The organism is Kitasatospora sp. NPDC004745 (genome assembly GCF_042873275.1).
Lineage (GTDB): Bacteria > Actinomycetota > Actinomycetes > Streptomycetales > Streptomycetaceae > Kitasatospora.
This window is the reverse complement of sequence record NZ_JBIALK010000005.1, coordinates 222,302-278,190: the sequence shown is the minus strand read 5'-3', so window position 1 is coordinate 278,190 and position 55,889 is coordinate 222,302. Positions and strand designations below refer to the sequence as shown.

51 protein-coding genes (2 of these 51 running past the window's edge) are annotated in these 55,889 nt (G+C 75.7%); 27 read left to right on the top strand and 24 right to left on the bottom strand.

All coding sequences use genetic code 11. The features are described from left to right. Nucleotides 1-146, bottom strand: the 5' portion of a protein-coding gene (locus ACFYUY_RS12535) for an SDR family oxidoreductase (protein ID WP_387900338.1). 709 nt of this gene lie to the left of the window's left edge; only the first 146 of its 855 coding nucleotides appear in the window; the start codon lies at nt 144-146; its stop codon lies beyond the left edge, outside the window. A 288-nt stretch (nt 147-434) separates the two neighbouring features. Here ACFYUY_RS12535 and ACFYUY_RS12530 point away from each other — a divergent pair, with 288 nt between their 5' ends. After that, nucleotides 435-2,075, top strand: a complete 1,641-nt coding sequence (locus ACFYUY_RS12530) for a SpoIIE family protein phosphatase (protein WP_387900336.1) — start codon at nt 435-437, stop codon at nt 2,073-2,075. Nucleotides 2,076-2,292: 217 nt separating this feature from the next. On the opposite strand, the gene ACFYUY_RS12525 is transcribed toward ACFYUY_RS12530, so the two are convergent. Beyond that, nucleotides 2,293-2,688 (bottom strand): hypothetical protein, encoded by a 396-nt coding sequence (locus ACFYUY_RS12525; RefSeq protein WP_387900334.1) that lies wholly within the window; start codon nt 2,686-2,688, stop codon nt 2,293-2,295. A gap of 405 nt (nt 2,689-3,093) precedes the next feature. Here ACFYUY_RS12525 and ACFYUY_RS12520 point away from each other — a divergent pair, with 405 nt between their 5' ends. Further along, on the top strand, nt 3,094-4,584 hold the full coding sequence (locus tag ACFYUY_RS12520; RefSeq protein WP_387900332.1) for an LCP family protein: 1,491 nt from the start codon (nt 3,094-3,096) through the stop codon (nt 4,582-4,584). Between the two features lie 108 nt (nt 4,585-4,692). Here the strand turns inward: ACFYUY_RS12520 and ACFYUY_RS12515 are convergent, their stop codons facing one another. The 4 genes from ACFYUY_RS12515 to ACFYUY_RS12500 all read right to left on the bottom strand — a co-directional run bounded on the left by ACFYUY_RS12515 (nt 4,693) and on the right by ACFYUY_RS12500 (nt 7,657). Beyond that, on the bottom strand, nt 4,693-5,352 hold the full coding sequence (locus ACFYUY_RS12515; protein WP_360206046.1) for a zinc ribbon domain-containing protein: 660 nt from the start codon (nt 5,350-5,352) through the stop codon (nt 4,693-4,695). A gap of 313 nt (nt 5,353-5,665) precedes the next feature. Continuing rightward, nucleotides 5,666-5,914: a hypothetical protein gene (locus ACFYUY_RS12510; RefSeq protein ID WP_360206049.1), complete on the bottom strand. Its 249-nt coding sequence runs from the start codon at nt 5,912-5,914 to the stop codon at nt 5,666-5,668. Between the two features lie 155 nt (nt 5,915-6,069). Beyond that, nucleotides 6,070-6,996 (bottom strand): signal peptidase I, encoded by a 927-nt coding sequence (gene lepB, locus ACFYUY_RS12505; protein ID WP_360206052.1) that lies wholly within the window; start codon nt 6,994-6,996, stop codon nt 6,070-6,072. A gap of 64 nt (nt 6,997-7,060) precedes the next feature. Further along, nucleotides 7,061-7,657 carry a helix-turn-helix transcriptional regulator gene (locus ACFYUY_RS12500; RefSeq protein WP_360206054.1) on the bottom strand — a complete coding sequence of 199 codons (597 nt, stop codon included), beginning with the start codon at nt 7,655-7,657 and terminating at the stop codon, nt 7,061-7,063. Nucleotides 7,658-7,979: 322 nt separating this feature from the next. Between ACFYUY_RS12500 and dacB the strand changes: the two genes are divergently transcribed. Together dacB and ACFYUY_RS12490 are read left to right on the top strand one after the other, a co-directional pair. Beyond that, nucleotides 7,980-9,572 carry a D-alanyl-D-alanine carboxypeptidase/D-alanyl-D-alanine-endopeptidase gene (gene dacB, locus ACFYUY_RS12495; protein WP_387900329.1) on the top strand — a complete coding sequence of 531 codons (1,593 nt, stop codon included), beginning with the start codon at nt 7,980-7,982 and terminating at the stop codon, nt 9,570-9,572. A 281-nt stretch (nt 9,573-9,853) separates the two neighbouring features. Continuing rightward, nucleotides 9,854-11,191, top strand: a complete 1,338-nt coding sequence (locus ACFYUY_RS12490; RefSeq protein WP_360206060.1) for an FAD-dependent monooxygenase — start codon at nt 9,854-9,856, stop codon at nt 11,189-11,191. Nucleotides 11,192-11,359: 168 nt separating this feature from the next. On the opposite strand, the gene ACFYUY_RS12485 is transcribed toward ACFYUY_RS12490, so the two are convergent. Beyond that, the gene (locus tag ACFYUY_RS12485; protein ID WP_360206063.1) at nt 11,360-12,292 is read right to left on the bottom strand and encodes an alpha-L-glutamate ligase; all 933 of its coding nucleotides are present in this window, start codon (nt 12,290-12,292) and stop codon (nt 11,360-11,362) included. A gap of 353 nt (nt 12,293-12,645) precedes the next feature. Between ACFYUY_RS12485 and ACFYUY_RS12480 the strand changes: the two genes are divergently transcribed. Beyond that, entirely contained in the window at nt 12,646-14,247 is a 1,602-nt protein-coding gene (locus ACFYUY_RS12480; protein ID WP_387900327.1) for an ABC-F family ATP-binding cassette domain-containing protein, read from the top strand. 51 nt (nt 14,248-14,298) lie between these two features. Here ACFYUY_RS12480 and ACFYUY_RS12475 read toward each other — a convergent pair whose 3' ends face one another. After that, nucleotides 14,299-14,871 (bottom strand): YciI family protein, encoded by a 573-nt coding sequence (locus tag ACFYUY_RS12475; protein ID WP_360206069.1) that lies wholly within the window; start codon nt 14,869-14,871, stop codon nt 14,299-14,301. 134 nt (nt 14,872-15,005) lie between these two features. Continuing rightward, nucleotides 15,006-15,845 (bottom strand): methyltransferase domain-containing protein, encoded by an 840-nt coding sequence (locus ACFYUY_RS12470; RefSeq protein WP_387900325.1) that lies wholly within the window; start codon nt 15,843-15,845, stop codon nt 15,006-15,008. Between the two features lie 253 nt (nt 15,846-16,098). On the opposite strand from ACFYUY_RS12470, the gene ACFYUY_RS12465 reads away from it, so the two are divergent. Continuing rightward, entirely contained in the window at nt 16,099-17,574 is a 1,476-nt protein-coding gene (locus ACFYUY_RS12465; protein ID WP_360206074.1) for a cytosine permease, read from the top strand. Nucleotides 17,575-17,766: 192 nt separating this feature from the next. On the opposite strand, the gene ACFYUY_RS12460 is transcribed toward ACFYUY_RS12465, so the two are convergent. Then, nucleotides 17,767-18,438, bottom strand: a complete 672-nt coding sequence (locus ACFYUY_RS12460; RefSeq protein WP_387900322.1) for a hypothetical protein — start codon at nt 18,436-18,438, stop codon at nt 17,767-17,769. A gap of 311 nt (nt 18,439-18,749) precedes the next feature. On the opposite strand from ACFYUY_RS12460, the gene ACFYUY_RS12455 reads away from it, so the two are divergent. Continuing rightward, complete coding sequence (locus ACFYUY_RS12455) at nt 18,750-19,589, top strand: class I SAM-dependent methyltransferase (RefSeq protein ID WP_387900321.1); 840 nt, start codon at nt 18,750-18,752, stop codon at nt 19,587-19,589. 341 nt (nt 19,590-19,930) lie between these two features. Here the strand turns inward: ACFYUY_RS12455 and ACFYUY_RS12450 are convergent, their stop codons facing one another. From ACFYUY_RS12450 to ACFYUY_RS12440, 3 genes are all read right to left on the bottom strand, one after another. Beyond that, nucleotides 19,931-20,437: a DUF1877 family protein gene (locus ACFYUY_RS12450; protein WP_387900319.1), complete on the bottom strand. Its 507-nt coding sequence runs from the start codon at nt 20,435-20,437 to the stop codon at nt 19,931-19,933. 118 nt (nt 20,438-20,555) lie between these two features. Next, nucleotides 20,556-21,677 carry a DUF6745 domain-containing protein gene (locus ACFYUY_RS12445; RefSeq protein ID WP_387900318.1) on the bottom strand — a complete coding sequence of 374 codons (1,122 nt, stop codon included), beginning with the start codon at nt 21,675-21,677 and terminating at the stop codon, nt 20,556-20,558. 176 nt (nt 21,678-21,853) lie between these two features. Continuing rightward, nucleotides 21,854-22,180: a hypothetical protein gene (locus ACFYUY_RS12440; protein WP_360206089.1), complete on the bottom strand. Its 327-nt coding sequence runs from the start codon at nt 22,178-22,180 to the stop codon at nt 21,854-21,856. A 200-nt stretch (nt 22,181-22,380) separates the two neighbouring features. Here ACFYUY_RS12440 and ACFYUY_RS12435 point away from each other — a divergent pair, with 200 nt between their 5' ends. The 9 genes from ACFYUY_RS12435 to ACFYUY_RS12395 all read left to right on the top strand — a co-directional run bounded on the left by ACFYUY_RS12435 (nt 22,381) and on the right by ACFYUY_RS12395 (nt 31,076). Continuing rightward, complete coding sequence (locus ACFYUY_RS12435) at nt 22,381-23,337, top strand: STM4015 family protein (protein WP_387900316.1); 957 nt, start codon at nt 22,381-22,383, stop codon at nt 23,335-23,337. Between the two features lie 165 nt (nt 23,338-23,502). After that, nucleotides 23,503-24,432: an STM4015 family protein gene (locus tag ACFYUY_RS12430; RefSeq protein WP_387900314.1), complete on the top strand. Its 930-nt coding sequence runs from the start codon at nt 23,503-23,505 to the stop codon at nt 24,430-24,432. Between the two features lie 15 nt (nt 24,433-24,447). Continuing rightward, nucleotides 24,448-25,596 (top strand): STM4014 family protein, encoded by a 1,149-nt coding sequence (locus ACFYUY_RS12425; RefSeq protein WP_387900313.1) that lies wholly within the window; start codon nt 24,448-24,450, stop codon nt 25,594-25,596. A gap of 116 nt (nt 25,597-25,712) precedes the next feature. Beyond that, nucleotides 25,713-26,579, top strand: a complete 867-nt coding sequence (locus ACFYUY_RS12420; protein WP_387900480.1) for an STM4013/SEN3800 family hydrolase — start codon at nt 25,713-25,715, stop codon at nt 26,577-26,579. After that, entirely contained in the window at nt 26,576-27,907 is a 1,332-nt protein-coding gene (locus ACFYUY_RS12415; protein ID WP_387900311.1) for an STM4012 family radical SAM protein, read from the top strand. Before ACFYUY_RS12420 ends, ACFYUY_RS12415 begins: the two co-directional genes overlap by 4 nt. Next, nucleotides 27,904-28,860 carry an STM4011 family radical SAM protein gene (locus ACFYUY_RS12410; RefSeq protein WP_387900309.1) on the top strand — a complete coding sequence of 319 codons (957 nt, stop codon included), beginning with the start codon at nt 27,904-27,906 and terminating at the stop codon, nt 28,858-28,860. Before ACFYUY_RS12415 ends, ACFYUY_RS12410 begins: the two co-directional genes overlap by 4 nt. Nucleotides 28,861-28,974: 114 nt before the next feature. Then, nucleotides 28,975-29,361: a VOC family protein gene (locus ACFYUY_RS12405; RefSeq protein WP_360206108.1), complete on the top strand. Its 387-nt coding sequence runs from the start codon at nt 28,975-28,977 to the stop codon at nt 29,359-29,361. A 410-nt stretch (nt 29,362-29,771) separates the two neighbouring features. Then, nucleotides 29,772-30,731, top strand: coding sequence for a LysR family transcriptional regulator (locus tag ACFYUY_RS12400; protein ID WP_387900307.1), 960 nt, complete (start codon nt 29,772-29,774; stop codon nt 30,729-30,731). A gap of 111 nt (nt 30,732-30,842) precedes the next feature. Beyond that, a complete protein-coding gene (locus tag ACFYUY_RS12395) occupies nt 30,843-31,076 on the top strand; it encodes a hypothetical protein (protein WP_387900306.1) in 234 nt (77 codons plus the stop codon). 51 nt (nt 31,077-31,127) lie between these two features. On the opposite strand, the gene ACFYUY_RS12390 is transcribed toward ACFYUY_RS12395, so the two are convergent. Next, nucleotides 31,128-33,917, bottom strand: a complete 2,790-nt coding sequence (locus tag ACFYUY_RS12390) for a tetratricopeptide repeat protein (protein WP_387900304.1) — start codon at nt 33,915-33,917, stop codon at nt 31,128-31,130. 435 nt (nt 33,918-34,352) lie between these two features. On the opposite strand from ACFYUY_RS12390, the gene ACFYUY_RS12385 reads away from it, so the two are divergent. The 3 genes from ACFYUY_RS12385 (at nt 34,353) to ACFYUY_RS12375 (ending at nt 38,398) form a co-directional block, all read left to right on the top strand. Then, the gene (locus ACFYUY_RS12385) at nt 34,353-36,239 is read left to right on the top strand and encodes a serine/threonine-protein kinase (protein ID WP_387900302.1); all 1,887 of its coding nucleotides are present in this window, start codon (nt 34,353-34,355) and stop codon (nt 36,237-36,239) included. Nucleotides 36,240-36,319: 80 nt separating this feature from the next. Next, nucleotides 36,320-37,174: a hypothetical protein gene (locus ACFYUY_RS12380; protein WP_387900300.1), complete on the top strand. Its 855-nt coding sequence runs from the start codon at nt 36,320-36,322 to the stop codon at nt 37,172-37,174. 309 nt (nt 37,175-37,483) lie between these two features. Beyond that, nucleotides 37,484-38,398, top strand: a complete 915-nt coding sequence (locus ACFYUY_RS12375; RefSeq protein ID WP_360206123.1) for a ribonuclease BN — start codon at nt 37,484-37,486, stop codon at nt 38,396-38,398. Between the two features lie 64 nt (nt 38,399-38,462). Here the strand turns inward: ACFYUY_RS12375 and ACFYUY_RS12370 are convergent, their stop codons facing one another. Both ACFYUY_RS12370 and ACFYUY_RS12365 read right to left on the bottom strand, forming a co-directional pair. Then, the gene (locus ACFYUY_RS12370) at nt 38,463-39,182 is read right to left on the bottom strand and encodes a rhomboid-like protein (protein WP_360206125.1); all 720 of its coding nucleotides are present in this window, start codon (nt 39,180-39,182) and stop codon (nt 38,463-38,465) included. Between the two features lie 103 nt (nt 39,183-39,285). Further along, nucleotides 39,286-41,361 carry a SpoIIE family protein phosphatase gene (locus tag ACFYUY_RS12365; RefSeq protein WP_387900298.1) on the bottom strand — a complete coding sequence of 692 codons (2,076 nt, stop codon included), beginning with the start codon at nt 41,359-41,361 and terminating at the stop codon, nt 39,286-39,288. A gap of 260 nt (nt 41,362-41,621) precedes the next feature. Between ACFYUY_RS12365 and ACFYUY_RS12360 the strand changes: the two genes are divergently transcribed. The 4 genes from ACFYUY_RS12360 (at nt 41,622) to ACFYUY_RS12345 (ending at nt 45,605) form a co-directional block, all read left to right on the top strand. Continuing rightward, nucleotides 41,622-42,299 carry a rhomboid-like protein gene (locus ACFYUY_RS12360; RefSeq protein WP_387900296.1) on the top strand — a complete coding sequence of 226 codons (678 nt, stop codon included), beginning with the start codon at nt 41,622-41,624 and terminating at the stop codon, nt 42,297-42,299. Between the two features lie 64 nt (nt 42,300-42,363). Then, nucleotides 42,364-42,894 (top strand): hypothetical protein, encoded by a 531-nt coding sequence (locus tag ACFYUY_RS12355; RefSeq protein ID WP_387900294.1) that lies wholly within the window; start codon nt 42,364-42,366, stop codon nt 42,892-42,894. A gap of 320 nt (nt 42,895-43,214) precedes the next feature. Continuing rightward, nucleotides 43,215-44,633 (top strand): argininosuccinate synthase, encoded by a 1,419-nt coding sequence (gene argG, locus ACFYUY_RS12350; RefSeq protein WP_387900292.1) that lies wholly within the window; start codon nt 43,215-43,217, stop codon nt 44,631-44,633. A gap of 303 nt (nt 44,634-44,936) precedes the next feature. After that, nucleotides 44,937-45,605, top strand: coding sequence for a GAP family protein (locus ACFYUY_RS12345; RefSeq protein WP_387900290.1), 669 nt, complete (start codon nt 44,937-44,939; stop codon nt 45,603-45,605). 76 nt (nt 45,606-45,681) lie between these two features. Here the strand turns inward: ACFYUY_RS12345 and ACFYUY_RS12340 are convergent, their stop codons facing one another. The 3 genes from ACFYUY_RS12340 to ACFYUY_RS12330 all read right to left on the bottom strand — a co-directional run bounded on the left by ACFYUY_RS12340 (nt 45,682) and on the right by ACFYUY_RS12330 (nt 47,728). Continuing rightward, nucleotides 45,682-46,374, bottom strand: coding sequence for a hypothetical protein (locus tag ACFYUY_RS12340; RefSeq protein WP_360206140.1), 693 nt, complete (start codon nt 46,372-46,374; stop codon nt 45,682-45,684). Further along, entirely contained in the window at nt 46,371-46,943 is a 573-nt protein-coding gene (locus ACFYUY_RS12335; protein WP_360206143.1) for a sigma-70 family RNA polymerase sigma factor, read from the bottom strand. Before ACFYUY_RS12335 ends, ACFYUY_RS12340 begins: the two co-directional genes overlap by 4 nt. Before the next feature lie 311 nt (nt 46,944-47,254). After that, complete coding sequence (locus tag ACFYUY_RS12330) at nt 47,255-47,728, bottom strand: MarR family winged helix-turn-helix transcriptional regulator (RefSeq protein WP_387900288.1); 474 nt, start codon at nt 47,726-47,728, stop codon at nt 47,255-47,257. A gap of 116 nt (nt 47,729-47,844) precedes the next feature. On the opposite strand from ACFYUY_RS12330, the gene ACFYUY_RS12325 reads away from it, so the two are divergent. Next, nucleotides 47,845-48,255 (top strand): organic hydroperoxide resistance protein, encoded by a 411-nt coding sequence (locus tag ACFYUY_RS12325; RefSeq protein ID WP_360206149.1) that lies wholly within the window; start codon nt 47,845-47,847, stop codon nt 48,253-48,255. A gap of 216 nt (nt 48,256-48,471) precedes the next feature. Here ACFYUY_RS12325 and ACFYUY_RS12320 read toward each other — a convergent pair whose 3' ends face one another. Further along, nucleotides 48,472-48,837 (bottom strand): SHOCT domain-containing protein, encoded by a 366-nt coding sequence (locus ACFYUY_RS12320; RefSeq protein ID WP_387900285.1) that lies wholly within the window; start codon nt 48,835-48,837, stop codon nt 48,472-48,474. A gap of 154 nt (nt 48,838-48,991) precedes the next feature. On the opposite strand from ACFYUY_RS12320, the gene ACFYUY_RS12315 reads away from it, so the two are divergent. Continuing rightward, nucleotides 48,992-49,363 carry a hypothetical protein gene (locus ACFYUY_RS12315; protein ID WP_387900284.1) on the top strand — a complete coding sequence of 124 codons (372 nt, stop codon included), beginning with the start codon at nt 48,992-48,994 and terminating at the stop codon, nt 49,361-49,363. A gap of 89 nt (nt 49,364-49,452) precedes the next feature. On the opposite strand, the gene ACFYUY_RS12310 is transcribed toward ACFYUY_RS12315, so the two are convergent. Then, nucleotides 49,453-50,103, bottom strand: coding sequence for a beta-glucanase (locus ACFYUY_RS12310; RefSeq protein WP_360206157.1), 651 nt, complete (start codon nt 50,101-50,103; stop codon nt 49,453-49,455). 133 nt (nt 50,104-50,236) lie between these two features. Beyond that, complete coding sequence (locus ACFYUY_RS12305) at nt 50,237-50,869, bottom strand: CBS domain-containing protein (protein ID WP_360206159.1); 633 nt, start codon at nt 50,867-50,869, stop codon at nt 50,237-50,239. A 382-nt stretch (nt 50,870-51,251) separates the two neighbouring features. Between ACFYUY_RS12305 and ACFYUY_RS12300 the strand changes: the two genes are divergently transcribed. Beyond that, on the top strand, nt 51,252-53,195 hold the full coding sequence (locus ACFYUY_RS12300; RefSeq protein WP_387900282.1) for a hypothetical protein: 1,944 nt from the start codon (nt 51,252-51,254) through the stop codon (nt 53,193-53,195). Here the strand turns inward: ACFYUY_RS12300 and ACFYUY_RS12295 are convergent. Next, complete coding sequence (locus ACFYUY_RS12295) at nt 53,179-54,378, bottom strand: FAD-dependent monooxygenase (protein ID WP_360206165.1); 1,200 nt, start codon at nt 54,376-54,378, stop codon at nt 53,179-53,181. The two genes, ACFYUY_RS12300 and ACFYUY_RS12295, sit on opposite strands and share 17 nt — an antisense overlap. Before the next feature lie 131 nt (nt 54,379-54,509). On the opposite strand from ACFYUY_RS12295, the gene ACFYUY_RS12290 reads away from it, so the two are divergent. Beyond that, complete coding sequence (locus ACFYUY_RS12290) at nt 54,510-55,337, top strand: TetR/AcrR family transcriptional regulator (RefSeq protein ID WP_387900280.1); 828 nt, start codon at nt 54,510-54,512, stop codon at nt 55,335-55,337. A 61-nt stretch (nt 55,338-55,398) separates the two neighbouring features. Here the strand turns inward: ACFYUY_RS12290 and ACFYUY_RS12285 are convergent, their stop codons facing one another. Then, nucleotides 55,399-55,889, bottom strand: partial view of a class I SAM-dependent methyltransferase gene (locus tag ACFYUY_RS12285; protein WP_387900279.1) — the 3' portion only. Its footprint extends 313 nt past the window's final position; the window shows 491 of its 804 coding nt (coding positions 314-804); the start codon falls outside the window, past its right edge; its stop codon occupies nt 55,399-55,401.

Here is a 55,889-nt window from a genome sequence, read left to right as displayed (position 1 = left end):
TGGCGCAGCGCCTCGGCCCGCGCGGTGTCGCGCATGGTGGCGACGACGCCGTAGCCGGCCCGGGCGGCGGCCACGGCGGCGGCGAGGCCGATCCCGGAGGAGGTGCCGGTGATGAGGACGATCGGGGTGGCGGCGGCGGTGTCCATGCGGGTCTCTCCTCGGGCGGCCCGGGGTGCGTCGCCCCAGGCAGGGATGTGTGCGTGTGCACACACTCTACATTTGTGTGCGCGCACACGCAAACACCTGTGCCGCCCCCTACCGCGACGGCCCCGGACGGTCAAGGTTTCACCCTCTTGTGGGCGTGGCGCGCCCCGGCGCGTGATCATGGGCGTATGCAGTCCCGGCACGGCAACCGAGCAGAAGGCGCCCAGTCCGCGACACCGGACACCCGGTCACTCACGGCAGCGGCGGCGCTCGCGGCGAGCCACGGCGCGATGACCGACAGCGACAGCCCGGACCTCCTCCGCGACCTCCTCGCCACCGCCCCGATCGGCGTAGCCCTGCTCGACGACGAGCTGCGCTGGCAGTACCTCAACGCCGCCTTCACCACCGTCACCGGCCTGCGCCGCGCCGACCTGCTGGGCCGCCCCGCCGGCGCCACCCCCTTCGGCCCGGCCGCCGCGACCCTGCACGGCGTCCTCACCGACGGACGGGACCGCGAACACGCCACCGGCGGCCCCGACGGACCCGGCTCCCCCGTACCGCCCGGCCTGCGGGTGCGCTACCGGGCGCTCGAACGCGCCGGGCGGACCACCGGCGTCGTGGTCGTCGTCCTCGACGACCCGGACCCGGCCCGCGAGCAGCTGCGCGAGCTCGAACGGGCCCGCGCCCGGCTCGCCCTGCTCGACGCGGCCGCCGAACGCATCGGCACCACCCTCGACGTCGGCGCCACCTGCGCCGAACTCGCCGCGTTCGCGGTGCCCGCCTTCGCCGACCTCGCCACCGTCGACGTCCTGCCGCCCGACGCGGAACCCGCCCGCCCCGGCCACGGCGTCCCGCGGCGCCTCCACCGGGCGGCCGTCCAGTCCGTCCCGGCGCTGGGCCCCGCCCTCGCCGACCTCGCCGGGCCCGGCGAGTCGGTCCGCCAGCCGGAGGGCTCGGCGGCCGCCCGCAGCCTCGCCGGCGGCATCGCCGTCCTCACCGAGGCCGGGCCCGCCGATCCCGCCCCGGCCGGGATCGGCTCGCTGCTCGTCCTCCCGCTGTCCGCCCGCGGCCGCCTCATCGGCCTGCTCACCCTCGGCCGCACCGCGGCCGGGCCGGCCTACACCCCGGACGAGGCCGCGCTGCTCGGCGACCTCGCCGCCCGCGCCGCCACCGGGATCGACAACGCCCGCCGCTACACCCGCTCCCAGGGCATCGCCCTGGAACTCCAGCGGGCCCTGCTCAGCGAGCCCGGCAACCCCCACCAGAACCTGGGCCTCGCCTCCCGCTACCTGCCCTCCGGCAGCAGCTCGGTGGTCGGCGGCGACTGGTACGAGACGGTCCGGCTGCCGTTCGGCCGCACCCTGCTCGCGATGGGCGACGTCATGGGGCACGGCGTCGAGGCCGCCGTCGACATGAGCCACTACCGCTCCACGCTGCGCGACGTCGCCGGGATGGACCTCCCCCCGCACCGGATCCTGCGCCAGCTCGACACCGTCATCTCCGCCATCGAGAGCGCCCGGCCGGCCACCTGCCTGCTGGTCCTCGCCGACCCGGGCCGCGGCCGCTGGACGCTCTCCAGTGCCGGCCACCTCCCGCCCGCCCTGATCACGCCCGACCGCCCCACCGAACTGCTGGAGGTCCCGACCGGCCCGCCGCTCGGCACCGGCCTGGGCGGCTACGAGCAGACCACCCACCCGCTCACCGCCGACCAGACCCTGCTCCTCTACACGGACGGCCTGGTGGAACGCCGCGACGAGGACATCGACACGTCGCTGGAACGCCTCGCCGCCCTCCGTCTCCCCGCGGCCGGCGACCTCGACGACCTCCTCGACGCCGTCCTGCAGGCCCTCGCGCCCCCCGCCACCGGCGCCCCGGGCGGCAATGCCGAGGACGACATCGCCCTCCTCGCCGCCCGGCCCAGGCCCCGCTGACTCCGCCCGGGGGCGGCGCCGGGACGCCGACCGCCCCGGCGCCGTCAGAGCGGCACCGGGGCGGTGGGGGGCGTCAGCGCATCGACCTGTCGACCCGTCGACCCGTCGACGCATCAGCGCATCGACGACTCAGCGCGTCGACGACTCGACGCGGGAGCGCGCCGTCGCGCCGTGACGTCGGCGCACCAGTCTGCGCACCAGTCGACGCACCTGCACGTCACTTGCGACGGCCGAAGATCCGCTTGGCGGCGTAGACGATGCCGACGATCAGCAGGACGAAGAAGAGGATGATCAGGATCACCACGACGATCAGGAACTTGCCGAGCTTGGCGAAGAAGCCGGACTTCTTCTTGTCCTTGGCGGCGAGGTGCGCCACCGGCGCGGCCTGAACGCTGCGGGCGCCGGCGGCCACGGCCTGGACGGCGGGGGCCGCGGGCGCGGCGGGGGCCGCCCGGCCCGCCGCCGGTGCGACGGGTGCCTGGCCGGGGGCGGTGGCCGCGACGGCCCGGGGTGCGGCCACCGCCGTCGCGCTCGACGCCGCGGCGGTGAGGCCGGCGGCGGCCAGCAGTGCCACCAGGGCGCCGGCTATCGAACGTGCGATCCGGTGAGTCATCGTGCTCCTCGTACGTGTTCCGAGCAGCGCGGAGGAGCCCGGCCGACCGAATCCGTTGGTCTGACCAGGTGGTTTTCTCATCTGCGCCTAGTATGCTCCACTGAAGTTCTACAGCGGTGTAAAAGTTTAGCGACGGGCCTGCCCGGATCGGCTCCGGCCCCGGCCACGCACGCCCGCCGCTCCGACGGGGGTCTCGTGGCAACTGTGGAGGATGACGACGTGGCTGGTCGCAGGGGTTCCCGCGAAGCCGAAAAATCGCCGCGCCGGGCCACCGACAGCCCACCGCGCCGCTCCGGCGACGGCCCACCGCCACCCCGCCGGTCCACCGAGGGCCCCCCGGCGGGCCGCCCCGCGAGCCGGGCGAAGCCGAAGCCCGGGCGCAGCACCAAGCAGAAGGTGCTCTGGGTGACCGCCGGCTGCACCGCCCTCCTCGTCCTCGGCGGCTGTGCCGTCTACTACCGGCTGAACGGCAACATCACCACCTTCGACGGCGACGCCGTCAGCAAGGACCGCCCGGCCGCCGCGGCCCCGGACGCCCAGGGCCGCACCCCGGTCAACATCCTGCTGATCGGGTCCGACAGCCGGGGGAACGGCAACAGCGACCTCGGCGGCGGCGGGGACGGCGGCGCCCGGTCGGACACCGCGATCCTGCTGCACGTCTACGCCGACCACCGGCACGCGACCGGTGTGTCGATCCCCCGCGACTCCCTGGTCACGATCCCGCCGTGCAAGCTCCCGAACGGCAAGTGGACCAAGGAGCAGACCAATGTGATGTTCAACAGCGCCTTCTCGGTCGGCGACACCGAACAGGGCAACCCCGCCTGCACCCAGAACGCCGTCGAGAAGCTGACCAACCTGCGCGTCGACCACACCATCGTGGTGGACTTCAACGGCTTCGCCTCGATGACCAAGGCGGTCGGCGGCGTCGAGGTCTGCCTGCCGAACGACGTCCACGAGGGCGACCTCAACCCGAACCTCGGCCGCAAGGGCAAACTGCTGTACCCCAAGGGCAGGCAGAAGGTCGAGGGGCAGTCCGCGCTCGACTACGTACGGATCCGGCACGGCATCGGCGACGGTTCGGACATCGGCCGCACCAAGCGCCAGCAGGCCTTCCTCTCCTCGCTCATCAAGCAGGTCAAGGCGGGCGGCATGGACCCGACCACGCTGCTCCCGCTGGCCGACGCCGCCACCAAGTCGCTGACCGTCGACCCGGACCTCGGTTCGGCCGCGAAGCTGCTCTCCTTCGCCATGTCCGTCAAGGACGTGGACCTGCACGACGTCAAGTTCGTGACCACACCGTGGCGTTACGAGGGCCCCCGGGTCGCCCTGGTCCACCCCGACGTGGACCAGCTCTGGGCCGCGCTCAAGGCCGACCGCACCCTGGACGGGCAGGACGCCAGCGCCGCCGCCCCGGCCGCCGGCGAATCGGCCGCGCCCACCGCCCCGGGCAGCGCGACCCCCGACGCCTCCCCGGACGCCGCCGCCGGGAGCGGCGAGGTCAAGCCCGCCGAGGTGAAGGTCACGGTGCTGAACGGCACCGGCGCGGCCGGGCTCGGCGGCAAGGCCGCGGAGACCGTCAAGGGCGCCGGCTACACCGTCACCACCGTCGGCAACGCGCCCGGCCGGCCGCGGGCGGCCACGGTCGTCGAGTACGGCACCGGCGAGCGCGCCGCGGCCGACGCCGTCGCCAAGCTGTTCCCGGGCGCGACCGTGCAGCCCGGCGGCAAGGGGATCAGCCTGGTCCTCGGCCACGACTTCGCGGCCGCCAACCCGGCCGGCACCGCCACCGCGCCGACCACCGGGGCCGCGTCGGCCCCGGCCCCGGTGCCCAGCAGCGTGGCCGGGGCCGCCCGCTCGGCGGACGACGACCCGTGCGCGAACGTCTCGTACGGGTGACGGACGGCTGACCCGGCGAGTCACCGTCGACCGACCGGCGACCGACCGGAAGCCGGGGCGCCCCCGAAGGGACGCCCCGGCTCGAGAACGGACCCGCTTCGGACCGGCTCAGCGCCTGGCGCCGCAGGTCGGACAGAAGGCGGCGCCGTCCGGGACGTTCTGGTGGCACTGCCCGCACTGCACCGGCTGGGCCAGTCGGAAGCCGCAGCCCGGGCAGAACGGCGTGCCGTGCGTCTCGGTCGAGCACTGCGGGCAGACCAGCTGGCGCGGCGTCCGCACGTCGAACTCCGCACCCGACTGCTGGCCCTGCTGGTAGGCGCGGTCGGACACCATGTCGTTGAGGCCGCGCCGCTGCGCCACCACCGCCTCGGCCGCGGTGTCCGGGGCGCAGGTGTGGCACAGGCCCTGGCCCGGGTCGAAGCAGCGACCGCAGACGTAGTGGGTGCAGCGGGCGCAGCGGTTGAAGTGGCTCTGGGCGTTGCCGATGGCGTGTTGGAACGCGGCGTCGCGCGCGTTGCCCCAGGTGTGCCCGGCCAGGCCGTCGGCGGCACTGCTGATGGTGCTGGCGTTGCCGCCGATGAGGTTCCAGGCGGCGCTGACGCCCTTGCCGATCCAGCCGGCCACCTGACCGGTGGTGAACGCCTCGAAGGGCGAACGCCAGGTGTCGGAGCAGCGGGAGCAGTAGAACTCGAACTGGAACCCCGCACCGGTGCCGTGCTGCTGGCACAGGTCGCGGTAGTTGCTGCTGAAGTAGATCTCGGAACTCACGTCGTCCCCGGTGGCTGAAGTGGCGCGTCGGCGGTCCCCGGGCCCCCGGGTCCCGACAAGGACGGCGGGTCACGAGGCGCTGCACAGAATCGCACACGCCTTCATCCGTTGTGAATCTCGTACGGGTAAAGCCGTCCGCGGCAGCGTCTCGCGATCGCCGCTCCAGGGGACGCACGCGCCCGCCGGCCCGGTTCCGGCCCCGCGGGGGCTCCCCGGCGGACCGGTCACCGCCCGCTCGGACCCCGGTCGGCCCGGCCCCGATCGACCCGGCCCGGCGCACGGGGCCCGGGCCTGCCCCGGTCCGCACGGTGGTTCAGAGCCCGGCCACCGGCAGCAGCAGGACCCGCGCCGGGTCGAAGCGCTCCCAGCAGGCCGGCCGGCCGCTGCGGCTGACCCTCAGCCGGCACCACCGCTCCCCGGCGTCGTCCCGCCACCAGCCGCTGATCCGCCCGGACGCCCAGGTGCCGCCGCCGAGGTCCACCTCGACCGGCTGGTACACCCACTGGACGTCCGGCTCCGCCGGCTCCCCGGCGGGCGCAGGACTGCGCCGACTCTCCACCACGGTTCCGCCTCCCGACCCGGCCCCGGCCGCGGCCTCCCCGGTCGGGCGGCCACGCGACCGCGCGTGCAGCTCACCCGGGGACTCTACAGGCGTGTAGAGGATCGCGGAGGGGGTTTCGCCACGGTCGGTGGGGCGGCCCGCGGCCCGGGGCTGTCTCAGTCGCGCCCCCGACGGGCACTCAGCACCGAACGCGCCCGGGAGACCGGGGACGGAGCGGCACCCCGGCGGCGGCGCCAGAGCGCGACCGGCAGCACGGCACCCAGCGCGACCGCCCCCGGAACCGACGGCGTCGCCGCCGGCGCGGCGGCGGCACCCGACGGCACCTTGTCGAAGGTGTCCGGGACGGGCAGCGTGGACCAGTCCGAGAGCGGCCAGGCCACCACGAAGGCCCGGCCCACGACGTTGTCCACCGGCACGAAGCCGTCACCCGTCTCGTTGTGGTGCGGCCGGGAGTCCCGGGAGTTGTTGCGGTGGTCGCCCATCACCCAGAGCTTGCCCTTGGGGACGGTGACGGTGCCCACCGGGTCGTTGTCGCAGGGCGTCGAGCCGGGGAACAGGTACGGCTCGTCGAGCGCGGCGCCGTTCACCTTCACCGGGCCGCCCGCCTTGCACTCCACGGTGTCCCCGCCCACCGCGATGACCCGCTTGATGAGGTCCTTCTCGTCCGCCGAGGGCATCAGACCGACGGTGCTCAGGGCCTTCTGAACGGTGCTCATCACCGAACCGCCCGAGTGCGTCGGGGCGCCCTCCAGCCAGCCGCCCGGGTCGCGGAAGACCACCACTTCCCCGCGCTCGGGCTCGGCGCCGAACCACGGGGTCAGCTTGTCGACCAGGACCCGGTCACCGATCTCCAGGGTCTGCTCCATCGAGCCGGAGGGGATCGAGAACGCCTGGACGAAGAAGGTCTTGATCCCGAGCGAGAGCAGCAGGGCGATCACCAGCAGGATCGGCAGCTCCTGCCAGAACGGACGCTTCCTGCGCCCGGCCTTCCCGCCCGGCCCCGGCGACCCGGCCGCCGCGGTCCCCACCCGCTCCCCGGCTCCACCGCTCTCGCCGGACTCCGTGCTCTGCTGCACACTCATAATTCGCGGCCCCTCCCGACGGCCTGACGGGAGCCCGGAACGGACTCCCTGTCAGGGAACGAACCTACCGAACAGAGGTTCCCGGGCGCGCCCTGACGTGGATCCGCTCCCCCTGCGGGCCGAACAGGCTGAGGAACTCCACGGGCTGCGGCCCGGCGTTGCCGAAGGCGTGCGGGGTGCGGGTGTCGAACTCGGCCGCCTCACCCGCCGTCAGGACCAGGTCGTGCGAGCCGAGCAGCAGGCGGAGCCGGCCGGACAGCACGTACAGCCACTCGTAGCCCTCGTGCACCTTCAACTCCAGCCCGGGCCCGGTGCCGTGACCGGGCGGCATGATCTGCTTGTAGGCGTGCAGGCCCCCGAGGTGACGGGTCAACGGGACGACGGTCTGGCCGTTCCTGGTCACCGGGCGCGCGTGGATCCGGGGATCGCCGGTCGCCGGTGCACCGACCAACTCGTCCAACGGCACCCGGTACTCCCGCGCGAGCGGCAGCAGGAGCTCCAGGGTCGGCTTGCGCTGCCCGGACTCCAGCCGGGAGAGGGTGCTGAGCGAGATCCCGGTGGCGGCGGCCAGGGCGGCGAGCGTGGTGCCGCGTTCGCGCCGCAGGGCGCGCAGCCGGGGGCCCACCGTGGTGAGGACGTTCTCGAAGTCTTCGTCGGCCATGTCCGCCATTCGCCGCTACGGCAAGGGCGTTTGTCAAACCGGCACACCGTGCGCGCCGCCGGGCCCGCCCCGGGCGCCCCCGTCGGCCGGTCCGCGACCGGTGCCGGTGCCGGTCCGCGGCCAGTGCCGGTGCCAGTCCGCGGCCAGTGCCGGAGCCGGTCCGCGGCCAGTGCCGGTGCCGGTCGGCCGACCGGATGACGTTCGCCGCGCACTCCGGCCACCCGGCGCGGCCCGCCCCGCCGACCACCGCCCGCCTCCCTACGATGCGGCGGTGACCGCCCGGGCAGCCTCCGGGCCCCGACTCCAGAACGGCTGATCTCCCATGAGACTGACGACCCCCGGTCGGCTCCGGACCTGGGCCGCCGCCGGCGCGGCGCTGCTGGCCGTCACCGGGCCGGCGGCGACCGGGACTGCCGCCGCCGCACCGGCCCCCGACCCCGGCGAGCGCCTCTCCCCCGCCATCCGGGCCATCATGGCCAAACCCGCCTACCAGCACGCCCAGTGGGGCCTGCTGGAGGTCGACCCGGCCACCGGCGAGACCATCCACGCGCAGTTCCCGGACCAGCGCTTCATCCCCGGCTCGACCGCCAAGGTGGTGACGATCTCCGGCGCCTGGCACGCCCTCGGCCCCGACCACCGCTTCACCACGCCGATCCACGCCATCGGCCGGCGCACCGGCTCCACCCTCACCGGCGACCTCTCCCTGGTCGCCCAGGGCGACCTCACCATGGGCGGGCGCACCAAACCCGACGGCTCGGTCGACTACACCGTGATCGACCACACCTACGCCAACGACCTCCCGGGCGCCACCCTCACCCCGGAGGACCCGCTCGCCGGCATCGACCAGCTCGCCCGGCAGGTCCGCGACTCCGGGATCACCCGGGTCAACGGCGACGTGATCGTCGACCCCCGGATCTTCACTCCCCCGGCACTCGACCCCCAGCCCACCCCGCTGATCATCAACGACAACCTGATCGACCTGCTGGCCACCCCCACCTCACCCGGGCAAGCCGCCCGGCTGGACTGGCGCCCGCAGGTGGCGCCGTACCAGGTCACCTCCACCGTCCGGACCGTGGAGGCGGGCGGCCCGACCGACGTCCAGGTCTCCGCCTCCCCCGACGGCACCCGGATCACCCTCTCCGGGACGGTCGCCGCCGACGCGCAGCCCGTCCTGCACACCGCCCCCGTCAAGGACCCGAACGCCTTCGGGCGCACCGCCCTGATCGAGGCGCTCGCCCGCGCCGGCGTCACCGTCACCGCCGACCCGACCGGCCCCAACCCGCAGGACGCCCTGCCCGCCGACTACACCGGCGACCCGCAGGTCGCCGCCTTCGTCTCCCCGCCGTACAGCCAGTACGCCAAGCTGATCCTGAAGATCAGCCACAACCTCGGCGCCAACCTCGCCCTGTGCAACATGGCCGTCGCCACCGGCAGCACCGACTGCGACGCCGGCTACCCCGTCGTCCACGCCTTCCTGGCCGACGTCGCCCACGCCGACCCGGACCAGTTCCAGCTCGCCGACGGACGCGGCGGCGACCCCGTCGACCGGGTCACCCCGCGGGGGCTCAACCAGGTCCTCGCGTACTGGCTGCGCACCCCCGACGCGGACGCCTTCCGACTCTCCCTGCCGATCCTCGGCGTGGACGGCTCCGGTGCCACCACCTGCACCACCGACTGCCCGGCCAAGGGCAAGGTGTTCGTCAAACCGGGCAGCGCGATCGGCGGTGACCGCCTCAACAACCGGCTCGCGGTGAGCGGCCAGGCCGTGGCCGGCTACCTGCTGACCAACAACGGCTGCCTGCGCACCTTCTTCGTGGCCGTCAACGGTGCGGCCACCCCGACCATCGAGACCTTCTTCGACGTCAGCGACGACGTCTTCCAGATCGCCGCGCTGCTGCAGGAGGAGTCACCGTAGGCCCGGTCCCACGACGGCCCGGGGCCGGTGGCGGATCCGTCCGCCACCGGCCCCGCCGGCTGTCCGGCCGAGCCCGAGTGCTCCGCCGGCGCCCGGTGCTCCGTCGGCGCGCGGCTCTTCGGCACCCGGTTCTTCGACACCCGGTCCGGCGGGCGCTCGGGCACCCGGCCCGGCGCGGGTCGTGCGCCCCGCGTGCGGGGGCGTCAACACCCTCCCGGACCAGGCCCGTTCGTTCGGCCGGCCCGCCCACCGGCCCCGTCAGCGCCACTACGCTACGTGTCATGACTTCTTCGGACAGGGGCCCCGGGCGGGGCACGGCGGTGGTGATCGGCGGCGGGCTCGCCGGCACGGTGGCGGCCTGGGCGCTGCGCGGGCACGCCGAGCGGATCGTGGTGGTCGAGCGGGACCGCTACCCGGCGGAGCCGACGTTCCGGGCCGGGGTGCCGCAGGGCCGGCACGCGCACCTGGTGCTGGAGGCCGGCCACCGGGCGCTGGAGGAGATGATGCCCGGCATCAGGCAGCAGCTGGCCGACGCGGGCGCGACCAGGGTCGCCGTCTCGGGTGACCTCAAGTGGCTCAGCTCCGCCGGCTGGATGGCGCAGTACCCGGCCCAGCTCGGTTTCCTCTCCTGCACCCGGCCGGTCCTGGACAAGGTGGTGCTGGACCGGGTCCGCACCGAGCCCTCGATCGAGTTCCTCGAGGGCGTGGACGTGGTCGGCCTGCTCGGCTCGGCGCGGGCCGTCACCGGGGTGCGGATCCGCGAGCGCGGCCCCGAGCGCGGCGAGGTCCGGGAGATCCCGGCCGAGCTGGTGGTCGACGCGGCGGGCCGCTCGACCTCGGTGCCGCAGTGGCTGGCCGAACTCGGCCACCCGGCGGTGCCCGAGGAGCGGGTCGACGCCGGCGTCTCCTACTCCTCCCGGATCTTCCACCGCCCGGCCGGCGTCGACCTCGGCCACCGGGCGATCTACCTGCAGACCAAGGCCCCCGACGCGCCGCGGCTCGGGGTGCTGCTGCCGGTCGAGGGCGACCGGTGGATCGTCAGCGTCGCCGGCATGCGCGGCGCCGAACCCGAGCCCGGCGAGGCCGGGTTCACCAAGCAGGTCGGCCTGCTGCGCGACCAGAGCATCCGCGAGGCCCTCCGGAACGCCGAACCGGACGGCGAGGTGCGCGGCTTCGTCCCCGGCCCGGGCGTGCGCCGGCACTACGAACGCAGCTCCCCCGACGGCCTGGTGGTGGTCGGCGACGCCGTCAGCACCTTCAACCCGGTCTACGGCCAGGGCGTCACGGTCGCGCTGTTCTGCGCCCAGGCGCTGCGCCGGACCGCCCTGCGGCACGGCGGCATCGGCCACGCCACGGCCCGGGACGCCCGGCGCGAGATCGCGACCGCGTCGAAGAACCCGTGGGTGATGTCCTGCAGCGAGGACGCCCGGTTCGCCGCCACCACCGGCGCCCCCTCCGGCGCCCTGCTCAAGCTCCAGCACCGCTTCCTGGACAAGGTGCTGGCCGCCTCCGTGAACGACCCGGCGGTCACCGCCGCCTTCCACGAGGTGATGTCGCTGGTCGCACCGCCGACGCTGCTGTTCCGCCCGTCCGTCCTGGCCGCCGTCCTGCGAAGCTGACCGCCGCCCGGGGCCGGCCCGGCGGCGGTGCCCTGCGGCGGTGCACCGGGGGGCGGTGCGCCCGGGGCCGGCACAACTGGCCGTACAGCTGGGGCCCGTACGGCTGGGGCAGTGCACTGCGCCCGGGGCCGGTCGGCGGCGGTGCCGGGGCCGTGCCCCCGGGGCAGGTCAGGGGCGGTGCCCGGGCGTCAGGTGCGCGGCCACGTACGGCACGGCGACCTGCTCCAGCGCGCCGTCACCGAACGCCGGGTGGACGTTGACCTCGAACACCACACCGCCGCTCTCGGCCGCCAGGTCGACGCCCGCCAGCGGAAGGTCCAGGGAGGCGGCCGCCCGGATCGCCAACCGGTCCAGGCCGGCGGGCAGTCCATCGGTCGCGAGCACGGTGGAGACCGCGCCCCGGCTCTCGTTGCAGGGGGCGTCCGGGTCGGCCTGGACGTGCTCCACGGCGCGGACCACCCTGCCGTCGAGCACCACCACCCGGTACTGGTGACGGACGCCCTCCGGGGTGAAGTTGCGGGCGTCCCGGGCGATCAGCCAGTCCAGTCCCGCCTGCTCGTAGTACCGCGCCGCGGCGGCGAGTTGGGCGTGGCTGGTGACGTGGAAGACGTCGTCGCCGCCCATGCCGACGCAGGGGCGGGCCCAGACGTCGCCGCCGAGGCGCTCGAAGGCTGCGGCGACGGCCCGCGCACCCGGCCGGGAGAACGCGACGGTGGGCATGTGCGGGACGCCGTCGCGCACGAACCGTGCCACGGTCGCGTCCTTCTCGGTGGCGGCCCGCCAGGAGCGCGGGTCGGTGCCGAGCGAACGGGCTCCGTGCGCGCGCAGCAGGCGCTGGCAGGCCGCGAACTCCCGCCGCCGGTGCGGCGGGATCTCGTAGACCACCACGGTGTCGGCGGCCACGACGCGCCCCTCCGCCTCCAGGCGCAGCCCGCGCCCGCCGTCGGAGCGGATCCGGCCGCCCCCGCCGGCCATGAAGCACCGGGCGTCGAGCAGCACGGGCGCCCGGCCGGTGACGGCCCGCGCGGCGTCGGCCAGTACCTCCCGGCTGCCTTCGGTCGAGCTGTGATCGGTCAGGATGACGAGGTCGTCTCGGCCCATGCGGCCATCGAAGCGAGCGGCCCGGGGCCCGGCAAGACGGCCCCGCGCGCCAGTCGCCCACCGGGGTGGCCGAAACCCGCGCGCACCCCCACGCCCCCGGCCGACGCCCCGGTCCGACCGGACACGCCCGCAGGCCCCGTACGTCCCACGCGCTCCGCGCCCGCCGTGCCCGCCGTACTCCGTGCCCGCCGCGCTTCATGCCCGCCGCTCCACGCCCACCGCCGGTAATCCGGATGCGTACCATCCGACCGGCCCGCTACCCTGGGCCGCATGTCGACGCCCCGAATCTCCTAGCTGACGGACCCACTCCCACGCCACCCGTGTGTCCGTTCGCTGTTTCGGAGCGTTACCTGATGATCACCACCCGTGGTGTCGACCTGCGCGTCGGCGCCCGCCTCCTGCTGTCCGACGTCACCCTGCACGTCGCCCCCGGCGACCGGATCGGCCTCGTCGGCCGCAACGGCGCCGGCAAGACCACCCTGCTGGCCACCCTGGCCGGGCAGCTGCCGCCCGCCGCAGGCACCGTCACCCGCACCGGCGCCGTCGGCTACCTCCCGCAGGACCCGCGCGCCGCCGACCCGGCCTCCACCGTCACCGACCGCATCCTGTCCGCCCGCGGACTGGACACCGCCGTGCGCACCCTGCGCGGCGCCGAGCAGGCGATGGCCCGGGCCGAGGAGCCGGCCGACCAGCGCCGGGCGATGGACGCCTACGCCCGCGCCGAAGCCGAGTTCCAGGCCCGCGGGGGCTACGCGGCCGAGGCCGAGGCCGCCCGGGTCGCCGCCGGCCTCGGGCTGCCCGGCCGGGTCATGGACGCCCCGGTGGGCACCCTGTCCGGCGGCCAGCGCCGCCGGGTCGAACTGGCCCGGATCCTCTTCGCCGACCACGGCACCCTGCTGCTCGACGAACCCACCAACCACCTCGACGCTGACTCGGTGGCCTGGCTGCGCGACTTCCTGACCGCCCACCGGGGCGGGCTCGTGCTGATCAGCCACGACCCCGTCCTGCTCGCCGACACCGTCAACCGGGTCTTCCACCTGGACCCGCAGCGCGCCGCGCTCGACGTCCACAACACCGGCTGGCACGCCTACCTCGCCCAGCGCGCGGCGGACGAGCGCCGCCGCACCCGCGAGCGGGCCAACGCCGAACGGAAGGCCGCCGCCCTGCACGCCCAGGCCGACCGGATGCGGGCCAACGTGGCCACCGCCACCAGCGCCCGCAGCATGGCCCGCCGGGCCGACCGGATGCTCGCCGGGCTGGAAGCCGTCCGGCAGGCCGACCGCACGGCCCGCATCCGGCTGCCCGAACCCGCGCCGTGCGGCCGGACGCCCCTCGGCGCGGTCGGACTCGCCAAGTCCTACGCCGGTCGCCCGGTGCTCGCCGGCCTCGACCTCGCCGTCGACCGGGGCAGCCGGCTGGTGGTCCTCGGGCTCAACGGCGCCGGCAAGACCACCCTGCTGCGGATCCTGGCCGGCCAGGAGGCCCCCGACGCCGGCCGGGTCGTCCCCGGCCCGGGACTGCGGCTCGGCTACTTCGCCCAGGAGCACGACACCCTCGACCCGGCGCGCAGCGTCCGCGACAACCTCGCGCTCGCCGCCCCGGGCCTCACCGACGGCGAACTGCGCCACGTCCTGGGCGCGTTCCTCTTCCGCGGCGACGACGCCGACAAACCGGCCGGAGTGCTCTCCGGCGGCGAGAAGACCCGGCTGGCCCTGGCCGCCCTGGTCCACTCCGGCGCCAACGTCCTGCTGCTCGACGAGCCCACCAACAACCTCGACCCGGCCTCCCGGGCGGAGGTGCTCGCCGCGGTCGGCACCTACCCGGGCGCGATCGTGATGGTCACCCACGACCAGGGCGCCATCGAGGCCCTGTGCCCCGACCGCGTGCTGCTCCTGCCGGACGGCGACGAGGACCTGTGGCACGACTCGTACCTGGAGCTGGTGACCCTGGCGTAGCCGACGGGCCGGGGCCGCTGCGCGCGGGGCCGGGGCGGAACCCTGCCCGGCTCAGGGCTCCCGCCCGCCGAACTGCCACCGGTGCACCTCGACGTCCGCGTACGGCTCCGGGCCCAGCACGGCGCGCGCCTCCGCGGGGCCCGCGGCGCGTACCAGCGCCGCGGTGCCCAGCCAGTCGGCCCCGTCGTCGGACAGCAGCGGCCCGTAGGCGATCAGCTCGTCCCGCGGCAGTCCCGCGGGCAGCCCCACGGGCGCTGCTGCGGAGCCGGCCGGCCCGGCCGGGCCCAGCCCGAGCACCAGGAACCGGCTGCCGCCGGTCCGGCCTCCGGGGAAGTCCCACATCGTGCGGCCCAACAGGTTGCGCCACCGCCGCAGCAGCAGGTCGCGGTACACCCCGGCCTGGTAGCCCGGCTCGTCGAGGGCGAAGGCCCGGGCGGCGGCCGGGCCGGGCAGGTCGAGGACGTGCACGCTGCCGGTCGGGGCTCCGTCCGGGCCGGACAGCGTCGGCCCCCGGGCGATCATCTCCGCGGCGTACCCGTCCATGTAGGACCAGTGCCGTTCGAGCAGCTCCTGCCGCAGCTCCAGGGAGCCGGGCCGATCACGGTGGTAGCAGAAGAACTCCATGCGCGGCAGTCTCCCGGCCCGCACGGCCCGGGTACAGCGAATACCCGCGCCGAGCGGCCCCGGGCGGCCCCGCCGACCCCGCGACCCCGGCCACCCGGGCGATCAGCCGCGCACGACTCCGACCGCCGGCACGGTCACCGCCCGGCCTCTGGCTTGCGGGCCTCGATCAGGAACCGGGCCGAGTGGGCGACGAAGGGCCCCTCGGCCCGGATCAGGGCGTCCAGCTCGCGCAGCCGGTCCAGGTGGGCGTCGACGGTGAAGCCCGGGACCATCCAGATCACCTTGCGCAGGAAGTAGACCACCGCGCCGATGTCGCGGAACTCCATCCGCAGGCGCTCGGAGCGCAGGTCCACCACCTCCAGGCCGGCCTCCCGGGCGGCGGCGCTCTCGTCCTCGGGCCGGCGGGCCTGCCGGGCCTGCGGCTGCGGGCCGAGGAAGTACTCGACCAGCTCGAAGCCGGACGCCGGGCCGACGTGCTGGGCGAAGTACGTGCCGCCGGGCCGCAGCACCCGCTCGATCTCCGACCACCAGGCCTTCACCGGGTGCCGGCTGGTGACCAGGTCGAAGGCGCCGTCGGCGAAGGGCAGCGGCGGCTCGTCCGGGTCCGCGACGACGACCGCGCCCAGCGGGTGCAGCAGCTCCGTGGCGCGGGCGACGTTCGGCGGCCAGGACTCGGTGGCGGCCAGGGCGGCCGGCAGCGCGCGGGGGGCTCCGCTTCCTGCCCCGGCCCCTGCTGCAGAGGCACCGGAGGGACCGAACGCCGCGGTCGCCAGCCGTGCGGCGCCGGCCAGGACCTCGCCGCCGCCGGTCTGCACGTCCAGGGCCGCCGAGGCCGTGCCCAACCGTTCGGCCAGCATCCGCTGGTACCCCCAGGACGGCCGTTCCTCGGTGGCACGGCCGTCCAGCCAGGAGAAGTCCCAGCCGTCCACGGACACGGCCCCGGCCTCGGCGATGAGCTCTTCGAAGGTGCGCATACCGGCATCATCCCGGCACCGCCCCGCCCTGACCAGCCGATTTCCCGCGACCCGGGCCACGCCGCACGGCCGCACCACGGGGTACGCGTCAGCCCCTTCCCCGGCTGCTCGCCGCCGCCGGGGGACAACCGCGTCAATCGGGCCACATCGTGAACAAGTAGGATGACTCAACTTCCGCGCTACGCGCGGAGACTTCCATAAATGTTCCATTTGCCCGATTCATCTCCCGCTTCACACGCACGGAGCCACCCTCATGGACAACCCGTCCGCCGTCGACGTCGACGGCGCGATCGAGACGCGCGGTATCGAACCCGTCCCCGACCACGAGCGCCAGGGCAGAGTCCGAGAGCTCTTCCCGACCTGGGTCGCGGCGAACATCAGCGTCCTGCTGCTGACCATGGGCGCTGCCCTGGTGGTGTTCAACCAGTTGAACTTCTGGCAGGTCCTGATCGTCGCCGCGTGCGCCGCGCTCGTCTCGTTCGGCATGGTCGGCGTGCTGTCGGTCTCCGGGAAGTGGGGCGGTGCGCCCGGCGCGACCCTCTCCCGGGCCACCTTCGGGGTGCGCGGGAACCTCTTCCCCGGCGCGATCCTGTGGATCGCCCGGTTCGGCTGGGAGACGATCAACGCCGTCACCGGCGCCTACGCCGTGCTGACCGTCCTCGACCTGCTCTTCGGCGTGAAGAGCAACACCGCGCTGATCGTGATCACGCTCTTCGCCTTCGTCGCCTGCACCTTCCTGGTCTCCGGCATGGGCCGGAAGGCGCTGAACGTCTGCAACACCTGGTCGACGTACCTCTTCGGCGTCTTCAGCGTCCTGGTGCTGGGCTACCTGGTCGCCACCATGCACTGGAGCGAGGTCTTCTCCAAGCCCGCGGGCACCACCGCGATGATGATCGCCGGCATCGGGACCATCGCCGCCGGCGGCATCAGCTGGGTCCCCACCGGCCCGGACTTCGCCCGCTACCTGCCGCACGCCGCCTCCGGCAGGAAGATCGTCGGCGTGACGGTCTCCGGCGCCGGCCTGGTGATGGTGCCGATGGTGCTGATGGGCGCCGTGATGGCGGTGGCCTCGCCCGGCCTGGCGGACGCCGCCGACCCGGTCTCCTTCCTCGGCGACCTGCTGCCGACCTGGCTGGCCGTGCCCTACCTGCTCACCGCGATCGTCGGCATGCTGCTGATCAACAGCCTCTCCATGTACTCGGCCGGCTTCACCGCGCAGACCATGGGCGTCCGGCTGCCGCGCGCCCTGGCAGTCAGCATCAACGCCGTGATCTCGCTGGTCGGCGGCCTGCTGCTGATGCTGGTGGCCAAGAGCTTCCTGGGCTCCTTCATCACCTTCCTGATCCTGCTCGCCGTCTCCTTCTCGGCCTGGATCGGCGTCTACGCGGTGGACATGTTCCGCCGCCGCACGCGCGCGGTGCGCTACGACGCCGCCGCGCTGATGGACACCGGCAGGAACAGCCGGTACTGGTACGTGGGCGGCTTCTGCTGGCAGGCGATGGTGTCCTGGGTGCTCGCGCTCCTGAGCGGGCTCGCCTTCACCAAGTGCGACTGGTTCGCCGGACCGCTCTCCGACACCCCCGTCGGCAGGTACGGGCTCGCCTGGGCGGCGACCATCGTCATCTCCGCCGCGATCATGGCCGTGCTCCCCGCGCCGCGGGAGAACACCCCGGCCGCCGAGCGGACCACCGGCCCCCGGGCGGAGCGGACCGAGACCGTCACCGTCTGACCCCGCGGCGCCGACCGCGCACGCCCCGACGCACCGGACCGCCCGGTCGCCCGCTCGACCGAGCCGGCGGCCGGGCGGTCCCGTTGCGACCGGACCCTCCGTTGCGGCGCCACCGTCCGTCCCGGTCGGCTGCACCCGGCGAGCACCGCCGGGCGGGCACCATCGGGCGCGCCGTCGCCTCGGTCGCTCAGGTCACCCCGGCCATCGGGCCGGGCGGCCCTGGACCTCGGCGACGGCCGGGTGGCGAACGGCCTCCAGGACGTCGTCGGCGAGCAGCTCCTCGATCAGGGCGGGCGGGCCGAACACCTCGGTGGCGCTGAGGTCCCAGTCGGTGAGGACGAACCAGGAGCCGTCCAGCGGCCACCAGTGGGCCGGGAACTGCAGTCCGCTCGCACGGGCCGGGCCCTCGCAGGCCTCGTGGTGGGCCACGGCCCCGCCCAGCCGGCCGCGATGGGCGGGGACGGGCGCCGACAGGTCCTCGATCGCCGCCTGCGCCCAGTAGCACTCCGTCGCCGTCCCGTCGGCTCCGTGCCGGGCCAGCAGCTCCACCAGGCGGGTCAGACAGTCGCGGTCCGGCACGCCGATCCACGGGTACTCGACCCCGCCGGGCAGCGCGGCGTGCACGGCCCCGTCGAGCAGCAGGGAGGAGAGCGTGAACGGCCAGTCCGAGAGCCGGCGGCCGGCCGCCGCGAGGGCGTCGGCCCAGCGCACCCGCCGCCCGTCCACCCGCAGGGTGTGCAGTACCCAGCAGCGATCGGCGAACCCGTGCCCCGGGCCGACCGGTTCGTAGCCCAGCACGGCGTCGCCCGCCTCGAGGAACGGGCGCATCCCGCCCAGCGGGTCCTCGTCCGGTATCCGTTCCACCGCTCCGCCGTCCTCCGCCCGTTCTCCGCCCGCGCTCTGCCAGTCCTCCGCCCGCGCTCTGCCCGCCCCTTCCGTGCCGCGCGTCCGCCGCGTCCGCCTCGTCCGCCGCGTTCTCGGACGGGCCCCGGCCCGGGGTGGTCGACGCGGGGTGACGCCGTCGGCGCGGGGTGATGCACCGTCGGAAAACCGCTGTCCGGCCCGACTCGACCTGGGCGAGGATAGCCGCACGACGACCGGGCGGACCGCCGGGGTGCCACGTCCGGTCGGTCCCACCGCCCGCCCCGACCCGCCGACCGTGGAGGCCAGACGCCATGACCGACTTCCCCGCCGACACGGCCGACGCCGCCGGCTTCCCCGGCCCCGCCCGTCCCACCGGCCCGGTCGGGCACTTCTACGACGGGCTCGCAGCCGGCTACCACCTCCTCTACGCCGACTGGTCGGCCTCCGTCGGCCGGCAGGGCGCCGCCCTGGACGCCCTGATCCGCACCGACCTCGGCGACCGCCCCGGCGAACCACCGCTGGACGTCCTGGACTGCGCCTGCGGCATCGGCACCCAGGCCATCGGCCTGGCCGGCCTCGGCCACCGCGTCACCGGCACCGACCTCAGTCCGGTCGCCGCCACCCGGGCCGCCGACGAGGCCGGCCAGCGGGGCCTGCACCTGCCGACGGCCGCCGCCGACATGCGCCGGCTCCCCTTCCCCGACGCCCGGTTCGACGTCGTCGTCTGCGCCGACAACGCCCTCCCCCACCTGCTCACCCCCGAGGACGTCGACGCCGCGCTCGCCGAACTGCGGCGCGTCCTGCGGCCCGGCGGCCTGCTGCTGCTCAGCACCCGGCCCTACGACGAGCTGCGGCGCACCCGCCCGGCGTCCACCCCGCCGCAGACCGTCGACCGGGACGGCCGGCGATCGGTCGTGTTCCAGCTCTGGCACTGGCACGAGGACGGCGAACGCTACGACCTGGAACTCTTCCGCCTCGTCCCGGACGCCGCCGGTGCCTGGCAGGTCGACGTCCACCGCTCCACCTACTGGGCACTGACCGCGCCCCGGCTCACCGCCTTCGCCACCGCGGCCGGCTTCACCACCGTCCGCTGGCGACAGCCCGCCGAAACGGGCTTCTTCCAGCCCGTCCTGATCGCCCGGGCCCCCTGACGCCGCCGGGCGGTCCCCGGCGGCGGGCGTGAGACGGCGGTGAGGGCGGGCGCCGCCCATGCGGGTCTGTGATCACGCCCGGCCAGTGGATGCACACACCGCAGACGACCACGGTGTCGGCAGCGATCCGGGTGCCCGCGGCAGGCTGGTGCGCGACCCCGCACTCGGGCCCGACCAAGTCGGAGGCGATGAGGCGGCCACGACCCGTCGGACACACTCCGAACGGGCTTCTCACGGCCGGTCCTGACCGCCCGGAACACCTGACGACGCCGGGCGGGTCCTGCCGACGGGCCCTGCTCCGGCGGCCCGGACCTGGGCGACACCCCGCCGCCGGGGCGCCGTCAGTCCCACCAGAGGACCACGGCCAGGCCCCGCCGGGCGGCCTCGGCGTAGAAGCCGAGCAGTGCGGCGAAGTGGGTGGCCGCGTAGCGCCGGGCGCCGCCCGTGATGCCCTGGGAGAGCGGGCCGAGGTCCTCGGGCGAGACGGACTCCCACAGGGCCGGCAGGTCGATCCCGTGGAGCAGCCCGGCGACCCGGGCCACCTCCGCCGGGGCGAGTGCGGTCGGGGTGCCGCCGAACTCGGCGATGGCGTGCGGGTACCGGTTGAGGAAGGCGAGGTCGGAGGCGGGATCCCCGCCGAGGGCCAGGTGCAGCGCGGCCAGCGGGGCCTGGTCGAGGCCTCCGAGTTCGGCGACGCGTTTGAGGAGGAAGGGCGCCCAGTCGAGGTCGAGGCAGTCCGCGGCCGGCGGGTCGAACCCGTGGTCGCCGTCGGCCCGCTCGGCGGCCAGGGTGCGGCAGCGCTCGAGGTAGGCGACGGGGACGCGGGCGAGTTGTTGGGTGACGGCCATGCCCACCAGTGTCCCGAGCGTGTCCAGCGCTTTTCGCGACCCTGAGCGGCCCTGAGCGGCCCTGACGGCCCGACCGCTCGGGCCGCTCAGGCCGTCAGGGGGCCCGGCGGCGGCCCGGTCAGGTTTCGCGCTGCGGGTGGTACTCGGATTCCGGGACGCCGAACGTCCAGGCGACCCCCGCGCGGGCGGTGCGGGTGCTCGGCGGGACGCGCAGCCAGTAGGTGCGGAAGGTGCCGTCGGGCTCGGCGGTCGAGTTGACGACCTCGACCATCACCACCGGCTCGTCGTCGGGCAGGGTGATCCGCCAGAGCACTCCGGTCTCGTCACGGTGGACCGGGACGGCGCCGGAGTCGGCGAGGTAGCGGTCGTAGCCGTAGTGCTCCAGCAGGACGCGGCGCAGCTCGGCGTTCTCCTCGGTGCGGATCCGCTCGGCGGTGACGTCGCCGAGCCCGGCCAGGAACTCGGCGGGCACCGGCATGCCGCGCCAGGCGTGCAGGGCGAAGCCGTCGGCGTACTCCAGGGCGGGGCCGTCCGCCCGGTCGAGCCGCCCGGCCTCGTCCCGGTGCAGGGTGACCGGGCGTTCGCTGACCAGGGCGACGTCCTGGTACGGCCACCACCAGCCGGCTTCCCGGGCCACCGCGGCGAGCGGCTCGGCGGCGCCGGCACCCGGCTCGTCGGTGCCGAACGCCGCCTCGAAGGCGGCGAACCAGGGCGCGTCGTGCTGGCCGCGCACCGCGTCCAGCAGGGCGAGCCGGGCGGCGGTGCGGCGGGCGCGGGCGGCGTCGGCCGCCCCGCCCGGGGCCTGCGCGCGGTCCGCTTCGGGGGCGAGCCGGTCCAGGACGGCGTTGCGGACGCGGTCGGCGAGCGGGGTGGTGACCGGGCCGAGTTCGCCGCCGGTGACCGCCCAGTGCGCCGCCCACCCGGCGGCGCCGACCCGGTCGACGGCCCGCCGCCGGTCCCGCTCCCAGGGCCCGGTGCGCACGGCCTCGCGGACGCTCACCGCACCGGCGGCCCGCAGCTCCAGCGCCGCCTCGGCGGCCGCCAGCGGCGAGCCGAACCAGCGGACGGCCGCGGGTTCGGCCAGCCCGGCCGCCCGGTACGCCGCGCGCACGGCCCGCTCGGCCGCCGCCCGGTCGGCCGGTCCGGTGGCCGCGGCGACCGCCCGCCAGCGGGCCGTCACCCCGGCGGGACCGTCCGCCGTCGCCGCCCCTGCCGGGTCGTCGGGAATCACCGTCTGCATCGTCCTGCTCCGTTCCCGGCCGGGCTCCCCGCCCGACCGCATGCTGCCGTTCCGTTCCGAGTTCCGGGCTGCCTGTCGTGCCGCCCGCCGCACCGCCCGACCGACCGCCGGTCGACCGCCGGCCGCGCCGGCACCGGTCGGTCCGGGCACCGATGCCGACGGGCCGGTCAGTCCGCTCAGTCCGCGACCATCCGCACCGCGCCCGGGACGTACTCGCGCTGACGCACCACCCGGTACCAGCCCCTGGGCAGCGGTATCGCCGCGTGCTCCTCGTGCACCACCCGGCCCCCCTCGGGCAGGTGCAGCCAGCCGGCGCCGAACGGCCCGGCCTCCCGCCGGAGGGCGCCGGGGCCGACCACGGCGTGGGCGTGCCCGGTGACCTCCCCGAGCGCCAGCACCATCCGGCCGCGCCCGTCCCGCGGCTGCTCGGCCAGCGCCGCGACCCGGCCCGGCACGGCGCCCTCCTCGACCGGCACGATCAGCACATCGCCCTGGCGGTACATCAGTCTCCCCTCACCGCGGACCGGGCCCGGCGGACACCGGACCCCGCGGCTCCGCCGTGCCCTGCGCGGTCACGTTCCGGAGCCAGGACCCGAACGTAGGGCACGGGTCCGACAACCCGCCCCCGCCCGCCACCCGGGCACCGGACTGTCAGACCCTGCTGGTAGACATCTGTTCGGCCCCGACCCCAGAGGAGCAGCGCATGACCGTCAACCACCACATCGAGCAGTTCCACGGTCTCCCGGTCTTCGACTTCGTCCAGGCCGTGGACGCCGCCGCGGAGGCCGGCGGGGCGGTGGTCCCGGGGCTCCCGGAGCCCGCCGCCGTCGCCTGGCGGATCGGCCTGAACTACGAGTCCGAGGAGGCCTTCACCGAGCGCTGGGAGCAGTTCCTCGACACGGTCGACGCCGAGCGCGTGGCGGCCGTGGTGATCGGCCCGTGGTTCTCCGAGGAGCCGGAGGGCCTCGGCTCGGCCCTCGAGGCCATCACCGGCGCGGCGGGCCGGCTGCCCGCCCTGCGCGGCCTGTTCGTCGGTGACATCACCTACGAGGAGAGCGAGATCTCCTGGCTGGAGATGGAGGACGTCACCCCGCTGCTGACGGCCTTCCCGCGGCTGACGGAGCTGGTGGTGCGGGGCGGTACGGGCCTGCGGCTCGAGCCGGTGCGCCACGAGGCGCTGACGGCGCTGCGGTTCGAGACCGGCGGGCTGCCCGTCGAGGTGGTGCGCGCGGTGGCCGGCTGCGACCTGCCCGCCCTGCGGCGGCTCGAGCTCTGGCTCGGCGTGGACCACTACGGCGGGGACGCCGGCGTCGTGGACCTCGCCCCCTTCCTGGACGGCACCCGCTTCCCCGCGCTGCGCCACCTGGGCCTGCAGAACAGCCTGCTCCAGGACGACATAGCGGCCGCGGTGGCCCACGCCCCGGTGGTCGCCCGGCTGGAGTCGCTCAGCCTCTCCATGGGCGCGCTGACCGACCAGGGCGTCACCGCCCTGCTGGAGGGCCAGCCGCTGACCCACCTGCGCACCCTCGACCTCCACCACCACTTCCTCACCGAGGACGTCCAGCAGCGGTTGCGGGAGGCCCTGCCGGAGGTCGGGCTCGTCCTCACCGGCGCCGGCAAGCCGGACGACCGCCGGCGCTACGTGGCCGTCTCCGAGTAGCGGCGGCCGCCCGGCACCCGTCACCGGCCGACGCACCCGGCCGGCCGTACCCCCGCCGACCGACGACCCGACCGACCCGCAGCCCTACCGGCCACAGCCCGACGGCCGGTTCCCGCCCCACCCCGCACCCCCGCCCGCCCGCCGAACTCCCCGCCTGGACCGAACATGACCGTCTCGCAGCACCCCGACCGCTTCCACGACCTGCCGATCCACCCCTTCGACCCCACCGCGGCCGCCCGGCCCGCCGCGGGCGAGGTCGCCTGGCGGCTGGCCCTGGAGTACGACACCGACCACGACTTCGACCGGCTCTGGAAGGCCTTCCTGGACGCCGTCGACCCGGCCGGGGTCCGGGCCGTGGTGATCGGCCCCTGGTGGCAGGACGGCTACGTCTCCGTGGCGGCCGCCGTCGCCGCCGTCACCGCCGACGCCGCGCGGCTGCCCGCCCTGGAGGCGCTCTTCCTGGGCGACGTGACCTTCGACGAGTGCGAGATCTCCTGGATGGAGATGGACGACGTCACACCGTTGCTGACGGCGTTCCCCGGGCTCACCGAACTGACCGTCCGCGGTGGCATGGACCTCGTCCTCGCACCGGTGCGGCACGACCGGCTGACGGCGCTGCGGTTCGAGGCCGGTGGGCTGCCGGCCGCCGTGGTGCGGGCCGTGGCGGCCTCCGAACTCCCCGCGCTGGAGCGGCTGACGCTCTGGCTGGGCACCGACGAGTACGGCGGCGACACCACGATCGACGACCTCGCGCCCTTCCTCGACGGCGCGCGCCTGCCGAGCCTGCGTCACCTCGGACTGGCCAACAGCGACATCCAGGACGAGATCGCCTCGGCCGTGGCGCACGCGCCCGTGGTGGCCCGGCTGGAGTCGCTCGACCTCTCCATGGGCGTGCTCTCCGACGAGGGTGCGGCCGCCCTGCTGGAGGGCCAGCCGCTCACCCACCTGCGCAGCCTCGACCTGCACCACCACTACCTCGGCGAGGAGATGCAGCAGCGGCTGACCGAGGCCCTGCCCGGGGTCGAGGTCGACCTCGGCGACGCCGAGGACGACGACGATGACGACGGCTGGCGCTACGTCGCGGTCGCCGAGTAGGCGGGTGGGGGCACGATGACGCCGCAGCTGACCGTCCTCGGCAATCCCGGGCACCGGCGGGTGACGCTGTTCGCCGCCGCGGCCCGGGCCGCCGGGCTGCCCGAGCCCGCCGTCCTGCCCTGGCTGGACGTGCTGCGCGGCCAGTACCGGCCGCCCACGGGCGGCCTGCTGCGGATCGAGTCGCCGGGCGAGGACGCCCGGGTCGACGAGCTGCTGCGCGGCCCGGCGCTCGGCCCCTCCTACGCGCCGACCAGGGTCGAGGGCACGGCAGCCTGGTACGCGGGCGTGCTGGCCGCGCTGCGCGGGCTGGCCTCCCGCCCGGGCGTGCGGCTGCTCGGCGACCCGGAGGAGATCGGCGTGATGTTCGACAAGCGGCGGGCGCACGCGCTGCTCGCGGCCGCCGGGGTACCGGTGCCCCGGGCGCTCGGCGGGGAGGTCACGGGCTGGGAGCAGCTGCGCGGCCGACTGGCCGAGGCCGGGCTGCACCGGGTCTTCGTCAAGCCCGCGCACGGTTCCTCCGCCTCCGGGGTGCTGGCCCTGGAGTTCGGGCCGCGCGGGCAGGTGCTGGCCACCACCTCGGTCGAGCTGGCCGACGGCCGGCTGCACAACTCGCTGCGGGTCCGCCGCTACCGCGACGAGGCGGAGGTCGCCGCGATCGTCGACCGGCTGGCGCCGGACGGCCTGCACGTCGAGCAGTGGATCCCCAAGGCCTCCCAGTCCGGCCGCTCCGCCGACCTGCGGGTGGTGGTCGTCGCAGGCCGGGCCACCCACGTGGTGGTGCGCACCAGCGCCCAGCCGATGACCAACCTGCACCTCGGTGGCGCCCGGGGCAGCGTCGACCTGGCCCGGGAGGCCGCCGGGGCGGCCTGGCCGGTCCTGCTGGAGGCGGCCGAGCGCGCGGCGGCCTGCTTCCCCCGGGCGCCGATGGTCGGTGTCGACGTGCTGCCCGCGGCCGGCTGGCGGCGGGCGCTGGTCGGCGAGGTGAACGCCTTCGGGGACCTGCTGCCCAACCTCACCGGCCTGTCCGGAGGCCCCGCCGAGGGCCTGGACACCTACGGCGCCCAGCTCGCCGCGCTCACCCGGCCCGCCGCCTTCACCCGTTCCACGGGAGGGGCCCCCGGCCCCGCCCCGACGACCCACCAGATGACGGAACACGCACCATGAACCACCGCTCTCCCGACCTCACCCCCGCCCAGGCCCCGGCCCCGGTACGGCCGCGGGCCAGCCGGGTTCCGGCCCCGGAGCCCGCTCCCGCTCCGGCGCCCACGCCCGCTCCGGACATGAACGCCGTGGTCGGTACCCACGACCTCCTGCTCGTCACCCTGGACACGCTCCGCTACGACGTGGCCGAGGAGCTCGCCGCCGCCGGCCGGATCCCGCACCTGGCGGCGTTCCTCCCCGGCGGCCGCTGGGAGCGCCGGCACGCGCCCGGCAGCTTCACCTACGCCTCCCACCAGGCCATCCTGGCAGGCTTCCTACCCACGCCGGCCTCCCCCGACGGCCCGCACCCGCGCCTGTTCGCGGCCCGCTTCGCCGGTTCCGAGAGCACCGCCCCGCGCACCTGGGTGTTCGACGCGCCCGACCTGCCGACCGCTCTCGCCGGGGCCGGCTACCGGACGGTCTGCATCGGCGGCGTCGGCTTCTTCAACAAGCAGGGCCCGCTCGGCTCGGTGCTGCCCGGCCTGTTCCAGGAGAGCCACTGGGAGCCCGCGATGGGCGTGCCCTCACCGACGTCCTTCGAGGAACAGGTCGCCCGGGCCGAGCGGGTGGCCGCCGAACAGCCCGCCGGGCAGCCGCTGTTCCTCTTCCTGAACGTCTCCGCGCTGCACCAGCCCAACTGGTTCCACCTGCCCGGCGCCACCCGCGAGCACGGTGACTCCCGGGACAGCCACGCCGCCGCGCTGGAGTACGTGGACGCGCACGTCGGGCGGCTGTTCGCCGCGATGAGCGCCCGCCGGCCCTGCTTCGCGATCGTCTGCTCCGACCACGGCACCGCGTACGGCGAGGACGGCTACACCGGGCACCGGATCGGCCACGAGGTGGTCTGGACGGTCCCGTACGCCCACTTCACCATCCCGGCCCGGCCCGGAGCCGGTACCGCCGCCACCACCACCGACCCCGCCACCGCCACCGAGGAGCGCGCATGACCACCGCACCCCCGCGCCCCGACTCGCCCTACCGCTCGTACGTCTACGCCTACCCGCACAAGACCGCCTACCGCCCGCTGCCCGAGCGCCCGGCGCTGCGCGAGCTGTGGGCCGGCGAGGCGCAGCACGCGCTCTCCCTGTACCTGCACGTCCCGTTCTGCGAGGTCCGCTGCGGCTTCTGCAACCTCTTCACCCGGATCGGCAGCCCCGAGGGCCTGACCACCGCCTACCTGGACGCCCTGGAGCGCCAGGCCGTCGCCGTCCGCGCGGCGCTGGAGGAGGACGCCCGGTTCGCGCTGGCCGCGTTCGGCGGCGGCACGCCCACCTACCTGACGGCCGGCGAGCTGGAGCGGCTGTGCGACATCGCGGAGCGGCGGATGGGCGCCGACCTGCGGGCGGTGCCGCTGTCGGTGGAGGCCTCCCCGGCCACCGCGACCGCCGACCGGCTGGAGGTGCTGGCCGCCCGGGGCGCCACCCGGCTGAGCCTGGGCGTGCAGTCCTTCGTCGACGCCGAGGCCCGCTCCGCCGTCCGCCCGCAGCGGCGCGCCGAGGTGGAGGCCGCGCTCGGCCGGATCCGCGCGGCCGGGTTCCCGGTGCTCAACATCGACCTCATCTACGGCATCGACGGCCAGACCGAGGCCAGCTGGCTGCACTCGCTGGACGCGGCGCTCGCCTGGCAGCCCGAGGAGCTCTACCTCTACCCGCTGTACGTCCGCCCGCTGACGGGCCTGGCCCGGCGCGGCGAGCAGGAGAGCCCGTCCGCCTGGGACACCCGCCGGCTCGCGCTCTACCGCGCCGGCCGGGACCACCTGCTGGCCCGCGGCTACCAGCAGGTGTCGATGCGGATGTTCCGCCGCGCCGCCTCCCCGCAGGCCGGGGCCGGCGAGTACGCCTGCCAGACCGACGGCATGGTCGGCCTGGGCTGCGGCGCCCGCTCCTACACCTCGCGGCTGCACTACTCCTTCGACTACGCGGTGAACGCCACGGAGGTGCGCGGCATCATCGACGACTTCGTCGCCACCGAGGACTTCCACCACGCGGAGGTCGGCCACCGGATGAGCGGCGACGAGCCCCGCCGGCGGCACCTGGTGCAGTCCCTGCTGCAGGCCGCGGGCATGCCGCTGGCGGACTACCGCGCCCGGTTCGGCAGCACGCCCACCGAGGACTTCCCGGTCGAGCTGGCCGAGTTCGCCGCCCGCGGCTGGCTGGCCGAGGACGGGGAGCGCCTGCTGCTCACCCCGGAGGGACTGGCCCACTCGGACGCGGCCGGGCCGATGCTGTTCTCACCCGGGGTCGCCGCCCTGATGGCCGCCTACGAGGCGAAATGACCTTCCTCGGCCTGCCCGTCGTCCGGCCCCCGCACGCCGCCCCCGTGCCGGGCCTCGCCACCGCGGCCCCGGTGGAGCCCGGTCCGCGGGCTCTCACCCTGCTCTACCGCGGCCCGCTCGCCTCCTGTGACTACGACTGCCCCTACTGCCCGTTCGCCAAGCGCCGCGACACGCCCGACCAGCTGCGCGCCGACCGGGCGGCGCTGGAGCGGTTCACCGGCTGGGCGGCCGGGCGGGCGGGCAGCGGCGACACCCTCTCGGTGCTGTTCACGCCCTGGGGCGAGGGGTTGGTGCGCTCCTGGTACCGGCAGGCCCTGGTCGGGCTGAGCCGGCTCCCGCACGTGCGCCGGGTGGCGATCCAGACCAACCTCAGCTGCCGCACCGGCTGGCTGGCGGACGCCGACCTCGACACCCTCGCGCTCTGGGTGACGTACCACCCGGGCCAGGTCTCCCGCGAGCGGTTCCTCTCCCGGTGCCGGGAGCTGGACGCGCTGGGCGTGCGGTACAGCGTCGGGGTGGTCGGCCGGCCCGAACACCTCGCGGAGGCCCGCCGGCTGCGCGCCGAACTCGCCCCTGAGGTCTACCTCTGGATCAACGCCGCCGAGGGCCGGACGTACCCGGACGCCGAGGCCGCCGACTGGACGGCGCTCGATCCGCACTTCGGCTACAGCCGGCACGCCCACCCCAGTGCCGGCCGCCCCTGCCGCACCGGGGAGTCCGTGCTCTCGGTGGACGGCGACGGCACCGTGCGCCGGTGCCACTTCGTCCGGGACGTCCTCGGCAACCTCTACGACGGCTCGTACCGCACCCGGCTGGGGCCGCGTGACTGCCCGTTGCCGGTCTGCGACTGCCACATCGGCTACGTCCACCTGGAGACCCTGCCGCTGTACGAGCTGTTCGGCGCGGGCGTGCTGGAACGCGTCCCGGCGGCCTGGCCACCCGGTTCCGGCTGAGGGCCGGCCACCGACCGACCGAGGACCGGCCCGGGGAGGGCCCGTGGAGGGCCCGTGGCCCACGTTTCCCCGAGCAGGCCGGCGCGGACGTACCTAGCCTGGTGGTAGGAGGCGATGGACATGCTTGGAGACGCACCCCTGATAGCCATCATCCCGGCCGCCGATCTGGCCCGCGCCAAGGCGTTCTACACCGACACCCTCGGTCTGAAGCTCACCGAGGAGAACCCGCACGAACTCGTCTTCCAGTGCGGCGGCACCGAGGTCGGCCTCTACGAGACGCCCAGCGCCGGGCAGGCCGCCCACACCCTCGCCAGCTTCAAGGTCGCCGACCTCGACGCCGAGATGGAAGCCCTCCGCAGCCGCGGCGTCACGTTCGAGGACTACGACTTCCCCGGTCTGAAGACCGTCAACGGCGTCGCCGACGACGACGGCATGCGCGCGGCCTGGTTCAAGGACAGCGAAGGAAACATCCTCTGCGTGAACGAACGCACCACCGGATAGCACCGCACCCGCCCGCCCGATTCGGCGGAGGCAGGATCGGCGCCGCACTGCACCGGGGCGGCGGCCGCTGAGGGAGGCTGCCGGGGCCGGCGCTCGACCGGCCCCGTGCTGGGCCGCGCCCGGCTCCGGGGGTGGACCCGGTCCTGAGTCCGGCGGGGTCAGCGGGCGGAGGAGACCGCGAAGGGGGTAGGGCCGTGGCATCACGGGGGGCGGGGGATCACGAGGCATGGCTCCGGCGGTGCGGGCCGTGGTGATGCCGCCGAGTTCCTCGACCTGTACGGGCTGCCAGCCGGGGTCGCCGTGCAGGCCGGTGACGGTCTGCTCGGCGTCGGTCGCCACCCGGGAGATACGCGGCCCCGGCCTCGATCGTTAACAACGAGTGCATGCCACGCACTTGTAGAGTTCCCTCCATGCAGCTGGATCTGAACCTGCTCACAGCACTGGACGCATTGCTGGAGGAAGGCAGCGTCGCCGGCGCCGCGGCACGCCTCCACGTCACCTCACCGGCGATGAGCCGCTCCCTGGGCCGCATCCGCAAGGCCACCGGTGACCAGATCCTGGTCCGCACCGGCCGCAGCATGGTGCCCACCACCCGCGCGCTGGCCATGCGCGCCCAGGTCCACGCCCTCGTCGAGCAGGCCCACCACCTCCTGTCGGCCCATCAGGAGCTCGACCTGGCAGCGCTGGACCGGGTGTTCACCGTGCGCTGGCACGACGCCCTGACCGCCGCCTGCGGCACCACCCTGACCACGGCCGTCCGCCGGCAGGCCCCCGGCATCCGGCTGCGCCTGTCCGCCGAGCCCGGGGCGGACGACGCCGAGTTGCGCCGGGGCGAGGTCGACCTCGAATCGAGCTCCCGCGCCCCGGAACTCCCCGACATCCGCCACCGCCTCGTCGGCAGCGACCGGTTGGTCGTCGCCGTCCGGCCGGGCCACCCCCTCACCGAAGGCCCGTCGGACCTGGAGCGCTACGCGGCCGCCGAACACCTCACCGTGTCGCGCCGCGGAAGCCTGCGCGACCCGATCGACGACGCGCTCACCACGCGCGCTCTCACACGACGCGTCGTCGCCGCCGGGCCCACCGCCGCCTTCGCCCTGCAACTCGCCCTCGAATCCGACCTGGTCGTCACCCTCCCCGACGCGGTCACCCGCACCACCCGGGAACGGCTCGGCCTGGTCACGCTGCCGCTGCCACTCCCGCTGCCCGACGTCCCGCTGTACCTGCTGTGGCACCAGCGCTACGACGACGACCGCGCCCACGCCTGGCTGCGCGACCTCGCCGCCGAGACCGTCCGGGCCCTGTTCGCCCCGCCAACCGCTGCCGGAGCACCGCCCGTCCCGGAGTCGGCCGCGCCCGGGGCGGGCGGCTGACCTCGGACTCCCCGGCGGCTCCTCGAAGGCTTGCCCCCGGCTCGGGGCGGTGGTTTGCTGCTCGTGCCAACTCCCGTCACCACGACGGGAAATGAACGGGGGAGGTAGCACATGCCGGAAGTGACCGGCGGGCTCGCGAAGATGGCCGTCACCAGCGCCGTCGTGGCGAGCGCCGCGTTCGGCTTCGCCACACCGTCACACACCGCCGCTCCGCAGGCCCCGGTGTCCGCGGCCCACGCGGCCGACGCGACCCCCCAGGCCGACAGGGCCCTCGGGGCCGACGGAGCCACCGACACCACCGCGCCCGTGCACCCGGTGGTGGACAGGCAGAACCAGGGACACTAGCCGGAAGTGACGGGTGCCCCCGGGCCTGCGACGGCGCGCCCGGGGGCATCATCAGCCTTCGCCTTCACTCCGTCTCGCGCTCGTGCCGGGCACGCCCGGCGCGCCCGGCACTCCGCCGCGGGCCCGCAGCGCGGCCCGGGCCGCCTCCGCGAGGCGGTGGGCACCGGGCAGGACCTCGTCCATCTCGGGCACCCGCGGCTCCACGTGCGGGCCGACGGCCTCGATGGCCGCCGCCGCGTCCTCCGCGGCCTGCTCCGGATCCTCGGCGAGGACGGCCTCGCCCCGGTGGACCCGCAGCAGGGCGACAGCGTGGCGTCCGATCAGCGTGTCGCGGTGCGTCGGGCCGAAGACGCGCTCCTGCTGGGGCCGCAGGGCCTCGGCGAGCTTCAGCGCACGGGCGACCTCTCCGTTCGTGGCATAGGCGTTGACCAGGTTGGCCGCGGAGACCAGGGTGTCCGGGTGGTCCCGGCCGAGGACCCGCGCCCGGGCCGGCAGGACCCGTTCGGAGAGCTCGACGGCCTCCCCGCGCCGCCCGGTCCGGCGGCAGGACACCGCGAGGTTCGCCAGCGCGGTGAGGGTGTCGGGGTGCTCCGGGCCCTGGATCCGGGTCAGATCGGCCGCGGCCTGCCGCTCCAGGACGATCGCCTCCTCGGCACGGCCGCTCCGGGCGTAGGAGACCCCGAGCTCGACCTTGGTGTTCAGGGTGTCGCGGTGGTCCGGGCCGAGCGCGCGGGTCCTGGCCGGCAGGACGGCCTCCAGGATCGCGATCGCCTCGGCGTACCGCCCTGACGCGTTGTACCCGACGGCCAGGTTCGCCCAGGCGCTGAGGGTCTCGGGATGCTCCTGGCCGCCTTCCGCGCGCCGGCCGTCGAGCTGCACGCGCTCGGCCACGACCCGTTCAGCGAGCGCGACGGCCTCCTCCGACCGGCCGGCGTCGTGGTAGGCGCGCACCAGGCTTCCCCGCGCCCGAACGGTGTCCTGGTGGAACGCTCCGCGGACCCGCTCGTGAGCCTCCAGCACGCGTTCCCTGAGCGCCAGCGCCTCGCTGTAGCGGCCGGCATCGCTGTAGGAGCCGGCGAGACCGGCCAGGACGGTCAGGGTCCCGGGGGCGTCGGCGCCGTGACGGCGCTCCGTGGCGACCGCGACCTGCTTCTGCAGGGCGATGGCCTCGGCGGTGCGTCCGGCCTGTCGGTAGGCGGCGGCGAGGTTGGCCCGCGAGGCGAGCGTGCTGTCGTCGTCCGCGCCCAGTTCACGGGTGTCCCCCTCCACCTCCTCCTCCCAGTGGGCGATGGCAAGCTCGTGCAGGCCGGCGTGGAGCAGGCTCATCCCCGCCTTCGTCCGCAGGACGAACCCGGGGAAGAGCCGCAGCACCTCGCTGCCGACCGTGTCGCGCAGGATCGCGGTGTTGGCCCGGAGGCTGGCCGCGAGGCGGTGGTCGGTGTGGTCCTCCTCGGGCCAGAGGAGGTACATCGCGAACATCACCGCGGACTGGACGGGCGTCGGTTCCGGGGTGGTGTCCCTGGCCGCGCGGGCGGTCAGCGCGTGGATGGAGACCTCCCGGTGGGCCGGGACCGCTCCCCGGTGGGGGAGGTCGACTCCGGCCGGGTAGCTGCTGAGCAGGTTGTAGCTGTGCAGGACGGCGAGGGCGGTGAGGGCGTCGTCGGCGCTGACCGGCGGAGGTTCGCCTGGTTCGGCGGGCTCCGCGCCCGGGACGCCGGTCGGCGACGGCCGACCGGACACCGCGGCAGCGTCCGCGGCGGCGCGTTGCTCCGTGAGGTAGTCGGTCACCGATGCGGTGGTCCAGAGGTCCCTGGGGTGTCCGGCCGGGTCGAGCAGGGCCGCCAGCCGGATCGCCGGGACGGCGAGCCCCCGGGGCTCGGTCCGCTGGGCGGCCTCCAGGGAGATCAGCAGCGCGGCCGCGACGGGCCTGCCGTACAGCTCGGTGTCCGCCTCGGGCGGCAGCAGGGCCTCCAGGGTCCGGGTGCGCTCCCGGAAGAGAGCCAGGTAGGCGGTGCAGGTCCGCTGCTGGTTGACCATGTAGGCGGCGGCGTGGGCGAGGGCGAGCGGCAGGCGTCCGAGCGCCTCGGCGAGTTCGCCGGCCTGCGGGTCGAGCAGGTAGGGGTAGCCGGCGGTGGTGAGGCGTTCGCGCAGGTAGGAGACGGCTTCGGCCGCGTCGTAGACGTCGACCGGGACGATCGCCCGACCGCCGCCGGAGGCGTGGGCACCGCGCTGGCGGGTGGTGGCGAGCACGCGGCCGTTGCCCCGGCGGGACCGCCCGGGCCACAGCGGTCCGGTGGCGGTGAAGTCGGTGACGTCGTCGAGGACCACCAGCCAGCTGCGCTCGGTGCTGCGGAGCCAGCTCAGGAAGCGCTGGGCGTCCTTCTCGACCCGGTCGGTGGCGTTGGTGGCACCGGGCAGCTGGACGGCGGCGGCCGCCTCGGCGTACGCGAGGAGGACGGTGACCGGGTCGGCGGCCGCCGCCCAGACCACCACCTCGACGCCGTCCTCGAGGGCCTGCCAGGCGTAGTGCGCGGCCAGTTGGCTCTTTCCGACCCCACCGCCGCCAGCGAGCACCTGGGAGAGCACCACGGTCTCGCTGCCGGCCCGCACCCGGTCGACCGCCTCGCGCACGGCGGTGCGCGGCTGGAAGGCGCTGGCCAGGATCGGGATGGCGCCGATCGAGACCGGCCACTCCGGCGGCGCCGGCGGAGGCAGGTGGACGGTGCCGCCCTGGACCACCGGGCCGTTGACCGTCGAGTTGGCGATCACGTTGACGACGTTCAGGCCCCCGCCCGCCTCCGCGTCGTCCCCCGACCGCGGCGGCGGCGTCACTTCGTTCATGATCTGATCCTCCGTCAATCATTGGACGGCGCAAATCCTTGCGCGCGGGGCCGCCGCTCGGAAGCCGTTTGCCCGAACCACCCCGCGACCCGGCGACACCCGGGAACACCCGGCGGCCCCCGGCGTCCCCCGGCGTCCCGCGCCGACGCCCCACCCCGGTGACGGCGCGTCAGGCCCGCCGGGAGCCCTCGTCGGGGCGCTGTCGCGCACGACGGGCGCGAGCCGCCTCCGCGCGCGACTCCCGAGTGCGCCGGTGCGTCCCAGATCCTCGAAAGGCCAGGTGGGGCGGCCTGCCTGCGGGAACGCGGAGGTGGTGCACGACCCACCCCCGGGCGCGGGTTCGGACGGCCTCCGGAGCGGGAACCCGGCCGTCCACGGCCGCGTCGATGGCAACGGCCGCAGCACGGGCGGCGGCCCGGAGCCGAGGGGGTCGGGATGCACGACGACGCGTCACAGGACACCGCACGGGACACCACCGGCTGGGAGCTGCCGGGGTACCGGCACCAGCGGGAGCTCGGGGCGGGGGCCGGCGGCCGGGTGGTGCTCGCCCTCCACGAGGCCACCGGCACACCCGTCGCGATCAAGTACCTGCACGACGGCCTGGGCGGCCCGGCGCTGCGCCGGGAGGCCGAGATGCTGGCCAGGGTCGACTCGCCGCACGTCACCCGGCTCTACGAGTACGTGGAGGGCGGGCCGTCCCCGGCGCTCGTGATGGAGCTGGTGGACGGCCTCTCGCTGCGCACCCTGCTGAAGGAGCTGGGGGCGACCACCCCGCAGGCGGCGCTCACCGTGCTCAAGGGCTCCCTGCTGGGCCTGGCCGCCGCCCACGAGGCCGGGCTGGTACACCGCGACTACAAGCCCGCCAACGTCCTGGTCGACCGTCAGGGGGCCTCCAAACTCGTCGACTTCGGCATCGCCGTGCCCGGCGGCGACGACCGCGACGTCTCCGGCACGCCCGCCTACCTGGCGCCCGAACAGTGGGAGGGCGCCCCCGCCGCGCCCGCCGCCGACGTGTACGCGGCCACCGTCACCTTCTTCGAGTGCCTGGTCGGCCACCGCCCGTTCACCGCCGAGGGCATCGGCGCGATCGGCGAGCAGCACAGGTTCGCGCCCGTCCCCGAGGAGCTGGTCCCCGAGCCGGTCCGGCCGCTGATCCGCGCCGGGCTCGCCAAACGACCCGCGGACCGGCCCGCGGGCGCGGCCGAGTTCGTCCGCCGGCTCGACGCGGTCGCGACAGCCGGGTACGGCGAACGGTGGGAGGAGCGCGGGCACGAGGACCTCGCGGCCTTGGTGGCCCTGCTCGCGGCGCTGCTGCCGTGGCCCGGGCCGAGCCCGGCCGCCGCCGGGACGACCGCCCTCGCCCGCACCGTGCTGACCGCGGGCACGGGCACGGCCACCGCGACGGCGGTGCGGCGGCCCGTACGGCGGCGGGCATCGCGAAGACCGGCCCGGCTGGGCATCGGGGCGGTGACGGGTGCCCTCGTCCTGGCGTCGATCGCCGGGATCGCCCTGGCCGGGGTCACCGACCGCAACGAGCGCACGGTCGCGGGCGATCCGATGCCGCTGGCGACCACCACGCTGGCCGCGGCCGGGGGCACCACCGGGGAGCCGTCCGGCCGCGCCGCTCCGCCCACCGTGGCCGCCGACCACGGCACGGCGTCGCCCTCACCGTCGCCCACCGCACCGCACTCGCCGTCGCCGTCCCCGTCGCCGTTCACATCCCCCTCGCACGGCTCCTCCGGCAGCAACGGCGGTACCGGAGGCGGCAACGGAGGCAACGGCGGTACCGGCGGCGGCAACGGAGGCACCGGCGGCAACACCGGCCGGCCGACCTCCGGACCGCCGCACCCGCCCACCACCCCGCCGACGACACCCCCGCACCCGCCGACCGTCCCCACCCCGCCCACGACACCGCCGACCACCCCACCGAGCACGCCGCCCACCACCCCGCCGACCAGCAAGCCCCCCACCACCAGCCCGCCGCCGGTCCGCGTCACCTCGCTGAACATCGACTCGATCGCCTGCGACGGCGGCTACGGCGTCCAGGCCAACGTCACCGTGGTCACCTCCGGGCCGCCCGGCGCCACCCTGGAGATCAACTGGATGCACAACTCCGCCCCGCGCGACCCGACCTCGACGGTGGTGGCGAGCGACACGGTCAAACTGGCCGTCGGCCGCTCCACGGTGACGGTCCGCCACCAGTTCGGCACCGGGGACAACTGGCTGCAGTGGGGGTTGCAGGTGGCCACCGCACCCTTCTCCGAACGCGCCTCGACGACCTACCGGGAGCTGTACTCCCCGGGCTGCCACGAGCCCGGCTGATCCGCCCCGCCACCACCCGGGCCGGGCAAACGGCCCGGCGGAGTCCCTGCCACCCGCCCCGTCAGAGCCTGGAGGACCCCGTGCCCCGTACCGGACCCGCTCCCGACGACGAACCGACCGAACGCCTCACCCCGGGCGGACCCGCGCCCGCCCACCCCTCCCCGGCCACCGGCCGCCCGGGCCCCACCGACCGGGCCGAGGAGGCTCCGGTCGCCACCGCCCTCGACCCCACCGCCTGGGCCACCCCACCCAACCGAGACCACACCGACCACCCGGGCCCCACCGACCGGACCGAGGAGGCTCCAGTCGCCACCGCCCTCGACCCCACCGCCTGGGCCACCCCACCCACCACCACCGCCACCGTGACCGCCACCTCCGAGGCCGGCCCCGGGCCGGCCCCCCGACCCGTCCCCCAGCCCGCCCCCGCGCCGACGGCCCCCGAGCTGCGCCGTTTCGGCCCCGGCGTCCCCCCGAGGGCCGCCGCGGCCTGGCGCGGTACCGCCGCGCCCGTCGATCCGCCCCGACGGCCCGCCCGGCGCCGGGCGGCCAGCTGGCTGGTCTGGGCGGCCGTGCTGCTCGCCCTGCTGGCCCTGCTCCTCAACCGCTGCCGCACCGACCCGCCGCTCACCGTCACCGGCGTCACCGTCGCCGCCGATCCGGCGGCCGGGCCGTCCTGCGGCGGGACGGCCGTCATCACCGCCACCGTCACCACCGACGGCCACCCGGGCACCATCCGCTACCACTGGCTGCGCAGCGACGGCATGACCTCCGGCGAGCTGTCCCAACCGGTCCGCTCCGGGGAGCGCCAGGTCGGCCTGGTGCTGCGCTGGACCTTCGACGGCCCCGGCAGCATGCGCGCCGACGCCGTCGTGGAGATCCTCGCCCCGCAGGCCCTCCGGGCCGACACCACCTTCACGTACTCCTGCACGCGCTGACCTCACCAGGCCGACGGGCGGCGGAGACACCGGCCCGGAGACACCGGCCCGGAGAGGTGGCGACGCGGACAGGTGAAAGGCCTGACAGGAGCGGGCAGTTGGCGACGACCGCACGGTCCCGAGACCTCGCCGCCGGCAGGCCTCACCTCCCCGCAGGCGCCACGCACGCCGCACCACGGCCACCGCCTGGCGGGCGCCGGACGTCCCGTCGAGGCCACCGCCGTCCCGAACGGGCTCCCCCGGTGGCGGAGCGTCCCGGCCTCGCCTTGACTGGTGCCGATCGTTGCCCGGCTGTGGGAGGACCGAGGGATGGTGTCGGCGAGGGAGGTGGCCGCCCGCTGGCAGGCGCGGCTGGTCCGGGCCCGCACCCGGTTCGAGCACGGACGGGCCGAGGCCGAACGGCGCTTCCCGGTGATCACCGAGCTGACGGCCCGCCTGCTCTCCCCCGGCCTGCTCGACGCCGCCACCCGGATGGCCTCCCAGGTCTTCCTGACCTCCGTCCCGCTGCTGTTCGCGGTGGCCGCGTTCGCCCCGGACGGGGTGCGGGACCAGCTGGTCTCGTCGGTCCGCTCGCTGTTCGGCATCTCGGGCTCCGCGGACCAGCAGCTCCACCAGTCGCTGTACGGCACCGGGGACCTCCGCGAGACCAGCGGGTACATCGGCCTGGTGATGGCCCTGCTGTCGGCCACCAGTTGCAGCAGGGCGGTGTCCCGGGTGTGCGAGCGGGCGTGGCGGCTGCCGAAGGCCGCCACCAGGGTCGCGGCGTGGCGGTGGGTGCTGTGGATCGTGGGCTGGGTGACCGTCCTGATGTTCCAGGGCCCGCTGCGCAGCGGCTTCGGCGCGGGCCTGTGGCTGGGCCTGCCGCTGACCTTCCTGGTGTCCCTGATCGTCTGGTGGTGGACCACCCACCTGTTGCTGAGCGGCCGGGTCCTGTGGCTCCCGCTGCTGCCCGGAGCCCTGCTGACGGCCACCGCGGTGACCACGATGGCGCTGAGCGCCCGGATCTACATGCCGGGCGCGCTGAACCGCGCGCTGAGCCAGTACGGCTCCCTGGGCCTGGTCCTGATGATCCTGTCGTGGCTGATCGCGATCTGCGTCGCCGTCACCTTCGCGATCACGGCGGGGGCGGTGCTCGCCCAGGAGCCGCCGCTGAACGCCTACCTGACCACGCCCGCCCCGGAGGAGCGGCATCCCGGTTCCCCGGAGGAACGGCATCTCCGCTGAGCCGCCCGACCACGCCGCTCGCGCCGCACCGAACCGCACCGCGCAGACGACGCCGCACCGCGCGTCACCCGGGGCTCCGCCACGGCAGCCGCCGCAGGAGCAGGCGCCCGGTGGCGACCGGGTCGAAGGAGCCCGGCCGCCCCCGGGTGATCGGGTAGCAGGCCAGGCCGATCAGCACCGCGCTGAAGTGGCCGACGCTGGTGTAGTCCCGGCTCTGCACCACCCCCAGGGCGTAGAACCCCAGCACGCCCGCGGCGTACAGGTACCGCCACGGCCGCACGATCAGGTAGGTGAGCACCGCGACGACCCCGGCGAGCGCGTAGCTGACGCCGTAGTCGAGGGTGTAGACGGCCCGTGGCGGCGCGAGGCCCCGGTGGATCGCCCAGCCGAGGACGCCCTCGCTGAGGTAGGTCGCGCCGACGTGCGCGGCCGCCGCGACCGAGATCCAGCGCAGGGTCCCGAGCCAGCGCTCGGCGGGCACGTGGAAGACGTTGTAGAGCAGGAAGTAGCTCAGCCAGCCCCCGCCCGCGATCCACAGCGCGCTGGTGATCAGCACGCGCACCGGCGAGGTCTGCAGGTGGTGCAGGTTGGTCGAGCGCCGTTCCAGGATCCGGTCCGCGGTCAGCGGGTCGACGTGGCGGATGACCTGGGTGGTGACGAGCAGGATCGCCAGCCAGACGTAGGTGCCCGGGGCGCGGCGTACGTAGGCCCAGGCGGCGTGCGCGAGGCGGGCCCACCAGGGGCGCCGGTGCAGCTCGCCCGCCCGGGTGGTGCTGCCGCTCATCGGTGCCTCCTCCACGGTCCGCGCGCGGTCCCCCCGGGCTTCACCCTCTCCCGGGGCGCGGCGCGGCGCGAGGGCGCGTTCGGCCCTCCGGGTGAGGGCGGGATCAGTCCTCGGGCAGCGCCAGTTCGGTCCAGACGGTCTTGCCGCGGGTGCCGTACCGGGTGCCCCAGCGCTCGCTGAGCTGGCGCACCAGGAACAGTCCGCGGCCGCCCTCGTCGGTGGCCCGGGCGTGCCGCAGGTGCGGTGAGGTGCTGCTGGAGTCGCTGACCTCGCAGATCAGCCGCCGGTCGCGGACCAGTCTCAGCCGCACCGGGCCCTCGCTGTACCGGATGGCGTTGGTGACCAGTTCGCTGACGATCAGCTCGGTCTCGAAGGCCGGCCCGGTCAGCTCCCAGGCGGCCAGCTGGTGGCGGACCAGCTCGCGGGCGGTGGCGACGACCGCCGGGTCGTGCGGCAGCGTCCAGCTCGCCGTCCGGTCGTCCGGCAGCCCCCGGGTGCGCGCCAGCAGCAGGACGGCGTCGTCCTCGGCCCGGTCGCTGGCGAGCGCGTAGGCCACGGCGTCGACGAGGTCCGGCAGGGGGCGGTCGGGCTGGGCGAGGATGCGGCGCAGGGCGGCGGGGGCGTTCTCGTCACCGGACACCAGGCCGTCGGTGTACAGGCCGACGACGGTGCCCTCGGCGAGTTCGATCGTGAGCGCCTCGTACGGGTCCTCCCGCTGCCCGGGCGGGGCACCGAGGGCGGCTCCGGGCGGCAGGTCGAGCCGGGAGACGGTGCCGTCGGGCGAGACCAGCAGCGGCTCGGGGTGCCCGGCCCGGGCGGCGGTGAGCTGCCGGGTGACGGGGTCGTAGACCGCGTACGTGCAGGTCGCGATGGCCGGGACGGTGGACCGGTCCGCCGGGTCCGGCCGGGCGGTGGTCCCGTCCAGTCGGGCGGCGGTCTCGTCGAGCCGGGCGAGCAGCTCGTCCGGCGGCAGGTCGAGCACGGCCAGGCTCCGGACGGCGGTGCGCAGCTGGCCCATCGCCGCGGCCGCCTCGAGGCCGTGGCCGAAGACGTCCCCGACGACCAGGGCGGCCCGGGCGCCGGAGAGCGGGATGACGTCGAACCAGTCCCCTCCCGCCGTGGCGGGCAGGTAGAGGTGGGCGGTCTCGACGGCGGAGAGCTCGGGGGTGCGGCTGGGCACCAGGTGGCGCTGCAGGGCGGTGGCGGTGGTCCGCTCGCGCAGGTAGCTGCAGGCGTTGTCGATGCTCAGGGCCCCGCGGGAGGCGACCTGCTCGGCGAGGTCGAGGTCGTCCCCGGTGAAGGCCTCCGGGCGTGCGGCGCGGTAGAGGGTGAGCACGCCCTGGACGGCGTCGGCGGTGGTGAGCGGCAGCGTCATCAGCGAGTGGACGCCCGCGGCGGCGAGCCGGTCGGCGCGTTCGGCGCCCAGGGCCGCCCGGGCACCGTCGTCGCCCAGCCGCGCCATCAGGCGCGCCTGGCCGTCCTCCAGGGCGCGGCTGAACGGGGTCGCGAACGGCAGCGTCTCCAGGGCGTCGCCGGCGAGGGACCAGCCGGGGCCGGCGGTGCGGACGGCCGCCCGGCGCAACGGGCGGTCGGCGGCCACCGGTCCGGGCCGGCGGCGCTCGCCGCGCAGCAGCTCGTCGAGCACGTGCACCACGGCGGCGTCGGCCAGCGCGGGCACCACGACCTCGGCGAGCTGCTCGGCGGTGGTGACGGCGTCCAGGGTGGTCCCGATCAGCCGGTGGGCCTCGTGCAGAACGTCGAGGCGGTCCCGGGCGGCCTCCTGTTCGGTGACGTCCTCCACCGCGACGGCCAGTCCGTGGCGGTCCGCGGCGAGGCCCTCCAGACGGAACACCGAGACCGAGACCGCCGCCTCGCGCTCCGGCGCGTCCGGCAGCCGGCCCCGCAGCGGGTAGCCGCGCAGCGGCCGCCCGGTGGCCAGCACCTCACGGGCGAGCGCGGCGAGTTCGGTGGTGCGGAAGCCCTCGACGAGCTCGTCCAGGCGCCGGCCGAGGACCTCCTCGACGGGGAGGCCGCGCAGTCCCCGCGCGGCGGTGTTGTAGCGCAGGACGCGCAGGTCCCCGTCGAGGACGTACAGGCCCAGGGGCGCCGAGGTGAACAGCGCCTCGAGCACGGCGGAGGTGAACCCGCCGTCCAGTCCGTCGCCGTCGGCGTCACGCATCCGATCCGCCTCCCTTCACCGCCCTCCTCCCGACCCTCCGTGCTGCGGCCCGTACCTGCCAGGCCCGCTGCTGCAATCGGGGGACGGGGGCGCCCGCGGCCGCCCTGCCGGGGTCGGCGGCTGGCGTACGCTGGCGATCCGACCGCCGGGGCGGGCCGCCGGGGACCGGCCGGGCGCCAGCACCGGTCACCACCACCCGGGGCAGCACCGGGCAGCGCACAGCGGGGGCGACGGGCACGATGAGGCAGCACGGCGGAACGATGGCCCCCGCGGACCGGGGCTCCGGTACCGGCTCCGGACCCGACACCCGCCACCCGGCGCTGCGCGTGGCGGCCCGGCTGCGGCTGACCACCGCGTACGTGCTGCTGCTGACCGTGACGGCCTGGTGGCTGGCCGGTCAGGGCCACGCGGCGCGGGCCCGGTTCGTCCGGCACAACAGCAGCAACGTCCACCACATGGAAGTGGGCAAGTGGTGGACGATGTTCACCAGCGGCCTGGTGGTCGACGGGGTGCCGGCCTGGGCGGGCATCGCGGCGGTCGCGGTGGCGCTGGGGCTGGCGGAGTGGCGCTGGGGGCCGGCCCGGGCGGGCGCGGTCTTCGTCGCCGGTCACCTGGGGGCGACGCTGCTGACCGAGGGCGCGATGTGGGTGATGCTCACCGCCCGGATCCCGGGGGCGCTGTCCCGCGCCCGTGACGTGGGGATCAGCTACGGGCTGGTGGCGACGGTCGGCTGCCTGGTGGCGCTGGGCCCGGCACCGCTGCGCCGGTACGGCCCGCCGGTGCTCGCGGCGGCCCTGGCCGTGGCCTGGGCGCTGGACCAGCAACTGGCCGACGCCGGGCACCTGGTGGCCCTGGGGATCGGCGTGCTCGCGGCCCGGACGGCCTGGCTGCGCGCCCGGGTGCCGGCTTCTCGGACGTCCGTACCCGCCGCACGCTGAATCGCTCCCCACAGGTCCTTTCCCGGCCCTTGCCCATCTCCGCACAGCGAGTAATGCTGATTACATGATTACAACCTCACCCGAAGAACTCCGGGGATGGTTCACCGGCCGCCTCCCCGCGGACCTCTACACCGAGATCGTCGAGATCACCGCCGACCGCGAGGAGATCACCGTCGTCGGCCGCATCCCCGAGCCGGACCTCGACGGCGCCGCGCCGGACGCCGAACGCGAGGCGGCCTTCGAGGGCCGGATCGCCGAGTTCCGCGACCGGACCAGGGACGCCCGGATCGGCGTCGCCCGCGAGGCCGAGCGCCGCTACGGCCGCAAGGTCTCCTGGGGCGCCGAGTGCGGCGACCTGCGGGGCATGTTCACCACCGTCTCCTCCCCCGTCATGACCCGGCTGCGCCAGCCCGAACGGCAGGTGCTCGACACGCTGGTGGAGGCGGGCGTCGCCCGCAGCCGCAGCGAGGCGCTCGCCTGGTGCGTCCGCCTGGTGCAGCGCCACTCCGACAGCTGGCTCACCGAACTGCGCGAGTCGCTGGAGCACGTCCGTCGCCTGCGCACCCGGGGCCCGGACGCCGACCCCACCCCCTGAGCCCGCCCCCCGACCTCGCTCCCACCACCCCGTTCCCGACCCCGACCGCCCTGTCCCCGCCCCACGACCGACCACCTCGACCCCGGAACCAGCCCGACCGGAAGCCGACGGCCGGCCCAACACGACTGCGAGAAGGCCGGATTGACACCGCCGGCCGCGGCGGGCGGCGGCGCCCCGAGCGACCGCCCCCGCCGTACGCGATCGTATTCTCTTGCGTTACTCTGCAAACCTATGCCAAAGTGCGGGGCATCGGATACGCCGAATCCCACTCACACGTCGCTAAGTCAGGAGCCCGCGCCGCGCGGGTCAAGGGTGCATTCATGTCGAAGGTCTTGAGCAAGCTGCCGGTCGGTGAACGGATCGGCATCGCATTCTCCGGTGGATTGGACACCTCCGTCGCGGTCGCGTGGATGCGCGAGCACGGCGCCGTCCCCTACGCCTACACGGCCGACATCGGCCAGTACGACGAGCCCAACCTCGCCGACGTGCCGGCCCGTGGCCGCGCCTACGGCGCCGAGCAGGCCCGCCTGGTGGACTGCCGGGCGGCCCTGGTCGAGGAGGGCCTCGCCGCGCTCGCCTGCGGCGCCTTCCACATCCGCTCCGCCGGGCAGACGTACTTCAACACCACCCCCCTCGGCCGCGCCGTGACCGGCACCCTGCTGGTCCGCGCGATGCAGGACGACGAGGTCTCCATCTGGGGTGACGGGTCCACCTACAAGGGCAACGACATCGAGCGGTTCTACCGCTACGGCCTGCTCGCCAACCCCAACCTGCGGATCTACAAGCCGTGGCTGGACCAGGCGTTCGTCGACCAGCTCGGCGGCCGCAAGGAGATGTCGGAGTGGCTCGCCGAGCGCGACCTCCCCTACCGGGACTCCGCGGAGAAGGCCTACTCCACCGACGCCAACATCTGGGGCGCCACCCACGAGGCCAAGCGGCTGGAGTACCTGGACGCCTCGCTGGAGATCGTCAGCCCGATCATGGGCGTGGCCTTCTGGGACCCGGCGGTCGAGATCCCGACCGAGGACGTCACCGTCGAGTTCGAGTTCGGCCGCCCGGTCCGGATCAACGGCCAGGAGTTCGCCGACGCCGTCGCCCTGGTCCACGAGGCCAACCGCATCGGCGGGCGCCACGGCCTCGGCATGTCGGACCAGATCGAGAACCGGATCATCGAGGCCAAGAGCCGCGGCATCTACGAGGCCCCGGGCATGGCGCTGCTGCACATCGCCTACGAGCGGCTGCTCAACGCCATCCACAACGAGGACACCCTCGCCACGTACCACACCCAGGGCCGCCGCCTCGGCCGGCTGCTCTACGAGGGCCGCTGGTTCGACCCGCAGTCGCTGATGCTCCGGGACAGCATGCAGCGCTGGATCGGCCACCCGGTCACCGGCAGCGTCACGCTGCGGCTGCGGCGCGGCCAGGACTACTCGGTCATCGACACCCAGGGCTCCAACTTCAGCTACCACCCCGAGAAGCTGTCGATGGAGCGCAGCGTCGACGCCGCGTTCGTCCCGGACGACCGCATCGGCCAGCTGACCATGCGCAACCTGGACATCGCCGACTCGCGCAGCAAGCTGGAGCAGTACGCGGTGCACGGCCAGCTGGCGCCGTGGAGCGGCCTGATCGGCGAGCTGTCCCCGGGCGGGGCCGCACCGATCGCGGCCGGCAGCTCCGACGCGGACCCGGCGGAGTCCACCGCGCTGGACAACGCGGCGATCGAGTCGGGCAACGACTGATCGCCCGGGTCCCCCGCGTGACGAGTGACGAGTGACGCGCCCGAGGGCCGCCGCACCGGTGAGGTGCGGCGGCCCTCGGGCGTTCGGCGCGGGCGCCGCCCCGGCTGCGGGCCCGACCGCCTGGCCCACCGCGACGCCCCGGCTCGACCCGCCCCGCCCCGACCCGGCGACTCACCCGGACGGCGGCGGAGCCCGTGCACGGCGGCCCCGGCCGTAGCTGAATGGGCGGGACGCGTGTCGGGCGACGGAACGGAGCACCGGTGCCGACGGACCCGGTCGGGCGGCCCGGAGGCGGGAGTGGGGATGGGCGAGGCGGTCGGCGCGATGCTGGTGTCGGCGGTGGGCATTGCCGTCAGTCCGCTCGCACTGGTCACCGTGGTCCTGATGCTCGCCACGCCGCGCGGGCGGGCCTGCGGCGCGGCCTTCACGGCCGGCTGGGTGGCCGGCCTGGCCGGGGTGGTGGCGGTGGTGGTGCTGGCGGGCGGCGGCACGGGCCCGGGCGGCGCCGCCCCGACCTGGTCGTCCTGGCTGCGGCTGGTGCTCGGCGCCCTGTTCGTGCTGCTGGCCGCGAAGCAGTGGCGCGACCGCCCGCGCGAGGGGCACGTCGCCGCGCCGCCGGAGTGGATGCGGGCGGTCGACCGCTTCACCCCGGGACGGTCCGCCGGACTGGGGGTCGTGCTGGTCGCGGCCAACCCGAAGAACCTGGTGCTGGCCGTCGGCGGGGCCGCCTCGATCGCGACCAGCGGCGCCGGCCCCGGGGGCGAGGCGGCGGCCGGCGCGCTGATGGTGCTGGTCGGCTCGCTGTGCACGCTGGTTCCGCTGGGGGTCGACCTGCTCGGCGGCGACCGCTCGGCCCGGGTGCTCGGCGAGTGGAAGGCCTGGATGGCCGCCCACAACACGGCGATCACGACCACGGTGCTGGCGGTGCTCGGGGCGAAGTACCTCGGCGACGCCCTCACCGCGCTCGCCTGAGGCCTCCCGTCCGCCTGCGCGCCCACCTGCGGGCCCGGGGCCGGGCGGGCGGCCCCGGGCCCGCCGCCCACCCGCCTCAGCGGATCCGCACCACCCCCCGCCCGCGCACCGACCGCAGGCCGAGGCGCGGCCCGTCGTCCGCGCCGGGGCGCACGTCCAGCACGTCCCGCAGCGTCAGCAGGATCTCCCCGTCGTAGTCCTCCGCCAGCGTCCGCGCCAGCCGCGCCGCGCCGGCCGGACCGGCCTCAGGGGCGAGCGCGGGCAGCCGGCCCGGGGCGCTGAGGTCCTGGGCCTGGGCGGCCCAGCGGGCCGCGTCCCGGGCCTCGCCCTCGGCCGTGTAGTGCACGGCCAGGCAGTGCACGGCCAGCTGGTCGCCGTACTGGGCGGCGATCCGCCACCAGAAGACGCCGTCGGCGGCGCGGCCCATGCCGTAGAGCAGGCAGCCGAGGGTGCGGAAGGCGGTCTTCTCGGCCAGCTCCAGGTCCAGCGCCAGCTCCCCCGGTTCCGCCGCTCCCGCCACGGCGGCGCACAGGTGCCGCAGGTCCCGGCGGAGCTCGGCCCGGCCGCCGGCCCCCGGGGCGCGGTCGTGGGCGTGCGGCGGACGGGCGGCCGCGGGCGGGCGGGCCGGCCGCTCGCGCGCGGTCGGGGCGGGTCGGCGGGCGGCGGCCAGGCGCTCGGCCAGCCGGCGGGTGAACGCCGCCGGGTCGTGGTCGCGGAGCTCGCGCTCGAGCACGGCGGCGTCCGCGCGCAGCAGCTCGGCGACCTTCACTGCGCCGGCCCGTCGTCCGGGTGCTCCAGCAGGTACTCCAGGTGGCGCCGGCCGAGGCTGTAGTACGTGCGGGCGGTGGTGTGCGCGATGCCGAGGGCGTGGCCGATGTCGGGGTAGGACAGGCCGGACTGGCGCAGCCGGACGACGTCGGCCTGGACGGGGGCGGCGCGGGTGAGCTCCTCCATGGCCCAGTCCAGGGCGTCGAGTTCGGCGAGCCGCTCCAGTTCGTCCTGGCTGGTGTCGGGCCGGTGCTGGGCGATCACCCGCAGCCGTTTGCGTTCGGCCCGGCGGCGCTCGCGCAGCTGGTCGACCACCGCGTCCTTGACGACCTTGAAGGCGAAGGCGCGCGGGTCCGCGCTGGCGAGGGCGCGGCGCCAGTTCTTGTACAGCGTGGCGCCCGCGTTCTGGACGGCGTCCTGGGCGTCCTCGCGGTGGCGCAGGCGCTGCTGGGCGTACCGGAGGTAGCCGGGGTTCTCGCGGGTGAAGAAGGCCTCGAAGTCGGCCGGCAGGTCGTCGAGCGGGTCCGCCCGCAGGCCCCGCCTCTCGCCCGGCCCGGGGGTGTTCAGCACACACGCCCCCCTTCCGTGGGTCAGCTGGCCGGCCCACCGGGTGGCACGCCGACGGCCCCTTGGGGGCTCGTGGTGTAACCGTCCGGGGGATGCGGGTTGTCGACCGGATCGGGCGGACAATTGGCGACCGTTTCCGGTCACTTCCGAACACCACCGCTGACCTGCCGGTTCGCCGCCGGGGAGCGCCGCACCGCGCGGGCCACGTGACCCACGTCACACCTGACGGGCCGCCGACTTGACAGCCTCACGGCACCGGCCACCCCACCCGGCCCCGCGACGCGGGGCCCGACCCCCGGGCACAGGCCCCGCCCCTACGGCACGGGCTCCACCGCCGAGGAGTCCAGCGCGACGGTCACCCGCTCCAGCAGCACCCGCAGTGCGGCCAGGTCCTCGACGGGCAGCCCGGTCGCGGAGAGCAGCCGGCGCGGCACCTGCCCGGCGCGCTCGCGCAGCGCGGCGCCCTCCGCGGTCAGGGCGACGGTAACGGAGCGCTCGTCCTGCGGGCTGCGCTCGCGCCGGACCAACCCGGCCGCCTCCAGCCGCTTCAGCAGCGGGGAGAGCGTGCCGGAGTCGAGCCGCAGGCGCTCGCCGATCCGTTTGACGGGCAGCTCGCCGTCCTCCCAGAGCACGAGCATGACGAGGTACTGGGGGTAGGTGAGCCCGAGGTCCTTGAGGAGCACCCGGTAGACGCCGCCGAAGGCGCGGGAGGCCGCGTTCAGCGAGAAGCAGATCTGCTGGTCGAGGCGGAGCAGTTCCTCGTCCGCCATGCCGGGGAGCGTGGTCATGCCCCCATCGTACCGATCGCATCCGCGCTATTGAGTTGTGCGCAATTGAATTGCGTGCTCTACTTGATGGCGAAGGGCGGCCCCGCGGCCGCCACAGGAGACGAAGGGAACGGACCATGGACGCGCTCTACACCGCAGCCGCCACCGCCAACGGCCGGGAGGGCCGCGCCGTCAGCTCCGACGGGCAGCTGGACCTCGCGCTCGCGATGCCGGCCGCGCTCGGCGGCAACGGGCAGGGCACCAACCCCGAGCAGCTCTTCGCGGCCGGCTACGCGGCCTGCTTCGCGAGCGCGCTGGGCCTGGTCGGGCGCCAGTCGCGGGTCGACACCAGCGAGGTCTCGGTGACCGCCGAGGTGTCCATCGGCAAGGACGGCGCCGGCTTCGGCCTGGCCGTCGTGCTGCGGGTCGAGCTGCCCGAGGCGCTCGCGGGCGAGACCGGCGAGCTGCTGGTCAAGCAGGCCCACGAGGTCTGCCCCTACTCCCGCGCCACCCGCGGCAACATCCCGGTCGAGCTCGTCGTCGAGTAGTCTCCGCGCCCGGCCCGGGCGGCGTCCCGGCGTCCGGCGGCCGACTCCCGCCGGACCCGCCCCCGCCCGGGCCGTGCCGGGCCGCACACGGACCTCCGCGACCGACCGCCGAAGGTCCGCACCCTGACGGCCGACGGCGCCGCGCGGACCGCGCACGGGCCCGCCGCACACCCCGGTGCGGCGGGCCCTCCCCTGCCCCCGGGTCACCGGCCCGGGTCAACCACCGCCCGGCCCGTCCGCCGAGCGGAGCGTGTCGAGTCTGTGCCGGTACTCCTCCGCGTCGATCTCGCCGCGCGCGAACCGTTCCGCGAGCACCTGCTCGGGCGTCGGGCCCGCCGCCGACCCGTGGGCCCCGCCCCAACCCTGACCCGCCCGGCCGGCACCCGGCGCCGCGGGACCCGCACCCGCGGCCGGCGCCCCGTACGGGACCGGCCGCCGCGAGCGGGTGATGTACCGGAACAGGGCGATGGCGGCGAGCACCAGGACCACCAGGACCACCAGCGAGCCGATCACCGCGATCGCGATGCCCCAGCCGCCCAGCCAGTGGCCGTGGCCGTACCCGTTCGTGTGCCAGTGCCTCATCAGGACCTCCTCCTCCGGCCCCGCCGCGGGGCCCGTCGAGGCGATGAGCGCCTTACCACCATCGTGCGCCCGCGACCGGCCGAAGCGTCGTGAGGAAAGCCTGAGAAAACGTTCCGGCGCCCGGTGCGCCGCCACCGGGGTAGCGTTGCCGCCCATGAACCACCACCCGCCGGCCGACCGCCGCTCACCCGAGCAGCTCGTCGCGGCCGGGGTGCTCCGGCGCCACGGGGACCCGCACCCCCACCCGGCCCTCGGGCACTCCCCGGTGGCCTACGTGTCCACCGCGCTCTGGGACGAGCTCACCGCGCTCGCCATCGCACCGGACGCGGCCGAGGCCACCGCCACGGCCCTGCTGCACGCGCTCGCCGAACGCGCCGTGGACGCCGCGCTGTCACCCGGCAACGAGCGCGCCCCGCGCGACGACCTGTACGTGACGCACCCCGCCCACATCGGCCCGCAGCGCCGGACGGTCTGGTTCCAGCGCTCCGGACCGCGCGGCCCGATCACCGCCGGGTTCGCCCCCTGAGACCTGCCGACTCCCCTCGGCCCCGTCCGCTCGGCCACGCCCCCTCAGCGCCCGACCCCTCAGTGCTGGACCTCTCAGTGCTGGACCTCTCAGCGCTCGACCCGCAGACTGTGGCACACCCAGCTCAGCCGGTCCGGCCCGCCCAGCGGCGGCCGGTCGTGGTACGTCCCGTCCGCGACCGACAGGTTCACGATCAGGTACGCGTGCCAGCCCGGGCCGACCCCGTGCAGGTCCGCGTAGACCAGCTGGCCGTCGACGTACCAGTCCACCGAGTTGGCGCCGAGCACGACCCGCAGGTCGAAGGTGGCGCCCGGCGCGATCCCGGCGCCGGCGCCGTGCCAGTAGCGGAAGCCGCCCCGGACGTGGTTGGAGATCTCCAGCAGGTCCGGGTTGTCGGGGTGGTACTCGAAGAGGTCGACCTCGTTGCCGCCATCCCGCCAGGTCCAGATCGCCGGCCAGGCGCCCAGCTGGAGGGGAAGCGTCACCCGGGCCGACACGACGTCCCCGGTGTGCACCTGGAAGCCGTCCGGGCTGCCCTCGGTGGTGAGCAGACTGCAGGTCCACAGCCCGCCGGTCAGTCGCCGGACGGCCGTGAACACGCCGCCCGGGCAGTAGGCGCGGCCGAGGTAGTCGAGTTTGTGGTCGCTCCGGTTGGTCGGCCCCATCCGGGGATAGGCGCTGCTGCGCCCCGCGATCCACTGCCTGGTCGAAGTGAAGTCTGCGTCGAACACGACTGCCACGGCCGCCTCCCCTGGGCTCCGGCGCCCCGGGGATCCGAACCGCCGGGCACACAGAGTGAGTTACCCGATACGCTCCGCAGTATGCGAACCGGATCGCTCCGGTCCGTGCCGGGCAGCTCGAACGATCGGCGGATCAGCCCACCGGTGCGGCCGCTCCCCCGGCCTCCAGCCGGTCGGTGACCGACACCACGCCGTCCACCGAGCGGCACAGGTTGAGCACGATCGGCACCAGGTGCTGCTCCGGCACCGTCCCGCTGAGCACCACCCGCCCCTGGTCGACCTCGACGCCTACCTCCGCCGGGCTCACCCCCTCGACCCGGCCGAGCACCTCCTCCACGATCTCGCGCCGGATCACCCGGTCCTCGCGCAGGAACACCCGCAGCAGGTCCCCGCGGCTCACCATGCCGATCACCCGCCCCTCCTCGTCCAGCACCGGCAGCCGCTTCAGCCCGTGCCGGCTCATCAGCCGGGCCGCCGCCACCACGCTGGTGCCGGGGGTGGTGCAGACCGGCTGCCCGGTCATCAGGTCCGCGGCGGTGACGGCCCCGCCCGGCCCCGGAGGCGGCGCCGCCTCCGGGGCCGGCAGCAGGGCGCCCGGATCCTCCTGCGCGGCCAGGGTGCGCAGCAGGTCCGCCTCGGACACCACACCGAGCGGCCGCCCCTCGGCGTCCACCACCGGCACCCCGGTGATGTCGTAGTCGGTCAACAGCGCCACGATCTCCCGGAAGCCGGTCTCGGGCGCGACCCGGACCACGGGGCTGGTCATCACTGATTCGACGGTGGCATGCCGCACGCCGGTTCACCTCGTCCACGACGCTACTCCGCCCGGGCACGGATCGTCCCGGCCGTACCGGCAGCATCGCTCCCGGCCGCGCGGACCGCCAGGGGCCAAGGGGCTGAACGGGAGGGACCAAGGCCCCCGCTGGCCGAACACCCCTCCGACATCCGCTCGCACGTTCCCGGCGACACCCGGGCGCGGCCGCACCCCCGACCCCGCACCCCCTCGCCCCCGACCCCGCACCCCCTCGCCCCCGCCGCCGCAGCAGCGGGCCCGCGGGCGGCCGGCGACCCCGGACGGCGCAACCATCACATGATCGACTCGTTGGACCGTCCACCACGACAGCACCGACGACTCCGGGGAGGGCCCGTTGGCAGAACGGACGGTGGACTCGGCGGCGCCCGCCCGGGGTACCGCCGCGCGCCCGGTGGCCCGGGCCGAGGCCGCCCTGGTGCGCCACTACCGCAGGCTGGTCCGGCTCGCGTACCTCGCGCTGCCCGCGGACCGCGACCGGCACAGCCGCGTCCTCGCCGCCCACACGGCCGTCCAGCGCGCCCTGCCGTCCCGCTGGTCCCGCCCGGCCGACCCGGCGCCGGCCGACGAGGACCCGGTCTACGCCGCACTGCGGCTGCGGGTGCTGCGCGACGCACTGCGCCCCCGTCCCGCCCGCCGGCTGCTGGCACCCCGGGTCTGGGGCCTGCGGCTGTTCACCCCGCACGGCGGCGAACAGGACGCCGCACTGGACCACGCGCTCGCGGCGCTCGACGCACCCGCCCGGGCCGCGTTCGCGCTGCGCGCCGTGGAGGGGCTGACCGGCGCGGAGGCCGCGGAAGTGCTGCGGCACGCCGGGGTCGAGCAGCCCGAGCAGGCCCTCCACGCGGCAGCCGGCGTCGGCTCGGAGGCGGAGCCGGACCCGTCCGCCCCGGAGCCGGGCGCCTTCGACCCGTCCGCGTTCGACACGAGGAGCTTCGACCCGTCCGCGTTCGACCCGTCCGCGTTCGACCCGTGCGCCGTCCGGGTCCAGCCCACCGACCTGCTGCGCCGCCGCCGGGCGCTGACCGCCGTGCTGCTGGTCGGCGCGCTCGGCCTCACCACCACGGCCGCCGTGCTCACCGGCACCGGCCCCGCCGCCTCCACCACCCGGCCGGCGCCCGCCCCGCCCGCCGGCGCCACGGCCGATCCGGCGCACCTGGTCCGGGTGCCCGCGGACCTGTGGCAGCACACCGCCCGGGTCGACTTCACCGCCTGGCCGGCCCGCGGCGACCGCCGCGAGGACGCCGCGCTGCTCGGCCGCGCGCTGACCGCCTGGGAGCGTCCCGGCCCGCAGACCCGCGCCGAACCGGGCGCGGACACCGCGCCGCCGGTCACCGCGCCACGGCTGCTCTACGCCGGGACGGTGGACGGCGCCGCCGTCGTCCTGCTGTACGACGGGCAGCGGCTGGCCCGCTACACCGACGGACGCGGCGGCGGCCTCGACCTCGCCCGGGCCGACGACTCGGACGTCACGACGGCCGGCGCGGTGGTGCTGCGCCGCCAGGGAACCTCCGTGCGCTACCTGCTGGCCCCCTGGGTGGAGGCCGCCGAGACCCGCCGGATCGACCAGCCCGACACCCCCGCCCGCCCGTTGGAGCACCCCGACGGCCTCACCCCGGCGGCGCCGGGCGGCGTGCTGACGGACTGCCGGGGCGCCACCGTGCTCCAACTGCACTCCTCCCCCGTCATCGCGGAGAAGCACGCCTTCCTGCTGGCCGACCTCGGCGGGCTCGTCCCCGCCCACCTCAGCTACACGCCGCCCCCGGACCGCAACCAGCCGGCGCGCGAGCCGCGCGAGGCCACCGGCCCGGACGCGCTGCAGGCCTGGGCCCGGGCGGGCTGCGCGGCTCCGGACGGCACTCCCGGCGTCAAGCAGCTCAACCTGTGGGCCTTCGCGGTGCAGCCGCTGCCGCAGAACGCGGGCTCGGCGTCCTGGGTCTGCCTGCGCGCCGACCGCTGGACCGGCGAGGGCAGCGCCGCCACCGCCGTCCTGCTGCCCGCCGCCCGGGGGCCGCAGCGCACCGGCGGCGGCCCGGGCCGGGCGTGCAGCCGGTTCGAGCAGGACACCGTGGGCTGGGCCTGGTGGCGCTCCCCGCAGGGCACCGAGTTCCTGCTGGCGGCGGGCAGCCGGCGGGTCGCCCGGCTCGCCGTCAAGGGCCCGGACTGGTCCGCCGACCGGCCCGCTCCGGACCACACCCTGGCCGTGGAGCGCCCGGTCCGGGCGAACGTCCAGGTGGAGGGGGTGCTGGACGGCGGCACCCGGATCAGCCCGCAGCACTGACCCGGACGGACGGCTCGCGCCCGTAGTCGGGCAGCTCGACGCTGGACACCTCCTGACCCAGCTGCAGCATCCGGTCCAGGATCCAGCGCCGGTTCAGCAGGCCGTTACGCACCCGCAGGCCGGCGGCGGTGCGCGGCGCCAGGAAGGGGCCGGTGCGGTCACCGCCCTTCTGGCAGCCCCGGGCGTAGTCGCGCAGCAGCGCCTCGTAACGGCCGAAGGCGGTGCGGTGGTCGCCGCCGGAGCGGGCCAGTTCGCCGGCCAGCACGTACGCGGCCACCACGGCGGTACCGGTGCCCATGCCACCGATGGTGGCTCCGCAGGCGGCGTCGCCGAGCAGCGCGATCCGGCCGGTGGACCAGCTGGGGACGTCGGCGCGGCTGATCGAGTCGAAGTACAGCTCGGGGGTGTCCCGCAGGCTGTCCAGCAGGCGGGGCACCTCCCAGCCGAGGCCCGCGAAGGCCCGGTGGACCAGGGCCTTCTGCTGGTCCTGGTCGTGCCGGTGGTAGCTCAGCTCGGGCGAGGCGAAGAGGCAGAAGGCGCCCGCCCTGGTCGGGTCGCGGTGGTCGCCGCCGAGCGCGGCCAGCCGGCCGGGGACGTTGAGGCCGAGGGAGCCGGGCGGCAGGCCGAGGTCGTTGGGCAGCTGCCAGGTCGCCGCGTAGTAGCCCAGGTGGCGGACGAAGCGCTGCTCGGGGCCGAAGGCGAGCCGGCGGACGGTGGAGTGCAGCCCGTCGGCACCGATCACCAGGTCGAACTCCCGCGGCGCGCCGTGCCGGAAGGCGACCCGCACCCCGCGAGGGGTCTCCTCCAGGGCCGTGATCGTGTCGCCGAAGACGTACTCGGCGCGGTTCCGGCTGTGCCGGTGGAGCAGCTGGGCGAGCTCGCCGCGCGGGATCTCCAGTTCGCCGCCCGCGAACTCGGCCGGCAGGTGCAGGAGTCGTCGCCCGTCGGGGCCGAGGAAGGTCATCGGGGAGCCTCCGGTGTCGAGTGCGCGCAGTTCGTCGAGGACGCCCATCCGCTCCAGCACGGTCAGGTGGGTCCGGCCGCGGAAGTCGACGTTCTGGCCGCCGCCGCGCAGCGCGGGGGCGATCTCGACGACGGTGACCTCGAATCCGTACCGGCCCAGCCAGTGCGCCAGGGCGGGGCCGGCGATGCTCGCACCCGAGATCAGGACCTTGGTGCTCATGGGAGTGCTCCGTTCGATAGGGACGAAGAACTGTGTCCACCGGACACTGTTTGCTTGCTGTGTACGGTAGACACAGTTCAAGCCGAGGGCAACCCCCGGACCGGGGGCGACCACAGGAACAGGAGCGGAACGTGAGCGAGGCGGCGAACCCCGCAGGGCCGGCCAACCCCGCAGGCCCGGCGGACGCGACCGGCGCGGCGGACACCAGCGGCCCGAAGGGCACGGCCGCCCCGAAGGGCGCGGTCGGGCCGGACGACCCGGCGAACGCCGTGGTGCGACTGCTCTGGAGCCCCGCCCCCAAGCCGACCCGGGGCCCGAAGCCGGCCCTCAGCCTGGAGCGGATCGCCGCGGCGGGCGTCGAGATCGCCGACGCGGAGGGCCTGGGCGCCGTCTCCATGCAGAAGGTCGCCGGGCTGCTGGAGTTCACCAAGATGTCGTTGTACCGGTACGTGCCGGGCAAGGCCGAACTCGTCGCCCTGATGGTCGAGTCCGCCGCCGGCGACCCGCCGGCTGCCGGGCCCGAGCTCGGCTGGCGGGAGCAACTCACCGCCTGGGCAAGGCTGTTGGCCGGATCGTTCGACCGCCACCCCTGGCTGCTGGACGCCACCGTCGGCCCCCGGGTCATCGGCCCGAGGGAACTCGCCTGGCTGGAACGGGTGGTGGCCGCCCTCGACGGCCACGGACTGACCGGCCCCGAGCGCATGGACGCCGCCGTACTGCTCGCCGGGCACGTCCGCAGCATCGCCGAACAGTCCCGCGCCGCCGGCCCGGACGGCTCCCCCGAGGCCGACCTGCTCGCCGCCCTGGGCACGGTGGTGCACCGGCACGCCGACCGCTACCCCGCCGTCGCCGCCGCCATGGCCGAACCCGGCGGCCGTGACCAGGCCCTGGACTTCGGCCTCGAACGGATCCTGGACGGCCTCGCCGCCCTGATCAGCCGCCGGACGGGCGCCGCGTAGCCGGACATGCCCTCAGGGCCGGCCCGGCGGATCGTGCCGAGCGCGCGACGCCGGACACGCCCTACGGGCGGCGGCCCCAGGCGGAGACCATCGGGGCGGTGGCCAGGTCCAGCCGGCCGGCGGCGACGTTCGCGAGGTGGCGGTCGATCTCCTCGTCGGTGGCCAGCCCCTGCCCGGTCAGGTGGTGCCGGATCTGCCGCACGGTCGCGTCCTCCAGCACGGCGCAGGCCGGCGAGGTGATCGGGAAGTACGCGTCGGCCCGGACGTCGACCAGGCCCGCCTCGCGCAGCACCCGCGGCAGCGTCCGGCCGTAGGAGAGGTCCGCGCCGCGGGCCGCCATCAGGGTCCGGAAGCCGGCCCGCAGACGGTTGGCGAGCCGCTGCTCGGGGCCCGACTCGTCCGGGCACAGCAGCGGCTGCAGGGCGGGGTCGGCGTCCTCCAGCAGCAGCCGGCCACCGGGGCGCAGTGCCCCGACCATCCGGCGCAGGGCCTCCGCACGGTCGGCGACGTGGACCAGCACCAGCCGGGCGTGCACCAGGTCGAAGCCGCCGG

Coding starts and splice junctions, on each gene's coding strand:
- ACFYUY_RS12450 (WP_387900319.1), bottom strand. CDS start 20,437: ATGGCCGTCACCCAACAACTCGCCCGCGTCCCCGTCGCCTACCTCGAG.
- ACFYUY_RS12420 (WP_387900480.1), top strand. CDS start 25,713: ATGAACGCCGTGGTCGGTACCCACGACCTCCTGCTCGTCACCCTGGAC.
- ACFYUY_RS12330 (WP_387900288.1), bottom strand. CDS start 47,728: ATGACCACGCTCCCCGGCATGGCGGACGAGGAACTGCTCCGCCTCGAC.
- ACFYUY_RS12490 (WP_360206060.1), top strand. CDS start 9,854: ATGACTTCTTCGGACAGGGGCCCCGGGCGGGGCACGGCGGTGGTGATC.
- ACFYUY_RS12360 (WP_387900296.1), top strand. CDS start 41,622: ATGGCCCCCGCGGACCGGGGCTCCGGTACCGGCTCCGGACCCGACACC.
- ACFYUY_RS12410 (WP_387900309.1), top strand. CDS start 27,904: ATGACCTTCCTCGGCCTGCCCGTCGTCCGGCCCCCGCACGCCGCCCCC.
- ACFYUY_RS12385 (WP_387900302.1), top strand. CDS start 34,353: ATGCACGACGACGCGTCACAGGACACCGCACGGGACACCACCGGCTGG.
- ACFYUY_RS12465 (WP_360206074.1), top strand. CDS start 16,099: ATGGACAACCCGTCCGCCGTCGACGTCGACGGCGCGATCGAGACGCGC.
- ACFYUY_RS12430 (WP_387900314.1), top strand. CDS start 23,503: ATGACCGTCTCGCAGCACCCCGACCGCTTCCACGACCTGCCGATCCAC.
- ACFYUY_RS12315 (WP_387900284.1), top strand. CDS start 48,992: ATGAACCACCACCCGCCGGCCGACCGCCGCTCACCCGAGCAGCTCGTC.
- ACFYUY_RS12365 (WP_387900298.1), bottom strand. CDS start 41,361: ATGCGTGACGCCGACGGCGACGGACTGGACGGCGGGTTCACCTCCGCC.
- ACFYUY_RS12375 (WP_360206123.1), top strand. CDS start 37,484: ATGGTGTCGGCGAGGGAGGTGGCCGCCCGCTGGCAGGCGCGGCTGGTC.
- ACFYUY_RS12355 (WP_387900294.1), top strand. CDS start 42,364: ATGATTACAACCTCACCCGAAGAACTCCGGGGATGGTTCACCGGCCGC.
- ACFYUY_RS12415 (WP_387900311.1), top strand. CDS start 26,576: ATGACCACCGCACCCCCGCGCCCCGACTCGCCCTACCGCTCGTACGTC.
- ACFYUY_RS12345 (WP_387900290.1), top strand. CDS start 44,937: ATGGGCGAGGCGGTCGGCGCGATGCTGGTGTCGGCGGTGGGCATTGCC.
- ACFYUY_RS12525 (WP_387900334.1), bottom strand. CDS start 2,688: ATGACTCACCGGATCGCACGTTCGATAGCCGGCGCCCTGGTGGCACTG.
- ACFYUY_RS12390 (WP_387900304.1), bottom strand. CDS start 33,917: ATGAACGAAGTGACGCCGCCGCCGCGGTCGGGGGACGACGCGGAGGCG.
- ACFYUY_RS12485 (WP_360206063.1), bottom strand. CDS start 12,292: ATGGGCCGAGACGACCTCGTCATCCTGACCGATCACAGCTCGACCGAA.
- ACFYUY_RS12500 (WP_360206054.1), bottom strand. CDS start 7,657: ATGGCCGACGAAGACTTCGAGAACGTCCTCACCACGGTGGGCCCCCGG.
- ACFYUY_RS12470 (WP_387900325.1), bottom strand. CDS start 15,845: ATGCGCACCTTCGAAGAGCTCATCGCCGAGGCCGGGGCCGTGTCCGTG.
- ACFYUY_RS12325 (WP_360206149.1), top strand. CDS start 47,845: ATGGACGCGCTCTACACCGCAGCCGCCACCGCCAACGGCCGGGAGGGC.
- ACFYUY_RS12455 (WP_387900321.1), top strand. CDS start 18,750: ATGACCGACTTCCCCGCCGACACGGCCGACGCCGCCGGCTTCCCCGGC.
- ACFYUY_RS12295 (WP_360206165.1), bottom strand. CDS start 54,378: ATGAGCACCAAGGTCCTGATCTCGGGTGCGAGCATCGCCGGCCCCGCC.
- dacB (WP_387900329.1), top strand. CDS start 7,980: ATGAGACTGACGACCCCCGGTCGGCTCCGGACCTGGGCCGCCGCCGGC.
- lepB (WP_360206052.1), bottom strand. CDS start 6,996: ATGAGTGTGCAGCAGAGCACGGAGTCCGGCGAGAGCGGTGGAGCCGGG.
- ACFYUY_RS12370 (WP_360206125.1), bottom strand. CDS start 39,182: ATGAGCGGCAGCACCACCCGGGCGGGCGAGCTGCACCGGCGCCCCTGG.
- argG (WP_387900292.1), top strand. CDS start 43,215: ATGTCGAAGGTCTTGAGCAAGCTGCCGGTCGGTGAACGGATCGGCATC.
- ACFYUY_RS12400 (WP_387900307.1), top strand. CDS start 29,772: ATGCAGCTGGATCTGAACCTGCTCACAGCACTGGACGCATTGCTGGAG.
- ACFYUY_RS12425 (WP_387900313.1), top strand. CDS start 24,448: ATGACGCCGCAGCTGACCGTCCTCGGCAATCCCGGGCACCGGCGGGTG.
- ACFYUY_RS12305 (WP_360206159.1), bottom strand. CDS start 50,869: ATGACCAGCCCCGTGGTCCGGGTCGCGCCCGAGACCGGCTTCCGGGAG.
- ACFYUY_RS12320 (WP_387900285.1), bottom strand. CDS start 48,837: ATGAGGCACTGGCACACGAACGGGTACGGCCACGGCCACTGGCTGGGC.
- ACFYUY_RS12395 (WP_387900306.1), top strand. CDS start 30,843: ATGCCGGAAGTGACCGGCGGGCTCGCGAAGATGGCCGTCACCAGCGCC.
- ACFYUY_RS12475 (WP_360206069.1), bottom strand. CDS start 14,871: ATGGAGTTCTTCTGCTACCACCGTGATCGGCCCGGCTCCCTGGAGCTG.
- ACFYUY_RS12530 (WP_387900336.1), top strand. CDS start 435: ATGACCGACAGCGACAGCCCGGACCTCCTCCGCGACCTCCTCGCCACC.
- ACFYUY_RS12445 (WP_387900318.1), bottom strand. CDS start 21,677: ATGCAGACGGTGATTCCCGACGACCCGGCAGGGGCGGCGACGGCGGAC.
- ACFYUY_RS12480 (WP_387900327.1), top strand. CDS start 12,646: ATGATCACCACCCGTGGTGTCGACCTGCGCGTCGGCGCCCGCCTCCTG.
- ACFYUY_RS12440 (WP_360206089.1), bottom strand. CDS start 22,180: ATGTACCGCCAGGGCGATGTGCTGATCGTGCCGGTCGAGGAGGGCGCC.
- ACFYUY_RS12405 (WP_360206108.1), top strand. CDS start 28,975: ATGGACATGCTTGGAGACGCACCCCTGATAGCCATCATCCCGGCCGCC.
- ACFYUY_RS12435 (WP_387900316.1), top strand. CDS start 22,381: ATGACCGTCAACCACCACATCGAGCAGTTCCACGGTCTCCCGGTCTTC.